This is a genomic window from Micromonospora sp. NPDC005291, assembly GCF_040607415.1.
GTDB lineage: Bacteria > Actinomycetota > Actinomycetes > Mycobacteriales > Micromonosporaceae > Micromonospora.
On the sequence record NZ_JBEXGR010000029.1, the window covers coordinates 1 to 55,940 of the forward strand.

The window sequence follows — 55,940 nt, forward strand, 5'->3', positions numbered from 1 at the left end:
GACCAGTCCCACATCACCCTGAACGACGAGCAGAGCGCCAACGTCAAGGCCATCATCGCCGCCACGAAGAAGGCCGGACTGCCCGAGCGGGCCGCAATCATCTCCATCGCCACAAGCCTGCAGGAGTCGAAGTTGGAGAACCTGGGCCACCTCGGCGACAAGAATGACCACGACTCGCTGGGCCTGTTCCAGCAGCGCCCGACCAGTGGTTGGGGTACGCCGGAGCAGATCACCGACCCGGCCTACTCGACGGCCGCGTTCCTGAAGGGCCTGAAGCAGGTCGACGGGTGGCAGGACATGCCCCTGACCGACGCCGCGCAGACGGTGCAGGTCTCGGCTTACCCGGACGCGTACGCGCAGTGGGAGCAGCAGGCCACCGACCTGGTTGCCCAGCACTGGAACAGCTGACCCACCGAATTAGACCCGCTGGCCGGCACCCCCACCCGGGGATGCCGGCCAGTCGTGTTTCCACACCCTGCACCCCGGCGTTGGCCCTGCGCCCGGGCGCCCGGGCGTCGGTTGGTGGTTGCGCATGACACCCCATGGCTCCACGGCCCCCACCGCACGAGATCTTGGAAAGTTTCCGTCAGCCCGCCCAGCTAATGGAAACTGTCCAAGATTGGCGTCGGCGACGTAGCGGAGTGGCGTGATCGGCGCGGAGTGATCCGATCGGCTGGCGGGTACGTACCTCCCGGCGGGGACCGGCGGAGGGATGAAGGATGGCCGCAGTGGGGTACGGCACGGAGGACGAACCGGAGGCAGAGTCGTCACCTAGTGGTGACGCGGTATCAGCCCGGCGGTGGTCCAGCGGTGCTCGCCTGCTGGTGGCAGCGGCGGCCGTTGTGTTGATTCTCGGCGCGGCCGCGGTGGCCGTGATCGTTGCCCAACCGCACCGCCTCGGCATGACCTACTCCGGCGCACCCGACGGCGTCCGGCCTGACGGCGCTCCCGACGGCGCCAGGCCTGACGGCGCCCGGCCCGGTGACGTCGGCCGTTCGGAGGGCGGCGTCGACCCGGACGCGGGTCGTGGCCCAGGCGGTGCGGGTGCCGCTGCCGAGCAGGTGATGACCGCGCCGCTGGCTGGTCGAGACAAGGGCACCTTTGTGCTTGCGGACGGGCTGTCCTCGTTCGAACTGCGGGTGGCCGATCTGGGCGATGATCTCTACCGGATCAGCAGTCCGGTCGGTTCGGGTGTGGCGGCCCGGCCGGCGGTGCTGGGGGAGACCGTGCGGCTCGGCCTCGTGGAGACCGGTTCGTCCGGGGTGAGGGCCGTGCGGGTCTTGCTCAGCGAGCAGGTCGCATGGCGCCTGCGGTTGGCCGGTGGGGTGAGCAGCCAGGTGCTGGATCTGACCCGGGCCCGGCTCCTGGGCGTGGAACTCGCCGGCGGATCGTCCCGCACCGAAATCCTCCTGCCCCCGACCAGCGGTGCCGGGCCGACCAGCGGTGCCGGGCCGACCAGCTCCGCTGGCACAGGCAGCCCAGGCAACTTGACCGTGCGGCTCACCGGCGGGACCAGCCAGCTCGACATCCAGGTGCCGGGGGAGACGCCGGTTCGGGTTCGGGTGGGGGCCGGCGCTGGCTCGGTCGTGGTACGCGACGAACGCTGGGACGGGGTGGCCGCAGGTGCGGTGCTCGGTACGCCCGGATGGGACCGTGCGGCCGAGCGGCTCTATCTCGACCTGGTGGCGGGCGCGAACAGCGTGACGGTGTCATCGAGCACCCGGTGAACCCCGGCCGCCCTGCGAGAAGCGCGGCGGCCGTGGGCGGGCGTGAGCGTACAGTCGGGCGGTGGAGCGTACTGAATCAATGCTGGCGGAGACCCGGCCACCTGGTGTGGCCGACGTTGATCCCGGCAGCGTGCTGCTGCCCGGCCACGACGTGCCGTTGGGTCGGTACACCACGGTGCGACGTCTGCTGCCGCAGCGTCCCCGCCGGATGGTCGGCGCATGGTGTTTCGTGGACCATTTCGGCCCGGACGATGTGGCGCAGCGGCCCGGCATGGAGGTGCCGCCGCACCCGCACACCGGCCTGCAGACGGTGACCTGGCTGCTGGACGGCGAGATCCTGCACCGGGACAGCCTCGGCAACGTCCAGCCGATCCGGCCTGGTCAGCTGAACGTGATGACCTCTGGGCGCGGCATCGCCCATTCCGAGCGGTCGCCGGCCACTCATCCGCCGGTGATGCACGGCGTGCAGCTCTGGGTGGCGCTGCCGGACCCGGCGCGGGCCGGAGCGGCGGACTTCGCGCACCACGCCGACCTGCCGCGCTGGCGTGACGGTGATGTGGACTTCACCCTGCTGGTCGGCGAGTTCGCCGGGGAGCGGTCGCCGGCGGTGGTGCACACCCCGCTGCTGGGCGTGCAGCTGGAGCTGAGTGGCGAGGCGCCGACGACGCTACCGCTGCGGCCCGATTTCGAGTACGCGCTGCTGGCGATGTCCGGGTCCGCCGAGGCGGCCGGTGTCGGGTTCGAACCGGGCGCGCTGCTCTACCTGGGCTTGGGCCGCAGTGAGCTGACCGTGCGCGGTGGGGCTGGGGCCCGGTTGCTGTTGCTGGGCGGTACGCCGTTCGAGGAGCCGCTGGTGATGTGGTGGAACTTCGTGGGCCGCTCGCACGAGGAGGTCGCCGCCGCCCGGGAGGACTGGATGGCGGGGGATGGGCGCTTCGGTGTGGTCGCCGATGATCCGGCGCCGCCACTGCCGGCGCCCGCCCTGCCCACCACCCGCCTCAAGGCCCGCGACCGCACCGGCGGCCTGCACGGCTGACGTCCTCGCCCGGCACGGACGCACGCCCGGCACGGACGCACGCCCGGCACGGACGCACGCCCGGCACGGACGCACGCCCGGCACGGACGCACGCCCGCCGCGGGTCTGGTGTCGCGCGTCCCGCGTGTGACCGACGGCAGCGCGGGTAGTCGCCGGCATGCCGACCACTTTGATCAATCCGGTGGAGGATCGGAAGCGCCTGGCTCGCCGGCTCGCCGGTAGCGGGCGGGGCTTCGCCGAGCAGTACGGCTTTCGGGTCACCAACAACCCGGCGAGCCTGTTCCAGGTGCTCTACCTCTCGGTGCTGCTGGCCCGTCGTGGCGACTTCCGCCGGGCCTTGGATGGGGCGCGGGCGTTGCGCGACGAGGGCTGGGACAGTGCGGCCCGGCTGGCCCGTTCGCTGCATGAGGACCGGGTGCGGGTGCTGCGCGCCAGCGGTCAACGTGGCGACGTGGGCGCGCTGGCCGACGTGCTGGGTGACCTGGCCCGAACGGTTGTCGAGCGGTACCGGGGTGATCTGCGCCGGTTGCGGTCGGTGGCGCATCACGACCCGGTCCGGGAGCGGGCGCTCCTCCGGGAGCTTCCCGGCGTGGACGACCAGGTCGTCGACCTGTTCCTCCGGGAGGCGCAGGCGCTGTGGCGAGAGGTTGCACCGGTCGCCGATCGGCGGGCGTTGGCCGCCGCCCGTCGGCTCGGGCTGGGTCGGTCGGCGGACGATCTGGCGGGCCTGGCCAGCGGCGAGTCGGAGCGGCTGGCCTGGTTGGTGGGGGCGCTGGCGCGGGTCGACCTGGAACACCGGTACGCGGAGGTGACCGCTGGGCCGTGACGTGCCCTGGCCCACACTTCACCAAAATCTGACCAAACGGAGGATGTTCTGTCGTATGGTTGGACCCGGCAGTGCTGGCCGCTCGGTTCGAGCGGGCATCCACCGCCTGGTGACCGCGACCGGTTCGGACGTGGTTCACCGCCTGGGCAGGTTTGCGTGGCGCCCTAGGTCGCGGTTCGTGACCAGGGGCGCCCGCCTGTCCCGGCGCTTCACTCGTCAGCCCCGCCCCGTGTCGTCCCCGGGGGTCAGCGCGGCTGCTCAGCGAGCCAGACCCGCCAGCAGGTTCACGGTCACGGCGATGATGAATGCGCCGAACAGGTACGACACCATCGAGTGGCGCAGCACGGTGCGACGCATCTCGTTGCTGGTCAGGTTGGTGTCGGAAACCTGGAACGTCGTCCCGATGGTGAACGCGACGTACGCGAAGTCGGAGTAGCGCGGCGGTTCGGGCTGGTTGAAGTTCACCCCGCCGTCCGGGCCGGTGTAATAGATCCGGGCGTACCGGGCGGCGAACACGGTGTGCACCACGCACCAGGAGAGCACCACGCTGAGCACGCCCAGGCCGCTGTGCAGCTCCCGGCTGGTGCCGGGGGGCGCGCTCTGCGCGCTGGCCACGACCAACCCCACGGCCAGCAGGCTGGCCAGGCAGGCGACGAGCAGCAGAACGTCACGGATAGCCCGGTTCGGGTCCTCGTGTACGGCCAGCCGGGCGGTCCGTTCGGCGTCCATCGGCCAGAGCTTGTGCCAGACCAGCACGAGCCAGCTGAACGCCCCCACGTCCCAGCCGGCCAGCGCGGCGAGCGGCAGTGGCAGCAGCACCGCGAAGACGCAGCCGGCGATGACGCCCACCACTGCCACCACGGCGAGCTGCGCCACGGCCGGGAAGTGCACGTCCGACGGCCGGGACGGTGGGCCCTTGCGCGTCATCCGCGACGCCCGCACGTCAGGGCTCTGGCCGCCACCGCCGGGTCAGATGCCGCGCAGGTGCTGCGAGACGCGGTTGTGCTTCTTGTCCCGGGCCTGCTCGGCCCGCTGTGCGGGGCTCACCTCGGGCGCCGCCTCGATCCCAGCCGACCGCGCCACTTCGGTGCCGTTGGCGTAGTCCACCGGCGGCAGGGCGCGCAGCGCCTTCAGCACGTCCGGCGGGGCACCCTCCCGTTCGGCCTCGCGGACCACGTCGTTCTTCTCGGCCGGGTAGTCCAGGCTCGACAGGTACTGCAGGACGTCCGCGTAGCTCGCCATGGCGTGGGCTCCCTCGGGGGCATCGATGTGGTCACGACCGGCGGCGGTTACCCACCCGCCGGCCGGTCACGCCCCGCCCGGAGGAGGAATCCCGGTGCCGTTTCCACTCCGCCGCCGCGGGTACCCGCAGGCGCCGACGCGAGCCAAAGGGGGTACGCGATGAATTACGACACCTTCATCGACCAGGTTTCCCAGCGCACCGCGACGTCGTCCGAGCGGGCGGTCGAGCTGACCCGGGCCGTGTTGGAGACGTTCGCCGAGCGGCTGACCGGCGGTGAGGTCCTGGACCTGGCCGCCCAGTTGCCCCAGCCGCTACAACTGATACTCAAACCGAGCCCGAGCACCGAGCAGGCGGACCGGTTCGGAGCGGCCGAGTTCGTCGCCCGGGTCGCGTTGCGGGCCGGTGTGGAGGAGCCTGCCGCTCGTGACGCCGTCCGGGCGGTCTTCACCACCCTGCGCGAGGCGATCACCGGCGGTGAGTTCGATGACGTGGCCACCCAGCTGCCACGGGACTTTCGGGGCCTCGTGGAGCAGGCGATGGCCCCGGGCGCGACGCTGCGCCGTGGCTGACGGCACGGCCGTCGCCCGGGCTGACAGCGCTCTCCCCGGGCGCGCACAGCGGTTGGTCAGGGCAACCATCGATGTCCCGCTTGGCGTGGCGATTCAGCCTGGCCTAACCTTGCGGTACGAGGGGAGTACTTCCCACGAACCATGCCGGTCAGTACGGCGCGCCCGGCGCGCCTCGGGTGGTTGCCCATCATGTGGTGGGTGAAGGAGACCTCGAACATGACGGTGTTCGAGGAGACTCAATGACCGAATTGTCCTACCTGTCCGCCGCCAGTGACCTGTCGTCGATCGGGACGCCAACCCTCTGGGCGGTGACCATCGCCGGCGTGCTCCTGCTGCTGGTGCTGGACTTCCTGGTGACCCGCCGCCCGCACGAGGTGTCGATGCGGGAGGCGATCGGCTGGTCGGCGTTCTACATAGCCCTGCCGCTGGCGTTCGGCGCCTGGATCTGGTCCCGTTACGGCTCGCAGCAGGGCGTGGAGTACCTCACCGGCTACCTGGTGGAGAAGTCGCTCTCCGTCGACAACCTCTTCGTCTTCATGCTGCTGCTGGCCGCGTTCGCGGTGCCGGCCGTGCTCGCCCAGCGGGTGCTGCTCTACGGCATCGCCGGCGCGCTGGTGCTGCGGGCGGTCTTCATCGCCCTCGGCGCCGCCGCGCTGCAGACCCTCGACTTCGCCTTCCTGCTCTTCGCGATCATCCTCATCGCCACCGCGGTGAAGCTGCTCCGCGACGCCCTCTCCGGGCATCAGCAGGAGGTCGACATCAACAACATGCGGGCGGTGAAGCTGCTCCGCAAGTTCATGCCGGTGGTGGACGAATACCACGGCACCAAGATGACCGTCCGGCAGGGCGCGAAGCGGGCACTGACCCCGTTCGCCCTGGTGGTGGTGGCGGTGCTGGCCACCGATGTCGTCTTCGCCGTCGACTCGGTGCCCGCGGTCTACGGCATCACCGAGGACCCGTACCTCGTCTTCGCCACCAACGCGTTCGCCCTGCTCGGTCTGCGTGCCCTCTACTTCGTCCTGCACGCGGCGCTGAGCCGGCTGGTGCACCTCAGCTACGGCCTGGCCATCATCCTGGCGTTCATCGGTCTCAAGCTGGGCCTGCACTGGGCGCACGGCATCTGGGACAGCGTTCCGCAGATCCCCACCCTGGCCTCCCTCTTCGTGATCATCGGCGTGCTGGTGGTGGTCACCCTGACCAGCCTGCGCGCCACTCGGGGTGGTCAACCCGAGGATCGCGAGGTCGTCGCGGAGCGGCACTGACCGCGCCGCGCCGAGGCGACAAGGGGGTACGCGGGAAAGCTCCCGCCCTGCCCGACACGGGTGGTACGACTGTGCAATGGGAATCGTGTCACCGGGCTTTCAGGGTCGGCCCCGAACGCAGGAGCCGGCCCTGCCACCCGGTCAGTACCTGACCGAGGACTTTCCGGTGCTCTCGGCCGGCCCGACGCCCCGGGTGTCACTGGACACCTGGGAGTTCGTCATCGCCGCCGAGAACGGCAGCGAACACCGGTGGTCGTGGCAGGAGCTGATGGCCCTGCCGCAGGAGACGCCAATGGTGGACATCCACTGCGTCACCCGCTGGTCCAAGCTCGGCACCACCTGGCAGGGCGTCTCACTGGACACCCTGCTCGCGGGCGTGGACACGGGCGCGCACTTCGCGCTCGCGCACTCCTACGGCGGGTACACCACCAACCTGCCGCTGGACGACCTGCGCGGCGGTCGGGCCTGGGTGGCGCACACCTTCGACGGTGCGCCGCTGCCCGCCGAGCACGGCGGGCCGGCGCGGCTGCTGGTGCCGCACCTCTACTTCTGGAAGTCCGCCAAGTGGGTGCGCGGCATCCGGCTCAAGACGATGGACGAGCCGGGGTTCTGGGAAACCGCCGGGTACCACGACTACGGCGACCCGTGGCGCGAACAGCGGTACCAGGGTGACTGAGCGCGCCGTGGCGACGAGCACGCCGCCCCGCGCACCCAACCGGTGGCACGTCAGCCGGCTGGTGGAGCGCCGGGTGGAGACACCGACCGCGCAGACCCTGGTGCTGGAGGTGCCGGACTGGCCGGGGCACCTGCCCGGGCAACACGTCGACGTGCGACTGACCGCCCCGGACGGCTACCAGGCGGCACGGTCGTACTCCATTGCCGGTCCTGCCGTGGACGGCCCCGGTGGCCCGCGCATCGAGGTGACCGTTCAGCGGGTGCCCGACGGCGAGGTGTCCCCGTACCTCATCGATGTCTTTGGTGAGGGCGACCCGGTGGAGGTACGCGGACCGCTCGGTGGCTGGTTCATCTGGCGGCCCGAGGAGACCGCGCCGGTGCAGCTGGTCGCCGGTGGCTCCGGCATCGTGCCGTTGATGGCGATGATCCGGGCTCGGCGGGCCACCGGCAGCAAGGTGCCGTTCCGGCTGATCTACTCGGTGCGCAGCCCGGGTGACGTGATCTACGCCGACGAGCTGCGCCGCCGGGTCCGCGACGACTTCGGCCTGGACGTGGCGTACGTGTACACCCGCCAGGCGCCCGAGGATTGGCGCGGCGAGCCGCACCGGATCGGGCTGGCCGACGTCAACACGCACGGCTGGCCGCCGGACCTGCAACCGCTCACCTACGTCTGCGGTCCGACCGCGTTCGTGGAGACCGTGGCCGACCTGCTCGTGGGTCTGGGTCACCCGTCGAGGCAGGTCAAGACCGAACGCTTCGGCCCTACCGGCTGACCGCCCGCTCGCTCACTCAAGGTCGAGGAGATTTCGATGACCGAGATGTCGTACCTGGACGGCAACATGCTCGACGGCCCGATGCGTGAGCTGTTCACCGTCGACCTGAGCACCGCGATGGGCCGCTGCGAGAACTGCGGGACGACCGGCTCGATGGCCAGCCTGCACGTCTACTCGCACGCGCCGGGCCTCGTCGCACGCTGCCCGTCCTGCGAAGAGGTGATGCTGCGACTGGTCCGCGGGCCCGACCGGGCCTGGCTGGACATGCGCGGCACCACCTTCCTCCAGGTCCCCATGCCGATGGAGCAGACGTTCCCCGGCCCGCTGTGACGATTCCTGCCGGAGTGGATGGCTCGGCGGTACTCCCGGCCGGGGACCGCCTTCCGCCCCGTGCCGGAGCTCGAGCCGGTGACGCTGAAGGTGGCCTGGCCGGCCGAGTCGCGCTCCCCCGCGGTGGCGGCCTTCGTGCGCGTGGCCCGGCAGATCGCCGAGGCGCCCGAGGAGCAGTTGCTCCGCAGCTAGGGCCGGTTAGGGACGTCTTAGTGGTGGAGGAGATCGTAGGCCTGGGCGAGGCCGTCGGCCCACGGCGAATCGCAGTCACGTTCCCACGCGCGGTACAGGCGGTCGCGGGTCGCCTCTCGGCGTAACCAGTCGCCGAGGGCGCTCGGCTTCTGATTGGCGAAGCTGAGTCCGGCGACCATCTCGGCCAGGTGACGGTCTGCCGACGGGGTGAGCGTGGCGTCCCACACATCGAGGAATCGCGCGACGTGCTCGCCGGCCGCGCGAGCCGCGTCGAGGAAGGTCGCCGGATCGGTGAATGACCCGAGCCGCGGCGGGTGGTCCGCCAGCAACGACCGCCACACCACGTCGAGGTACGCGTCGATGGCCTGCTGCTCGACGCGCGGCCAGGTGCGCCACTGCTGATGGGGGAGTTTGCCCAGGACGATGTCCGGGTCGAGGTCGTCGGACCCGAGCAGGCGCTCAAGGAGTACGGGGAGCAGGGCCTTCACGTCATCACGGTCGCCGACCGTGTTGCCGAGGCTGATGCTCAGTCCGAACAGGTCGTGCTCGTCGACCAGCACGGAGCCCTCGCAGTGCGGGCATCCGTCGAGCACCGCCCGGCGCGGGTACCGGGCGAACGCGTCCCGTACGCCCGCCAGGGCCGCCCTCAGCTCGTTCTCCACCGGTCGATTCTCGCATCGACGACTCACCGCGCCGTGCCCGCGAGCAGCCACAACCGACCCAGAACGTCGCGGAGAGGTAGACGAACCAGACCGGTGTCAGGTGCGGGGCCGCGTGTGATGCGTCGAGTCAGGCAGCAGAGGGTGCGTCGATGGCGGTACCGGTACGTGCGGCCCGCGCGGTGCCCCAGTCGTACAGGGCCTGTAACACCGGGGCCAGGCTGAGTCCTTCCTCGGTGAGCCGGTACTCGACATGAGGTGGTGTGGTCTCGTGGTCGTGCCGTAGGACGAGCCCGTCGGCCTCCAACTCGCGCAGACGCTGGGTCAGCATCTTCTCGCTGATTCCTGGCATCCGGCGGCGCAGTTCGCCATAGCGGTGTGCGCCCTCCTTGAGATGGGCCAGGATCACCGGTCGCCATTTTCCGCCGACAACGTCGACGGCGAGCTCCACCGGGCAGTGGTATCGCTCAGGCATCGTGGCCTCCCTCGGCACGCACCAGATGGTGCGTACTTGATCTTCGTCACTACGGGTGTTGAGCTGTAGCCATGGTGATCGAGTACATCAGGTACCGCGTGCCGCAGGAGCGGCTGGACGGCTTCGAGGCGGCGTACGAACGGGCCGCTGGCGCGTTACGCGCTGCGCCGCAGTGTGTGGACTACGAGTTGAGCCGCTGCCTGGACGACGACCCCGCCTGCTACCTGCTGCGCATCACCTGGACGTCAGTGGACGAGCACCTGAAAGGGTTTCGGGGCGGCCCGGTGTTCGGGCAGTTCTTCGCCGCGATCAAGCCGTATGTCGAGGACATCCAGGAGATGCGGCACTACGCCCAAACGACGGTTGCCGGCCCTGGTGGGGCCGCGCTGCCGAGCCTGTACGAGTGGGCCGGCGGCACCGACGCGTTCATGATGCTCTGCGATGCCTTCTACCGCCTGGTCCGCTCCGACGACCTGCTCGCGCCGATGTTCGCGCACATGGACCCCGACCACGCCCGGTATGTAGCGGTATGGCTTGCCGAGGTCTTCGGCGGACCGGCTACCTACACAATGGAGCACGGCGGCTACCCCCACATGCTCGGCCAGCACCTGGGCAGGGCGATCAGCGAGGCGCAGCGTCGGCGGTGGGTCAACTTGATGATGGACGCTGCCGACGAGGTCGGCCTGCCCGATGATCCGGAGTTCCGCGCCGCCTTCACGAGCTACATCGAGTGGGGCACCCGGTTGGCGGTAGCCAATTCTCAACCGAACGCGGACCCGATTCGGCAGGCACCGGTGCCACGCTGGGGCTGGGGTGTGGCCCCGCCCTACCGGGGATGACCCGAAACTCGGGTGCGGGCGACCTGGCACACCCGTAGGCTCCCGCTCCGACGGCTGGCACGGCGTCCGGTCCGATGGGAGACGAGCGCAGCGATGACCGCACACCTGTTCGGGATCAGCTTCGACGCGAGCGAGCCGCTACGGCTCGCGCGGTTCTGGTCCGGGATCCTGGGGCGGGAGATCGTCGACGATGCACAGGACGGCGTTCTGCTCCTGCCCACTGATGACACCGGGTTCCGCATCCGCTTCGCCCCGTACCCGCAGCCGAAGGTCGTCCAGAATCGGATGCACTTCGATCTGACGAGCAGCTCGCTGGAGGACCAGCGGCAGACGGTGGCCAGGGCACTGGAGCTCGGCGCACGGCACATCGACATCGGTCAGGGCCCGGACGACGATCATGTGGTGCTCGCCGACCCCGAGGGCAACGAGTTCGACGTCATCGGGCCGGGTAACAAGTTCCTTGCCGGCTGCGGGTTCATCGGTGCGCTGGCCTGCGACGGATCGCAGAAGGTCGGGTACTTCTGGAGCCAGGCGCTGGGGTGGCCGCTGGTCTGGGACCAGGACGAGGAGACCGCGATCCAGTCGCCGAACGGCGGTACGAAGATCAGCTGGGGTGGTCCACCACTGATGCCCAACGGAGGCAGGGACCGGGTGCGTTTCGACCTCGCTCCGGCTGTCGACGTCGATCGGCAGGCGGAGGTCGACCGTCTGCTCTCCCTCGGGGCGACCCTTCTCGACACCGACCAGGGCGAGGCAGGCCGACTGGTGCTGGCCGACCCCGATGGTCAGGAGTTCAGCCTGTTGACGCCCCGCTAGTCGCCCGGCTGTCCCGCAAGATCGTGCTCGATCAACGATGTAGTGGTCACGCGCGCTGCCGGATGCCACTACATCCTTGTTCGAGCACGATCAAGCCGCGCGGCGCGGCCCGCGCGGCGACCGGTTGGACAGGGGTGGCGTCGGTCGGTCAGAGTGGTCCGCCGTGAGATACCTGCGTACCGGCGGTCCCGCCGCGATCCGGCGGCCCCGGCCCACCGACTCCGACGAGTTCGTCGCCGCCGTAGGGCGTAGTCGGGAGCTGCATCAGCCGTGGTTGGTCGCGCCGGGCAGCCCGGAGGAGTACGACCGCTACCTGAGCCGGATCCGCCGCCGGGACAGCGCCGGCTACCTGATCTGTGACCGGGCCAGTGGCGACATCGCCGGCTACGTGAACATCAGCGGGATCGTGCTGGGTGCACTGCGTGGTGGCTACCTGGGGTATGCGGCGTTCCTGCCGTACAGCGGGACCGGGCACGCCTCGGCGGGCGTCGCCCTGGTGATCGACCACGCGTTCACCACGGTGGGGTTGCACCGGCTGGAGGCGAACATCCAGCCGGGCAACGAGCCGTCCCGGCGGGTGGCCCGCAAGCTCGGTTTCCGGTTGGAGGGCTTCTCCCCGGACTACCTGTTCATCGATGGTGCCTGGCGCGACCACGAGCGGTGGGCGATCACCGCACAGTCGTGACGTGGAGTCCCCGCACAAGCTCCCGCTGCCAACGGCCACCCCACCGACGTTTGTCCCGGGCTTCGACGGGAAACGGGCCGCAATGACGAAACCTCGTGTGGTGATCGTGGGGGCCGGGTTCGCCGGTTACCACGCGGCGAAGACGTTGAGCCGGATCGCCCGGGACCGGGCCGAGATCGTGGTGCTGAACTCCACCGACTACTTCCTCTATCTCCCGCTGCTGCCCGAGGTGGCCGCCGGGGTGGTCGAGCCCAGACGGATCGCCGTGCCCCTGACCGGAACGCTCAAGGGCGTACGGGTGGTGGTCGGCGAGGCGGACCACGTCGACCTGCAGAACCGCTGGGTCGGCTTCACCCAGGCGGAGGGGGAGAAGAACCGGCTGGCGTACGACCGGCTGATCCTCGCCGTGGGGAGCGTCAACAAGCTGCTGCCCATCCCAGGGGTGACCGAATATGCCCACGGCTTCCGGGGCCTGCCCGAGGCCGTCTACCTGCATGATCACATCGTCCGTCAGGTCGAGCTGGCCGAGCAGGCCGAGGATCCGGCCGAGCAGCAGGCCCGGGCCACGTTCGTGGTGGTCGGGGCGGGTTACACCGGCACCGAGGTCGCCGCGCACGGGCAGTTGTTCACCGACGCGCTGCACGCCCAGCGGCCCCGGCTCACCGTCCGCCCCCGCTGGATGCTGCTCGACGTGGCGCCCCGCGTGCTGCCGGAGCTGGACAAGCGGATGTCGGACACCTCGCACAAGGTGCTCAACCGGCGTGGTGTGGACGTTCGGATGGGCACGTCCGTGGCCGAGGCGACCGCCGACGGGGTGAAGCTCACCGACGGGGAGTACGTGCCGACCTGCACGCTGGTGTGGTGTGTGGGGGTGCGCCCCGACCCGTTCGTCAACGAGTTGGGCCTGCGCACCGACCGGGGTCGGCTGGTGGTCGACGAGTTCCTCAATGTCCCCGGCTACCCGGAGGTGTACGCCTGCGGCGATGCCGCCGCGGTGCCCGACCTGACCCACCCGGGGGCGGTCTGCGGGATGACGGCCCAGCACGCTCAGCGGCAGGGCAAGCTCGCGGCGCACAACATCGCCGCGTCGTACGGCTTCGGCCGGCGCAAGCCGTACAAGCACCACGACCTGGGCTGGGTTGTCGACCTGGGTGGCAAGGACGCGGCGGCGAACCCGTTGCAGGTCAACCTGGCCGGGCTGCCCGCCAAGGCGGTCACCCGGGCGTACCACCTGATGGCGATGCCGGGAAACCGCACGCGGGTCAGTGCCGACTGGGCGCTGGACGCCGCGCTGCCCCGGTCGGCGGTCCAGCTGGGGCTGGTCCCGGCGAACGCGGTCCCGCTGGAGAGCACCTCACCCGAGGTCGCGAGCCAATCCCGCTGAGCACGCATGACGCCTTCCGGCCGGTGTCAGCCCTGCCGGGCGGGACCGGCCGGTCGGCGTGGCCGGGCGGCCGGATCGGCCGGCGGGGCGGGCCGGAGCCTGCGAGGGCCGTACTCGCGCAGCAGGGTCTGGACGATGCCGGCGGCGGGGATGGCCAGCAGCGCGCCGATCAGGCCGGCCAGCTCCGCCGCGAGCAGCACGCTGACCAGCACGGTCAGCGGGTTGAGCCGCACCGCGCGGGACAGGATGAGCGGCTGGAGCAAATGGTTCTCCACCTGCTGGTAGACCACGAAGAAGACCAGCACCACCACCCCGGCGGTGGGGGAGTGCAGGAAGCCGGCCCCGGTCGCGATCACCGCGCCGAGCGTCGCACCGACCAGCGGTATCAGGTCGGTCACCGCCACCAACAGGGCGAGCACGGCCGCGAACGGCACCCCGGTGAGGGTCAGCACCAGGAAGGTCAACGCCCCGCAGATCACGCTGATCAGCAGGTTTCCGCTGAGATAGCCGGTGACGGTGCGCGACACCTGCCGGCCAACCCGCCGCAGCCGCTCGCCCTGGCCGTCCCCGGCCGCCGCGAGCATGCTGCGGGTGATCCGCGGTGCTTCCAACACCATGAGGTACGCCAGCACGATGACCGTGACCAGCCCGGCGACCGTCTCGACGATGCCGCGCAGCACACCGACCGCGGGTTGGCGCAGCCGCTCGCCGAAGCCGCGCAGCTGGTCGGAGTGCTCACTGATGTAGCGGTGGGCGCCGGTGCGCTCCAGCAACTGCCCCAGCCGGCCATGGCCGGCGCGCGCGTCGCGCAGCAGCCCGGGTGCCCGGTCGGCGAACCGGCCCAGCTCGTCGAACAACGGCACCAGGATGAGGGCGGCCACGATCGCCAGCAACACGAAGACGGCGAGGAACACCAGCAGCGTCGCCAACGCCCGGCGCCGGACGAGACGGCGTTGCAGCCGGTCGACGAGGGGCTTGAGCGCGACGGCGAAGAACGCGGCGACCACGGCCCAGACCAGCACCCGCCGGGTCGCGTACACGAAGGCCAGCGCGAACGCGGTCGCCAACACCAGACCGATCACGATCAGGGTCCGGCGGGCGGTCACCCGATCGTCGGCATTGCTCATCCGCCGCGCCTTCCCCACGCTCGCCGTCGGAAACCCGGCATCGTGGACGGGTGGGGAGGTCTGGAGCAGCGTCCGGGGTCAGCCGCGCCCGGTGTCGTCCGCGTCGGTGACGGGGTGGGCGCCCGCGACGAACGTGTCGAGCGCGGCGGCGTGCAGCAGGCCGCCGGGCACCGGGTCGCGTAGGGCGGCCACCGCCAGCCGCCCGACCGGGAGCCCGCCGGGGCGCGACGTCGCGGCGAGCACCAGGTTGCCGTAGCGCCGGCCGCGCAGCATCCGCCGGTCGCCGAACACGCACACGTCGGCGAAGACCGCCCGCAGCGTGGCCACCTGCACCCGGGTGCCGACCAGTGGGGGCAGATCGGTGACGTTGACCAGGTACAACCCGTCGGGGCGCAGGGTGCGGGCCACCTCGGCGGCGAACTCGACGGTGCGTACGTGCCGGGGCATCTGGGCCGCCCGGTAGATGTCGGCGATCACCACGTCGTACCGCCCGGCCGGGGTGGCGGTGAGCGCGTCCCGGGCGTCGGCGACCTCCACCCGCACCTCGGGCGGCAGCGGCGGCAACTCCCGGGCGACCAGCTCGACCACCGCCCGGTCGCGCTCGACGACCCGCTGCGCCGAGCCGGGCCGGGTGGCGGCCAGCCAGCGGGGCAGCGTCAACGCGCCGCCACCCAGGTGCAGGACGCTCAGCGGGGCGCCCGCCGGGGCGGCCACATCCACCGCCGAGGCGATCCGCCGCACGTACTCGAAGTGCAGGTGCCGGGGATCCTCGACATCCACGTACGACTGCTCCACACCGGCGGACAGCAGCGTCCGCCCGGTCCGGCGGGCCGGGTCGGCGACCAGCTCCAGCCGGTCGGCGGCGCGGTTCATGACGGGCACGCTAGCCGAGCCCACGATCCACCGCGCCCGTGGCCCGGCACGGCCGACGGGCCGGCGGAACGGGGTCGCCCCCGTCCGCCGGCCCGCCCGAGCCGCTGTTGCCGGTCAGCTGCCGGCCATTCCGGCCCCCACCTCGTCGATCGCGTCGTCGATCCGGTGGGCGAGGTCCACGTCGAGCGCGGTCACCCCGTCAGCCTGGTTGGTCCGTACGGTCAACACGGCGGCGGTGTCGCCCGGACGTCCGATGCTCGGGCCACGGCCGGTGTCCTGGCGCAGCCGGTCGAGCCGGTCGAGCACCCGGTCCAGGTTGTCTGGCGGCAGCGCGACCACCCGGTAGAAGGCCTGGCTGTCGCCGGCCCAGTACGGCAGGTCGTCCAGCGCCGCACTGATCTCGTCCGCCTCCAGGGTGGGTGTGGTGGTGGAGGCGCCCACGAGGCCGCCGCCGGCCTCCGACGGGTTCAGCAGGTCACGCAACCCGTCGGGTACGTGCAACGACTCGACCAGGTCGCCATCCTGCTCGGCGAGCGCCGCGAACGTCGCTTCCGCCTGATATCGGGCCTGCTCCGGGGTGTTGCCGCTGATCCGGCCCACCTCGGCCAGGAAGCCGGGCAGGTCACGGTGCCGCTCGACGCCGTCGACGGGCAGCACGTCGTGCAGAGACGCCGGCACCGCCGCGAGGAGCCGCTGCCGCTCGGCCGCCTCCAGGGCGAAGGCGAGGACCAGCACGGTCGCCTCGGTGCCCACCTTGGCCGTCTTGAAGTCGACCCCGGCCCGACGCCGGACCTCGTCGACCAGGTCGTGGTAGCCCATGCTGCTCACTCCGGCCGCGCCGCCCGGCGGGGACGGCTGCGGACGTGGATTGTCGGCGCTGCCGACCGGCGGCGGTGCCGGCCCGCCACGCGTACTGTCCGGCTTGCGTGCTCCGGCCGCCGGCGGTCCGGCCCGCTTGCCCTGGTCGAGGCTCGTGATCTGCTTGGAGGCGCTCAGGCTGGCGCCGAACTCGCTGGGCTGGCGACCCTGTTCGCGGGCCTGCCGGGCCAGAGCCCGGCGCCTCTGGTTGTCGCCCTCCATCTGCTTGCGCATGGTGACACCCCTTCCGCTGGGGATCGTGGCTGCGCTCGTCGCCTTCCCGCCGTCCCGGGAGCCGAAACGGACGCTGCCGGCCGCGTTGGCCCCGCGTCCGCAGCGCTTCATCCGGCGGGGGTGAGGGGTGCTCACCCGCACGGCCCGCATGATCGGGTCAGGACCGGAGTTCTTCCGACGTACGCGGAAGGAAGGTCGTCATGAAACAGATCGTCGAGATCGTCCCCGCCCGACCCGGCTGGTACGTCCGCTGGCAACTCAACCCCGAGGTCACCAGGTGCTACCCGGTGAGCCTGTGGGCGCTGCTGGAGGAGGCCGACGGGACCGGCCGCGAAGTGGTCGGCATGGACTGCATCGGCCAGTGGCCGGGCGCGGACGACAACGAGGCGGGTGGGCAGTTCGTCCGCTACCTGTACCAGACGCCCGATTCGGGAGAGCCCGAGGACGTCGACCCGACCCCGACCGGCGAGCTGCGCGAGAACGGGCCCCGGCTCCAGCCGATGACGGCACCCTAGACATTCCTCCGGCCCCCGACCCCAGGTCCCAGGGTCGGGGGCCATCCCCCGTGGCCCAGGGGCGGCCCTCAGAGCGCCGATCAGCCGATGGCGCGCAGGTCGTTGTCGGTGGCGTGCTCGACGGCCAACAGCTCGGTCAGCCCGGTGCGGTCCAGCATCTGCTGGAGTCGCGGGCTGACCGCGGTCAGCCGGATCGCCTTGGCGGTGCGGTGCACCACCAGCAGCGCGCTGAGCCCGGAGGAGTCGCAGAAACTCACCCCGGTCAGGTCGACCAGGACCTGCTCGTGGCCGTCGTCGCGGAGGTCGGCTGCCGCGGCGATCAGGTCGGGCGCGGTGTCGTAGTCGAGCTCGCCGGTCAGCCGTAGCCGGACGTGCCCCGCGTCGAGCCGAGTCGCCTCGATGGTCAACAGCTGATCGGACATCCCGCCATGTTGCCAGTCGAGCGGGAGAAGGCAAGGCGGGGGGTGGCGACACCTGCGGCGGCTGCTGTGACGTGCCGCTATCCGCGTTCCGACGTAGGGTGGGTCGGAGAGTTTTGGCCATGGACGCCGGTTCCGGTGCGGGTTCGGGTGGATGACAAGGAGTGAGGCTCAGCTGGTGACTGCTTCCGACGTCAGGGACTGTGACCCGGGCGACGGACGGATCTCCACGCCGCGCACGACACGGTCCACGGCGTGGTCCGCGGACGCCCTGCCTCGCCCCGCGGCGGCCCTGCCGCCGCTGGCCCCCGACCGCGCTCCGGCCGCCGCACCCGACTGGTTCGAGGTCGTCGAGCACTTCCGTGAGGGCCTGGTGGTCTGTGACGCCGACGGTGTCGTGCGGCACGTCAGCCCGGTGGCCGAGCGGCTGCTGCCCGAGGTGACGCCGGGTGAGCTGCTCAGCGCGGCCGGCGTGCCCACGTCGAGCGAGGGGAGTGCCGGCGGCTTCACCCATCATGGGCGCCGGCTCACCGCCCGCCAGGTGCCCCTCTCCGGCGCCCGCTGCTGCTGGTATGTCGAGGACGTCACCGACAGCGTCAGCCGCGCCGACGCTCTGCTCGCCGAGCGCGCACGCTCCGCCTTCCTGGCCGTGGCCGGTGACAAGCTGGGCAACCCTCTGCACCCCGACCGGGCCGCCGCCGCGGTCGCCCGACTCGCTGTGCCGACCCTGGCCGAGGTGGCCGTGCTGGTGCTCGCCCCGCGGGGCGGGCGGGCGCGCTGGTGGCGGGCCTGGCGCACCGACGACGAGGCGCCGACAGTGGACAGCGGCGTGCTGGCCGGTGACGAGCTGCCGGCCGCCATCGCCGAGGCGCTGACGGGGGTCGAGCCGCACGCGGTGGACTGGTTGGTCGAGCAGGCGGTCGACGCCGGTTGGCTGCCCGGCCTCGCGGGCGCCGAGAGCGCCGCCCGGGTCGTCCCGCTGCCGGGCCGCGACGCACCGGTCGGTGTGCTGCTGGTGGCCCGCCGTGCCACCCGCTGGTACGCCGAGGCAGACGTGGAGCTGATCCGCGCGTTCGCGGCCCGTGCGGGCGCGGCCTTGACCACCGCTCTGCTCTACCGCGACCAGGCAGAGGTCGCCGACACCCTCCAGGCCAGCCTGCTGCCGGTGGAGCCGGCTGAGGCCGTCGGCGTGCAGTGGGGCACCGCGTACCGGCCCGCGCAGGCGGGACTGCGCATCGGTGGCGACTTCTACGGCTCACACCGCCTAGCCGACGGCGGCACGGTGTTCTTCCTCGGCGACGTGTCGGGCAAGGGCGTCGAGGCGGCCGTCTTCACCGGTCAGTTGCGGCAGTGTCTGCGAGCGTTGCACCGGTTGGAGTCGCACCCCGGGCGGTTGCTGCGGCTGCTCAACGACGCGCTGCTGGAGACGACCCAGGGCCAGGGTCGCTTCGCCACGATCGTGCTCGGCGTGGCCCGCCCACAGCGCGACGGTGGCCTCACCCTCACCATGGCCGGCGGCGGGCACCTGCCGCCGCTGGTGCTGCGCGCCTCCGGCGAGGTGGAGTCGGTGCCGCTGCGCGGCATGCTGATCGGGGTGGTGCCCGACCCACGCGTCGGCGAAGTGACCGTGCAGCTGGCAGCGGGCGAAACCTGCCTGCTCTACAGCGACGGGGTGACCGAGGCCCGAGGTGGCCGCCGAGGCGACGAGCAGTTCGGCACGGAACGGCTGGTCACTGCGCTGACCGGCTGCCAACGGGTGCCGGCGCCGGCCCTGGCCGAACGGGTCGAGCAGATCACCTGTGACTGGTTGGCGCATGGCGACCACGACGACATCGCGGTGCTGGCGCTGCGCGCGGCCGGTCCGAGCGGGCGCGGGTCGCGGCATCTGCACTCGGTGCCCGCGCAGGCCACCACCACCGACCAGCAGACGGAGACTGACGCTTGACTGCCGCCACGGCCGCCGCCGACCCGACCAGCGCCTACTCCGGCTATCTGGACTGCCTCGCCGACGCCGACGAGTACGCCGCGATCGACATGGCGATCGGTCTGCTCGACGTGGGCGTACCGGCGGAGCGGGTGCTGCTCGACCTGGTCGCGCCCGCTCAGGTCGAGGTGGGCGAGCGGTGGGCGCGCAACGAGTGGAGCGTTGCCCAGGAGCACGCGGCCACGCACATCAGTGAGCAGGTGGTGGCGGCGGTGGCCGTGCACGTCAACCCGCGCCCGACCGGCGGACGGGTCGTGGTCGCCTGCATGGACGGCGAATGGCACGCGCTGCCGCCCCGGCTGGTGGCCGAGGTGCTGCGGCTGCGCGGCTGGCAGGTGACCTTTCTGGGCGCCAGCGTGCCCGCAGCGCACCTCGTGTCGTACCTGCACCGCCACGACGCGCACGCGGTCGCGTTGGCGTGCGCGCTGCCGATGCGGCTGCCGTACGCCCACCGGATGATCGAGGCCTGCCGCCGTTCGGACGTACCGGTGGTCGTCGGTGGGCGCGGGTTCGGCGTGGACGGTCGGTGGGCACGACGGCTCGGCGTGGCCTGGGCGCCGAACGCGCCCGCGGCGGCGGAGCTGATCGTCGACGAGCGGGCGTTGCTGGGGGTGCCGCCGGCGCGGCTGGCGCACCTGGCCGACGACGAGTACGCGAGCCTGGTGCGGCGTCGTGGTGAGCTGGTCGACAGCGCGTTGGCCGACCTGCGGGAGCGAATGCCGGCGGCCCGGGCCTACACGGCCGCTCAGCTCGACTCGACCGTGAGCGATCTGGGCCACATCGTGGATTTCCTGGCCGCGGCGGTCTACGTCGATGACGCCTCGTTGTTCACCGAGTTCGTCGGGTGGCTGTCGGGGATCCTGCTGAGCCGTGGGGTGCCCGCCGCCGCGATCGCCCGGCCTTTCGAGCACTTCGCCGTCGCTTTGCGTGACTTCCCCCGGGCGGGGCGTGTGCTGGCCCTGGGGTCGGCCGCCCTGCCCGCCGCCGGTCACCGAGCTGCCCGGTGACCGCCCGCCCGACCGCACCGGTGTCGATCACCGCGCCCTGCGGGTTCGGGGTGCCCCTGCGTATACTTGCCGCACCGCAAATGTCCCATCCAGCGGTGGAGCGAGGGGGAGTCCGGTGACGTTCAGCGTCAGCCACGTCGAGCGCGACGGCGGTGGCGCTTGCCTGCGGCTCGCGGGCGAGCTAGACCTGAGCACCGCCCCGGATTTGACCGCCGCGATCGACGGGCTCATCGCCGTCGGCGAGACCCGGGTGCTGCTCGACCTCACCGACCTGACGTTCTGCGACTCCACCGGGATGGCCGTGTTCGTCCGGGGGGACAATCGGGCCGCGGCCGACGGAGGTTGGCTGCGGCTCACCGGGGCCAACGGCCGCGTCGAGCGGGTGTTGCAGGTGACCGGTCTGGCCGAGGTGTTGCACGACAAACCCGAATCGGTCGACCCCGCGTTTCGCAACGCCGTCTGATGGGCTAGATTTCCCCGCCAATGCGGTGACCGTCAGGTCCCGTCCCACCTCACCCGAGGCAGGTAGTGATGGGCGCAGACAGCCCGCAGCCAGTACGCATCCTGGTGGTCGACGACGACCCGGGTGACGTGCTCATGATCGAGGAGGCGTTGGCGGATTCCGACGTCCACAAGATCATCGACGTGGTCAGTGACGGCGAGGAGGCGATGGAGTTTCTCCGCGCCGAGGGCCGGCACGAGCAGGCCCGACGGCCGGACGTCATCCTGCTGGACCTGAACATGCCGCGGATGGACGGTCGGCAGGTGCTCGGCGCGGTGAAGCAGGACGAGGATCTGCGGACCATCCCGATCGTGGTGCTGACGACCTCCAACGCCGACACCGACATCGTCGGCAGCTACACGCTGCAGGCCAACGCGTACGTCACCAAGCCGATCGACCTGGACGACTTCAACGACGTGGTCCGCCGCATCGACGAGTTCTTCGGCCGGGTGGTCGTGCTGCCCAAGCGCGCCTGACGCACGCCCCACGCGCGCGGATGCTGAACATTTTTCCCGAACACCCTCGGCGGCCGCGGTCGCGGCCGAGGATCCAGGTGGGGAAGTAACAGCAGCTGCCTGGGGGGCGACAGTATGAGGTTCACCGTCGTTGAGACCGGTTACGACCAGCGGCAGGTGGATTCCTGTCTGGACGAGCTGGCGATCCGGTTGTCCCGGCTCGCGGCGCGGGCTGAGACCGCCGCCGGGGAGACCCGCGAGGGGGATGAGATCCGCCAGGAGGCGGCCTGGCTCAGCGGGCTCCTGCGGCGGCTCGACCTGGGCGACGCCACGATCAACCGGCACACCGGTGGCGGGGTGCCGCGCGAGGCCGCCGAGATCCTGGCTCAGGCCCGTTTCGAGCTGGACGAGGCCCGCGAGGAGGCACGGCAGGTGCGAGAGCGGGCGTACGCGGAAGCCGTGCGGGCCCGGCGCGACTTCGAGGCGGCGTTGTACGCCCGTCGACGACGCGAGGCGCGGGTGGACGAGATCCTCAGCGAGGTGACGGTGGATCAGGTGCCCGCCGACACTCCTACGGCGGCTGCCGGCGTACCGGGGAGTCGGGTGGGAGTCGGCGGGCTGGACGCGGGCGCGGAGCCCCCGTCCGGCCGTCGCTGACGCCTTCGGCTCAGGTGGTGAGCGCCGCGGCGACGGTGGTCGCCCGATCCTCGTGCTGGGCGTACGCGTCGGGGTACGCGGAGATCTGCACCGACTGGGCGGCGGCGGTGACGCTCATGTCCTGCCAGCCCGGGATCTCGTTGAGCGCGGTGTAGAAGGCCCGTGCGGCGTACGACGGGCGCATCAGCTCGGCCACCGTGCCCCAGCCGCTGCTGGGCCGCTGCTGGAACAGCCCGACCGAGTCGTGGTCGGAGCCGCTGCCCTGGTTCGGGTACTCCGCCGACTCCGGGAGGACCTCGCTGGCCAGGTTGTAGAGGTTGCTCTCCTGCATGGCGGTGGACAGTGCCACCACCAGGGCGCGGCGCGGCATCTTCATCTCCAGGCCGACGTCCACGATGATCTTCGCGTTGTCCATCTGTGCCTGGTCGAGCCCGGCGACCGGTCGGGGTCGGCGCGGCTTGACCGGCTTCTTGGGCGCCTTGCGGGTGACGCTGGGGGTGGGTGTGGGCTTCGCCGTCGGGCTGGGGAGGACCCGCTCGGGGGCGACGTCGCGGTCCAGCGACCGGGAGGCGCGCTGGTCGGCGATGGCGGCACGGTCGGCCACCGCCTCGGCCAGCGGTTCCACCGTGCGGGGCGTGTCGTCGCTGCCTCGGGCAGCGGCGACCCCGACGAGGCCGAGGCAGCAGGTGACACCGGTGGCCAGGGCCACCCGGACCGGGGTCGAGCGCAGCAGGGCACGCCGGGGCGCTTCGAGGACTCGGTGACGGCCGATCGTCCGTTCGGTTGATGCGGCGTCGTCCGAACGGGTGGTCGGGCGCGCGTCGGTCAGGTTCTGGTCGGCAGCGTCGTCGGCAGGCACCCGCCGAGGCTAAAGACCTCAGTGCTCGATGACATCGGCCCGTACGGTGGCATGCGCCACACTTTGCCCCAATCTTGCAGACTTCAAGGGACAAAGATGGACGCCGCTCAACCAACCTCGCTGATCGGACCAGACGGCTATTCCCGATTCGCCGGGTGAACGCGGTCGCCGCACCAGGCCGCACCCTCGTGCTGGCCCACCCACCAGCGCTCACCCATACAGCTGACGCCAGCTCCCCAAACGGCCCACCGCACCTCACCCGCCCGCTCCGCGCACCCGGACGTGATCGACTCGGTATCGCCGACATGGGGGCATCCTCACCTCCGGACACCGCAACATCGCCGAACCGGAGAGAGGGCGTGGGCTAGTGGCGGCCGTTTTCTGCTGGGGTGACTGTTAGGCGGTGGCGGCTGGCGTCGCCGCTGGAGAACGGCCAGAGCCGGTCGGCGTACTCGACCAGGTCAACCAGTTGATCTCGGCTGAGGCCGGCCGAGGAGATCTCCGCGTGCACGTCGGCCCGGTACCGGCCGTCGTCGTCGCGCCCCAGCTTCGCCTCCGCCCGCACCTGGACCGTGTGCGCCTCGTCGGTGATCTCCCCGGCCGCCTCCACCGCCGCGTGATGCAGGCAGGAGGCGAAGGCCGCGGCCAGCAACTGCTCAGGTCTCAGCCCCGTGCAGTGTGCCGCCAGCGGCGAGGCCAGCGCAGTGGAGAGCCCGCCGTCGTCCGTGCGTACGTGACCGCCCTCGGCGGTCGCTGTGGCCTCACGCAGCCAGGAACTCTGATCCGGCATCGCGTTTCTCCCGTCGCTCACCGGGTCGGCTACCCGGCCGCCGCCCGGCGAAACGCCGTGGACCGTACGGTCAGCGGCCGTACGCTCGGTCCGGCTCGTCGAGCACCGGCACCGCCACCGCCTCGGTGGCCTCCGCCGCCGCTCGTTCGGTCCACGGAGATATTGGAGCTGGCCGGCGGGCCGTCGGGACCGTCATCGGCACGTACACCCGGGCGTCCACGGCCTCGGCCAGCAGCAGCGCCGCGACCAGGCTGGTCGGGCGCCCCGCGGGATCGTCCGCGAGGCAGGAGTGGCACAGGTCGGCCACCTCCGGCGGGAGCCCCTCGATCTCGGGCAGCGGTTCCGGTGCCTGATGGCGGCGTACGCCGAGCAGTTCGGCGGAGGTGGCCGCGCGGTACGGCAACCGACCGGTGAGGCAGTAGTAGAGCAGCACGCCGAGGGCGTACATGTCGGCGGCCGGAGTGGCCAGCGCCCCGTCCAGCTGTTCGGGCGCCAGGTACGCCGGCGTGCCCAGCACCATCCCGGCCGGCATCAGGTCCGGTGAGCCGGTGGGGGTGGCGATGCCGAAGTCGAGCACCTTGACTCCCGTGGGAGTGAGCATGATGTTGGCGGGCTTGACGTCGCGGTGCACGATGCCGTCCGCGTGCGCGGCGGCCAACGCCGCGGCGACCTCCGCGCAGACCCGCACCGAGATCCGCCAGTCCAACGGCCCGGCCCGCAGGTGCGCGGCGAGCGTCTCACCCTCGGCCAACTCCATCACGATGTAGGGCACCGTGCGACCGGGCGACGTCGAGGAGGTGCCGAAGTCGTGCACACTCGCCACGTTCGGGTGCACCAGGCGGGCCGCTGATCGGGCCTCCGCGCGGATGCGCTCCACCGGGCCGCCCTGACCGTCCGGGCCGGGCAGGATGAGCTTCACCGCGACTGGCCGGTCCAGCACACGGTCGTGCGCCCGCCACACCTCGGACATCCCGCCAACGCCGATGCGCTGCTCGAGCTGATACCGCCCGTCCAGCGTACGCATCGTTCACTCCTCGTCCTCGTCCCGCCGGCAGCGGGTGCTCCGGTCGCGGTACCCGAGCTCCGAGCTGGGCAAACCGCAGCGCGACTCGGGAGCGCCCGGCCCCGCGCACCTCGCTGCGGCACGGCGGCGGGTGCGGTAGCTTGCGAGCCAGGGCCGGTGTCACGGATTGTGCCGGCATGGTCACTCAGGGGGGCGCCGCGATGAGCGAGGTCACCGTACGCTTCGTCGGCGGGCCCGCGGACGGCCTGGTCCGACTGCTGCCGGCCGGGTCGGACGGTGCCCCACCACAGCGTTGGATCATGCGGCACCCGAACGGCACCGGGCCGGTGCAGCCCGGCCCCGACCACCTCTACGAACGCGATCAGCCCGACGGCGTCGGTGGCTGGAGCATGCGGTTCGTGCGCACCGACGCGTACGGGGTGTCCGAGTGACCACGAGGCGGGGCTGACCCGTGGGGACGCCGACCCCGCGTCGGCCCGGCCGCACAGCTGGCACACAGCTCGCGCAGGGGCGTGGCACAGACGTCGCGACCACGATGGGGGCATGGTCATGAACGGGCAGGCCGCGCCGGGCCGGATCGAGCTGCGCCGCCCCGACGGCGAACCGGTCCGGGTGCTGGTGGTCGACGACGAACCGACCCTCACCGACCTGCTGTCCATGGCGCTGCGCTACGAGGGCTGGCAGGTACGCAGTGCCGGCAACGGTATGGCGGCTCTGAGTGCCGCCCGGCAGTTCCAGCCGGACGCGGTGGTGCTCGACGTGATGCTGCCCGACCTGGACGGCTTCCAGGTACTGCGCCGGATGCGCGAGCACGCCCCCACCGTGCCGGTGCTCTTCCTGACCGCCCGCGACGCGGTCGAGGAACGCATTGCCGGGTTGACCGTCGGCGGCGACGACTACGTCACCAAGCCGTTCAGCCTGGAGGAGGTGATCGCCCGGCTGCGCGCGCTGCTACGCCGCTCCGGCTTCGCGGTCGCCGCCCGGGAAGACGCCGTACTCACCGTCGGTGACCTGAGCCTCGACGAGGACAGCCACGAGGTACGCCGAGACGGCCAGCTGATCACCCTCACCGCGACCGAGTTCGAGCTGCTGCGCTACCTGATGCGCAACCCGCGCCGGGTGCTCAGCAAGGCGCAGATCCTCGATCGGGTGTGGAACTACGACTTCGGCGGCCAGGCCAACGTGGTGGAGCTGTACATCTCGTACCTGCGCAAGAAGATCGACGCCGGCCGGGCACCGATGATCCACACCTTGCGCGGCGCGGGCTATGTCCTCAAGCCCGCCGAATAGCCGGCGCCCGTTGCGGGCCGCCCGCCGATGGCTGGCCGGCCGTTCTCTGCGTACCCGACTGGTGTTTGCCCTGGTCGCGCTGCTGGCGTTGGTCAGCGTCGCCATCGGTGGTCTCACCACCGTGGCGCTGCGGCACTTCCTGATCGACCGGCTCGACGCCCAACTGGCTCCCGCGACGGCCATGCGGGGTGACCGTCCGGGGCGGCCGGACTTCCCGGGCAACGGACCGGGCGTGCCCCTCGGGCTGCCGTCCGGCGCGGTGGTCGCCGAGATCACCGACGGCCGGGTGACGAGCGCGCGGACCCTGACCAACAGCCCGTCCAGCGACGATCCGTTCCCCGACGAGCAGTCCGTCCCGGTCGGGGAGGTCGCCACACTGGCGGGCCTGCCGGTCGGCGCCGAACCGCGCACCGTCGACCTCGGCGCCCGCGGTGACTACCGGGCGGTGGCCCGGCAGTTCCGCGACGGCGCGGTACGCGTCGTCGCGATCCCCCTCTCCGGCGTCCAGGAGACCGTCTGGTGGATGGTCGCCGCGCAGGTCGGGGTGGCCGCCGTCGGGCTGGTCATCGCCGGAGCCGCCGGCGCGCTGATCGTGAGGGCCACCCTGCGACCGCTCAACCGGGTGGCCGCCACCGCCACCCGGGTTACCGAGCTGCCCCTGGACCGCGGCGAGGTGGCGCTCGCCGTCCGGGTCCCGGCCGCGGACACCGACCCGCGTACCGAGGTCGGCCAGGTCGGCGCGGCCCTGAACCGGATGCTGGGCCACGTCGCCGACGCGCTGGCCGCCCGGCAGGCCAGCGAAACGCGGGTACGCCAGTTCGTCGCCGACGCCAGCCACGAGTTGCGGACGCCTCTCGCGGCGATCCGCGGCTACGCCGAGGTGGCCCGGCGTGGCCGCGACGAGGTCCCCACCGACGTGGCGCACGCGCTGCGCCGGGTGGAGTCGGAGAGCACCCGGATGACCAGCCTCGTCGACGACCTGCTGCTGCTGGCCCGGCTGGACACCGGCCGGCCGCTCGCGGCGGACCCGGTCGACCTGACCGCTCTGGTGGTGGACGCGGTCAGCGACGCGCACGTCGCCGGCCCCGAACACCGCTGGCAGCTCGACCTGCCCGAGGTGGCGATCCGGGTGCCCGGCGACGCCGCCCGGCTGCACCAGGTGGTGGCGAACCTGCTCGCCAACGCCCGGGTGCACACCCCGCCCGGAACCGTGGTGACCACCACGCTGGCCGTCGACGGGGACAGCGCCGTGCTCACCGTCGCCGACGACGGGCCCGGTGTGCCGGCGGAGCTGCAGCCGGAGATGTTCGAGCGGTTCGCCCGCGGCGACAGCTCCCGGTCGAGGGCGCACGGCAGCACCGGCCTCGGCCTGGCGATCGTCGCGGCGGTGGTGGAGGCCCACCACGGCACGGTCGGAGTGGACAGTCGTCCGGGTCGGACCGTGTTCACCGTCCGGTTGCCCAATCCCACAGCTGACGCATAGGCCGCACACGGGGTCGCGCCAGCCCAGCCGTCGAGGCTGGCCGCATGGACAGAACCGACACCCTGCCGGCCACGCCCGCCGAACCTGGCCCGGCTGAGCAGCCGCCGACGGCCACGCACCCCGACGAGCCCCCGCCGCAGACGGGCCGCTCGGCGGCCTGGACCCGGCTCGCGCTGGTGGTCCTGCTGCTCGCCACCGGTGTGCTCTACCTGTGGGGCCTGGGCGCCTCCGGCTGGGCGAACTCGTTCTACGCGGCGGCCGTGCAGGCCGGTTCGGTGAGCTGGAAGGCATTCCTCTACGGCTCGTCGGACGCCGCCAACTCCATCACCGTCGACAAGACCCCCGCGTCGCTGTGGCTGATGGCCCTGTCCGTACGCGTCTTCGGGCTGAACAGCTGGGCGATGCTCGTCCCACAGGCGCTCTGCGGCGTCGCCTCGGTCGGCGTGCTCTACGCGACCGTGAAGCGTTGGTACGGGCCGGTGGCTGGGCTGATCGCCGGCGCGGTCCTCGCGGTCACCCCGGTGGCGACGCTGATGTTCCGGTTCAACAACCCCGACGCGTTGCTCGTCCTGCTGCTGGTCGCCGGGGCGTACGCCACCGTCCGCGCCCTGGAGTCGGCCAGCACCCGGTGGATCGTGCTGGTCGGTGTGCTGGTCGGCTTCGGCTTCCTCACCAAGATGCTCCAGGCGTTCCTGGTGGTGCCGGTCTTCGCCGGCGTCTACCTGCTGGCCGCGCCGACCGGGCTGTGGCGGCGGGTCCGGCAGTTGCTGCTGGCAGGCCTGGCGGTGGTGGTCTCCGCCGGCTGGTGGGTGGCGCTCGTCGAACTGGTCCCAGCCAGCGCCCGCCCGTACATCGGCGGGTCGCAGAACAACAGCATCCTGGAGCTCACCCTCGGCTACAACGGCCTCGGCCGGATCACCGGCGACGAGGTGGGCAGCGTCGGCGGTGGCGGTGGCGGCCCGAGGGGCGGTGGCGGTGGCCCGTTCTCGGGGCAGACCGGCCTGCTGCGGATGTTCGGCGGCGAGATCGGCGGTCAGGTCTCCTGGCTGCTGCCGGCCGCGTTGATCCTGCTGGTCGCCGGGCTGCTGCTGGCCGGGCGCGCGGCGCGGACCGACCGCACCCGGGCCGGGCTGCTGCTCTGGGGCGGTTGGCTGCTGGTCACCGGGCTGATCTTCAGCTTCATGTCCGGGATCTTCCACGCCTACTACACGGTGGCGCTCGCCCCGGCGCTCGGCGCGCTGGTCGGCATCGGCGTGACGCTGCTCTGGCGGCAGCGCCACCCCCTGCCCGCGTCGGATGACGACGCGACCGCTGGCACTCGCTGGCAGCGGTGGCGTCCGCTGGTCGCCCTGGCGACGCTCGCCGGCACCCTCGCGGTCACCGTCTGGTGGGCCTGGGTGCTACTCGGGCGCAGCCCCGACTGGTACCCGTGGCTGCGGACCACCGTGCTGATCGCCGGTCTGGTCGGCGCGGTGCTGATCCTGCTGGTCACCCGGCTGCCCCGCCGGTTGGTGCCCGTGGTGCTGGGCCTGGGCGCGGCGGCGGCACTGGCCGGCCCGGTGGCGTACGCGGTGCAGACCGCCGCGACCCCGCACACCGGGTCGATCCCGAGCGCCGGCCCGTCCGTGGCGGGCGGGTTCGGGCGAGGCGGCTTCCCCGGTGGGCGACCGCCCGGCGGCATGGAGCTGCCGGGAGGCGGCCAGTTCCCCGGCGGTGGCCAGAACCGCGGTCAGGGTCCAGGCTTCCCCGGCGGCGGCCGCAACGGCGGCCAGGTGCCCGGCGGTGGCCAGGTGCCGGGAGGTGGCCAGGTGCCGGGAGGCGGCCAGGTGCCCGGCGGCGCTCAGGCGCCCGGCGGCGGCCAGGTGCCCGGATCGCCCGGCGGACAGGGGCGCTCGGCTGGTGGGGGAATGGGCGGGTTGCTCGATACCCGTGAGCCCAGCGCCGCGCTGCGCGAGCTGCTCCAGCGCGACAGCGCCGACTACACCTGGGTGGCTGCCACGGTCGGCTCCAACAACGCCTCCGGCTACCAGCTCGCCACCGGCGACCCGGTGATGCCGATCGGCGGGTTCAACGGCAGTGACCCGTCACCGACCCTCGCGCAGTTCCAGGGCTACGTCGCCGACGGAAAGATCCACTATTTCGTGGGTGGTGGCGGCTTCGGGGCCAACGGCGGCAGCTCCGCCTCTCAGGAGATCGCCGCCTGGGTCGAGGAGAGCTTCACGGCGCAGACCGTCGACGGTGTGACCCTCTACGACCTGAGCACCGGTACGGAGGCGTCGTGACCGCGCTCAACGGACCCCGGGCCGCCGTCCAGGCCCGACCCACCGCCGCCGGTGCGGTGCTGGACGTGGTGATCCCGGTCTACAACGAGGAGACCGACCTCGGGCCGTGCGTACGGCGGCTGCACGCTCACCTGAGCGAGCACTTCCCGTACCCGTTCCAGATCACCATCGCCGACAACGCCAGCGTCGACGACACCCTGAAGGTGGCCGACGGCCTCGCCGCCGAGCTGCCCGGCGTCGACGTGCTGCACCTGGACGCCAAGGGGCGGGGGAGGGCGCTGTCCGCCGCCTGGTCCGCGTCGTCCGCGCCGGTGCTGGCGTACATGGACGTGGATCTCTCCACCGATCTGGCGGCGCTGTTGCCGCTTGTCGCGCCGCTCATCTCCGGTCACTCCGACCTGGCGATCGGCACGCGTCTGGCGCGTACCTCCCGGGTGGTGCGCGGTGCCAAGCGGGAGGTGATCTCGCGGGCGTACAACCTGCTGCTGCGCGGCGCGCTGGCGGCGCGGTTCTCCGACGCGCAGTGCGGGTTCAAGGCGATCCGCGCGGATGTGGCCGGTGAGCTGCTCCCGTTGGTGCGGGACACCGGCTGGTTCTTCGACACCGAGCTGCTGGTGCTCGCTCAGCGGGCCGGGCTGCGCATCCACGAGGTGCCGGTGGACTGGGTCGACGACCCGGACAGCCGCGTCGACATCGTCGCCACCGCCCTGGCCGACCTGCGCGGCGTGGGGAGGTTGGGCCGTGCGCTGCTGACCGGCGCGCTGCCGTTGACCGACCTGCGCGCGCAGCTGGGCCGGGCACCGCTGGCCGTGTCGCCGGCGCAGGTGCCGGTCGGGTTGCCCCGGCAGCTGGTCCGGTTCGCGGCGGTCGGGGTGGCGAGCACGCTCGCGTACCTGCTGCTGTTCGTGGCCACCCGGGGCACGCTCGGCGCGCAGCCGGCGAACCTGCTGGCGCTGCTGGTGACCGCGGTGGCGAACACGGCCGCGAACCGGCGGCTGACGTTCGGCATCAGCGGGCGTCGGCACGCCGGTCGGCATCACCTGCAGGGGCTGCTGGCCTTCGCGCTCGGCCTGGCGCTGACCAGTGGCTCGCTGGCCGTGCTGCACGCGGTCCATGCCGTACCCGCCCGGCCGGTGGAGCTGGCCGTGCTGGTGGCCGCGAACCTCGCCGCCACCGTGCTGCGCTTCGTGCTGCTGCGCCTCGGCATGCACCACCGGCGGAGCTGAGACACCCGCCGGTCAGCCGTCGACTCTGCCCAGCACCTCTGCGAGGACCTCGACGACGCGTCCCGTGTGACGCCCGTCGGGGTCCTCGTCGGTGTTCAGGTCAGCCACGCTCATCCCGAGCAGCCGGTCGGCGCGGGCCAGTGGGGTGATCAGCGCGATCAGGTCCGGCCAGCGCAACCCGTCCGGCTCCGGGTAGGTCACCGCCGGCAGGTCGAGCGGGTCCACCGTGTCCAGGTCGAGGTGCAGCCAGGCCGGCCCGCTCCCGCCGGCGACCAGGCCCGCCCCGACCGCCCCGGCGCCTCGGCGCAGCAGCTCGGCGGCGGGCACCTGGTGGATCGCCGGGTCGATCCGGGCCGCCTCGACGCTGCTGCTCTCGTCGGTGGCCGGGCGGTGCCCGAGCAGGTGTACGCGGCCAGGATCGAGCAGTGCGCCGTCGGGTCCGGGGCCGTGCCCGGTGACCACCGACAGGTCCATGTCGGCGGCCTCACCGGTCGGCGAGGTCGTGCCATCGAGGAAATCCGGGTGAGCGTCGACGAACCACAACTCCGTCGACCGCGGCAGGGCCCGACAGATGCCGGGCAGGATCGCGCAGTCCCCGCCGAGCACCAACGGTCGGTGGCCGTCCGCGATCAGCCCGCTGACCCGTGCGGTGATGGCCGCTCCCGCCCGGCGCAGGCCGGCGGCGCCGATCACCCCGCTCGCCGGATCCCGTATCGAGTCGCGCAACCGCGCCTCGTCGACCCACCCGCCGTCGTCGGCATCCAGGGCATCGAGCAGGCCGGCCCGGCGCAGGGCCGCTGGGGCCCGCTCCTCGCCGCGGCCGGCTCCGGAGGAGTCCAACGGGGCGTCCACCACGACCCAACGCACGTCCGCAGCGTACCGGCGGGGGCGGTGCCGCGGCCGCATTCTGTGGCGAGGCTGGGAGTCCGCCAATGTGCCCGGTACACGGATGACGAGCAGCGTACGGTGAGGGACAAGTCCGGCTTAATGGGTCAAAAGCCTCATCGCTGCGCACCTGCGAGCCGGTGTCGAGACGGGCGAGGGCAAGGAGCGATCGGTGAGACATCTGGCCTACCTGGACGCGGGATCCGGCAGCCTGATCGTGCAGGCGGTCGTCGGCGGGGTGGCCGGCGCAGCGGTCGCCGCCAAGCTCTACTGGCGACGCCTGGTCGACCGGTTCCGCCGGCAACCGACCGACCAGCGGTGAGCGGGCCAGTCCCGGCGATGGCGATCTCACCCACGGGGGTACGGCCCGAGCCCGCCTCCTTCCGCGACCCGGCCAATCGGGTCTTCCACGTCGGCGACGAGGTGCTGCGGGGGCTGGACACCCAGGCCGCCGAGCACTGGCGGGCACTGGCCGGCAGCACGTTCTTCCCGGCGCTCGTCGCCGCGCGCAAGGTCTGCGCCACCGAGGACGCCCCGCCGACACTGGTGCCCGCCGCGACCGGGGCACCGTGGGCCGCCGTGCTACGCCACGAGCGCATCCCGTTCGTCTCCCACCCGTACGAGTGGTCGTTCAGCATGCTGCGCGACGCCGCGCTGCTGCACCTGGAAGTCCTGCGCGCCGCCCTCACCGACGGCTTCACCACCAAGGACGGCTCGGCGTACAACCTCCAGTGGCGGGGCGCGGAGCCGGTCTTCATCGACATCGGCTCCTTCGAGCCGGTACGCGACGGGGAACCGTGGGCCGGCTACCGGCAGTTCTGCCAGACCGTGCTCTACCCGCTGATGCTCACCGCCCACCTCGGCGTCGACTTCCAGCCCTGGCTGCGCGCCCGGGTCGACGGCATCGAGGCCGACGAACTCCGGCCACTCTTCGGCGGGGCCCGCCGACTGCGCCCCGGCGTGCTGACCCACCTGCACCTGCACGGGGCCATGCAGCAACGCAACGCCGCCGCCAGCACCAGCGACGTACGCGATCAACTGCGGGCCGCCGGCTTCTCCCGGGAGTTGCTGCTGGCCACCGTACGCGGCATCGAGAAGCTGGTCCGCCGGCTGGACCGTCGTCCGGCCGAGAGCCACTGGTCGGACTACCAGCGCACCTGCGGTTACTCCGCCCGGGATCGGGTGGCGAAGGAGCAGTTCGTGGCGACCTCGGTGGCCGCCGGCGCCCGTCCTCGCCTGGTGCTCGACCTCGGCGCCAACGACGGCCGGTACTCCCGGTTGGCGGCCGGGCACGCCGACTACGTGGTCGCCGTCGAGCAGGACCCGGCCGTGGTCGATGAGCTGTACCGAAAGTTGCGGTCCGAGGGGCAGCGACGCATCCTGCCGCTGGTGCTGGACCTGGCCGACCCGTCACCCGGTGGAGGCTGGCGGGGCGTCGAGCGGGCCGGCTTCGCCGAGCGGGCGTCCGCCGACGTGGTGCTCGCCCTGGCCCTGGTGCACCACCTGGCGATCGGGCGCAACGTGCCGCTGCCGGAGGTCATCGACTGGCTGGCGGGGCTGACCGTGCCGGGCGGCGTGGTGGTGGTGGAGTTCGTCCACCCGGAGGATCCGATGGCGACCCGGCTGCTGGCCAACAAGCCCGCCGGTCTCTTCCCGGACTACCGGCGTGACACCTTCGAGGCGCTGCTGACCGCCCGGGGCCGGATCACCGACCGGCTGGAACTGCCCTCCGGCACCCGCACGCTCTACCGGACGGTGATGGGTGGCTGAACCGGCCTCCGTCGACCCGCCGACTCCGGACGAGCCGCCACGCCCGGCCGCCGGGCGGTGGGACCGGGGCTGGCGGGGCGAGCTGGGCCGGCTGCTGGAGGTGGTCGCGCTGGTCGGGCTGGTGGTCACCCAGCCACTGCTGGACGTGCTCGGCCGCAGCCCCGACTTCTTCCTCTTCCACCGCGCCGACCCGGCCCAGATCCTGCTGCTGACCGCCCTGGTGGCGGTGGTGCCCACGGTGCCGGTGGCACTGCTCGGCGCGCTCAGCCGACTGGCCGGCCGGACCGCCCGCGCCCTCACCCACACCGGGCTGGTCGGGCTGCTGCTCGCCGCCCTCGCCGTGCAGGTGGGCCGGCACGTGACGCCGCTTCGGGGCGTACCCCTGCTGCTCGTGGCCGTGCTAGCCGGTGCCGGCGGCGCGGTCGCACACCGGCGGTGGCGGGCGCCGGGCCGGGTGCTGCGACTGGCCGCCGCCGGGCCGGTGGCCTTCGTGGCGCTCTTCCTGCTCGCCTCGCCCACCTCGGCGGTGGTGCTGCCGCGCACCGACGGCGGCGCGGCCGGCACCGCCCAGGGCTCGGCCGTGCACCCGCCGGTGGTCATGCTGATCCTCGACGAGCTGCCGCTGGTCAGCCTGCTCGGCGCCGACGGGCGGATCGACGCGGCCCGGTTCCCGCACTTCGCCGAGCTGGCCGGCACCTCGACCTGGTACCGCAACGCCACCGGGGTCAGCGGGTGGACGCCCAACGCGCTGCCCGCGATGCTCACCGGCCGCTACCCGGCGCGGCCCGTCGCCCCCCACTACTCGCAGTACCCGGACAACATCTTCACCGCCTTCGGCGGCCTCTACGACATCCAGGCCGAGGAGAGCATCACCCGGCTCTGCCCGCCCAGCCGCTGCGAGCAACCGGTCACCCCGGAACAGGGGCTCGGCGTGCTGGTCCGGGAAACCGGCAAACTGTTCGGCCAGGTCGCCGGGCCGACACCCACCCGGGTCGACCCGGAGGACTCCTACCGGGAGCAGACCCGGGCCGAGGCCGGCCTGGACGCCGCCGAGCCGGTGCCGGCCGACCCGAAGTTCCGCTGGGACAGCCTGGACGACAACCAGCCGGCCCGCTTCACCAGCTTCCTGGCCGGGCTGAAGCCGACGCCCCGACCCACCCTGCACTTCCTGCACCTGCTGATGCCGCACTCGCCGTGGGCGTACCTGCCGTCCGGGGCGCGCTACGACGCCCCCGAGGACCTGCCCAATGACGGCGCCGGCTGGGTCGAGCTGGCCCGGCAGCGGCACCTCGCCCAGCTCGGCTACACCGACCGGCTGATCGGCGAGACACTGCGTACGCTGCGCGCCAGCGGCCTCTACGACCAGGCCCTCGTCGTGGTCACCGCCGACCACGGGGTCAGCTTCCACCCCGGTGCGCAGGGCCGGGGCATGGACGCGATCAAGGCCGCCGCCGGCGAGGTCGCGTGGGTACCGATGTTCGTCAAGGAGCCCGGGCAGCAGGCCGGCCGGGTGGACGACCGCAACTGGGAGCACGTCGACCTGCTGCCGACCGTCGCCGACGAGGCCGGCATCCGGCTGCCCTGGCGGGTCGACGGCCGCTCCGCCCGGCAGGCCCCCCGCACCGACGGCACCAAACACTTCTACGACCGCCCCGGCGAACCGATCACCTTCCCTGGTGGGGTGCCCGCCCCGCCGCCGCTGCCGACGCCGCACCCCCTGGTAGGCACCGAGGTGCGCGCCGGCCCGGCCGGAGGCAGTGCCCGGGTGGCCGACCTGGCCGCCTTCACGGCCATGGACCCGGACACCGGCACCCTCCCGGCGCTCGTGTGGGGAGACGTCCCGGACGGGATCCCGGACGGCACGCTGCTGGCGGTTGCCGTCAACGGTCGGATCGGGGCCGTCGTCCCGGTGGTGCCGCCCGACCCCGGCGGACGCCGGTTCGCCGCGCTGCTCAGCGACGACAAGCTGTTCCACGCCGGCACCAACCAGCTCGACGTCTACCAGGTCGCGAAGGACGGCACGCTGCGACGCCTCGTCCTGTCGTGACCCGATCCAGGGTTTGTCCCGCGTGCCGGGATGCCGGGTTTCCCTTCGGTCCGGTCGGGAATCGGGTGACGCATACCTCACCGCCGAACCACGGCGGGCGTTGTCCACCAAGCCGCAATTACGGTAGAAGCGAAGGCAATTCAACGTAGATCTGCCGGCGAAGCGAGGAACCACATGACGGAAGTCAAGCTCGATCACCCCGGTGGGCAGCTGTCGATGCCGGTACATCCTGCGGTCGAGGGCCCCGCCGGTGTCGGGGTGAGCAAGCTGCTGAAAGAAACCGGGATGACAACGTACGACCCCGGTTTCGTGAACACCGCCGCTGCCTCATCCGCGATCACCTACATCGACGGCGACGCGGGGATCCTGCGTTACCGGGGATACCCGATCGAGCAGCTGGCCGAGAAGTCCTCCTTCCTGGAGGTCTCCTACCTGCTCATCTACGGTGAGCTGCCGAGCGAGCAGCAGCTGACCGAGTTCACCGAGTGGATTCGGCGGCACTCGCTGCTGCACGAGGAGATGCGTCGCTTCTTCGACGGCTTCCCCCGGGACGCCCACCCGATGGCGGTGCTCTCGTCCGCGGTGAGCGCCCTGTCCACCTTCTACCAGGACAGCCTGGACCCGTTCGACTCCGAGCACGTGGAGATCTCCACGGTCCGGCTCATGGCGAAGGTCCCCACCATCGCCTCGTACGCGTACAAGAAGTCCATCGGACAGCCGCTGCTCTACCCGGACAACTCGCTGGGGTACGTGGACAACCTGCTGCGGATGACGTTCGGCGTGCCGGCCGAGCCGTACGAGGTCGACCCGGTGATGTCGAAGGTGCTGGACATGCTCTTCGTCCTGCACGCCGACCACGAGCAGAACTGCTCCACGTCGACCGTCCGGCTGGTCGGCTCCAGCAACGCCAACCTGTTCGCCTCGGTCTCCGCTGGCGTGAACGCCCTGTTCGGCCCGCTGCACGGCGGCGCCAACCAGGCCGTGCTGGAGATGCTCCAGCAGATCCACGCCGGCGATGACGACGTCCGGTCCTTCGTCCGCAAGGTCAAGGACAAGCAGGACGGCGTCAAGCTGATGGGCTTCGGCCACCGGGTCTACAAGAACTACGACCCGCGGGCCGCGATCGTCAAGAAGGCCGCGCAGGACGTGCTGGGCCGGATGGCCAAGCCCGACCCGCTGCTGGACATCGCCATGGAGCTGGAGGAGATCGCGCTCGCCGACGACTTCTTCGTCTCCCGTCGGCTCTACCCGAACGTGGACTTCTACACCGGCCTGATCTACAAGGCCATGGGCTTCCCGACGAAGATGTTCACGGTCCTCTTCGCGCTCGGCCGGCTCCCCGGCTGGATCGCCCAGTGGCGCGAGATGATCAACGACCCGGAGACCAAGATCGGCCGTCCGCGGCAGATCTACGTCGGCTCCGCCGAGCGGGACTACGTCCCCTTCGCCGAGCGCTGACCTCCGCTCTTCGCACCACCGGCAGGCCGTCGACCCACCCGGGTCGGCGGCCTGCCGCGTTCCCGCCGCCGACGCCCTGGTACCTGCATCAGGCCCTGTAGAGCTGCCCCATATCTGGGGCGTGCCCTCGGCGCGTCATCGCCAACCCGGCCGCGCATCCGAACCCGGTCGTGCGGCCGCGTCGGGTCGTGTGGGACTGGCGGTCGGGGGTGGGGTGGTGGGCGGCGGCGTTGCTGGGGTGGGTTGGTGTCCCGTCGGGTCGGGTCGGGTCGGGTCGGGTCGGGTCGGGTCGGGTCGGGTTGGTCGGGTCGTGGCTACCGGTTGGTCGGGTCGTGGCTGTCGCGTTGGTCGGGTCGGGTCGTGGCTGTCGGGTTGGGTCGGTCGGGTCGTGCCGTCGGGTCATGCCGTCGGGTCGTGCCGTCGGCTCAGGTCGGCGGGTCGTGCCGTCGGGTCGGGTCGGCGGGTCGTGCCGTCGGGTCGGGTCGGCGGGTCGTGCCGTGTGGTCGGGCCTGTGTTGTACGTCCCAAGCCCTCGGCGCACGGTGATCGGGGGTCCTTTGCCTGCCAATGAGCTTGCCCCGTGGGCTCGGTCCCCTCGTGTAACGGCCGGACCGGGCGAAGGGCGCCCGTTCTGCCCGATCAGTCCCTGTCGCGCGGGTCATCCTGCGGCGGTGGAGGCGGGTTCCACGGTGATCGACTCCATATCGCCGATGTGGGTGTATCCCTGTGCCGGGACACCCCCATATCGGCGACATGGAGTCGATCAAGCGGCGAGGGTCCGTCCTTGGCGGGTTTGCGGCGGCCCTGCACCTCAATGCGGGTCTTGGGGTGGCGGTTCACCTCGTTCCCGGGCCTCGGGGGTGGCCGCCACCCCATCTCCGGGCCTCGGGGGTGGCCGCACGCCCCATTTCTGGGCCTCGGGGTGGCCGCACGCCCCATCTCCGGGCCTCGGGGTGGCCGCCACCCCATTTCTGGGCCTCGGGGTGGCCGCACGCCCCATTTCTGGGGCAGCTCGACAGGGCTCGCGAGCTGTAGGCGGCCGACGAGCTGCGGGGTCCGCGCGGGTGAGCCTCTAGAAGGCGGAGATGTCTTGTGCTCGCTCGCTGCGGCTCAGTGCGCTGATCAGCGCGGACTGGCCGTGGCGGCGTACGGCCAGCCGCACCAGCAGGTCGCGCACCGGGTCGAAGACGTCCGCCGGGAACGCCGGCGTCGGCACGCCGACGCTCACCGCGAGGTCGTCGGAGTGGACCACGATTTCCAGCTGGCGGGTGAGCAGGAACTCGCTGCGCCGCAGGGACCAGCCCTGCCATGGGATGGGCACGACGTCGCGGGCCGCCCCTCGGGAGAGCAGGTCGCCCACCTCCTCCAGCGCGGAGGCGGAGCGGGCGTGTAGGTCGGCCGGGCCCCGTGCCGCGTCTGCCTCATCCGGACCGGAGGCGACCGAGGCCTCGTCCGGAACGCCTTCGGTGACCCAGGAGGCCCGCTCGTAGTGGCCGTCGGCCGACTCCAGGAGAGGCAGGTCGGTCGGCATCGGCAGCAGCTCTGCCACCCGTACCGCCTGACGCCCCAGGTGGCACGCCAGCCCGCCCACGGACAGGTGCGGCAGCACGCTCGGACGCGACCACTGCTCGGACACCTCGGAGCGCCGGATCAGGTCCAGCGCGATCGAGGCGGCGACGGGGAAGGTGGAATCCAGGGCGTCGACAGGGCGAGACATCCGCACATTCTGACAGTCGCGGCAGCCCGGCGCAGACCTCGCCGAGCCCCGCGCCTGCTCGGATCAGGGCAGCGGAACGAGGTAGGAATCGACGCGCGCGATCAGACCGTCGCGAAACGTGAACAAGTCGTTGAAGGCGAACCGGAACCGCCCGTGCTCGACGCTGACGCCACCGCCCTCGCCCGTGGTGACGACGACCAGGCCGTCCTCATAGACGCGCTGGACGTCGAGCTCAGGGCTGCCGGTGAACGCGGGGTTCTCGATCTCGCCGTCGAACTCCGCCTTGCCGCGCGTGGTCCGGTGACCGTGGATGACCCACTCGACGTCATCGGTGAGGGTCGCGAGGATGCGCGGGTGGTCGCTCGTCCGGAAACCGGCGAAGTAGTCCGCGACGACGTCGCGTTGGATCGTCTGCGTCATGTCGTTCTCCGTTGTGGTCGGGCTTCGTCGTCTCGCAGGTGTGTGGCGAGTGCGTCGAGGATCGAGGCGAGCCCGTCGACTGCCTGGGCGCTGCGCAGCTCCGGGGGCAGCCGACGCTGGTGGACGGTGAGGTCCGTGCCGTCGCCGGCGGGCTGGACGGTGACGGTCGTGCGGAGGCCGGTGACGGGCTCGTCGAACACCAGCTCATGCGGGGCGTCGACGCTCACGTAGACGAACCGCAGCCGGTGCGACGCGCCGTCCGGCGCGCGGGTGTCGAGTGCGAAATCGCCGCCGGGCCGCAGGTCCACGGTCACGGACTCCGGGGGTACGGAAGCGTGCGAGCCACCCCAGAACTTCGCGATGCTTGCCGGTGAGGTGAAGGCGGCCCAGACGCGTTCAGGGGCCGCCCGGAAGTGACGCCGGGCGATCAGTTCGTCGCCACGGAGCTCTGCGTTGGCGGTCAACGGACCGCTCCGTCGTCGCCGAGATGCTGTGCGAGGGCGTCGAGTCGGTCGTCCCAGGCGCGGCGCTGGTCGTCGATCCACCCACCGAGCAGCGAGAGTTGATCGGCCCTCAGCCGGCAGGGACGTCTGGTGCCCTCGCGGCGCTGCTCGACCAGGCCACACCGTCGCAGGACGCCGACGTGGTGGGAGATCGCCTGCGGGGTCAGGTCGAACGGTGCGGCGAGCTCACCCACCGTGGCGTCACCCCGCGCGAGACGCGTCAGCAGGGCGCGACGGACGGGGTCGCCGAGAGCGGCGAAGGCCGAGTCGAGATCGGGGCCAGGCGCCGCGAGTGAGGTGGACATGACGCCACCCTAATGCAAACGATCGTTTGCGCAATCCCATGTTTGCGAAGGCGGGCGCGCCGGGTCGCCGATATTGCGGTATCCCGGGGCAGGGACACCGCAATATCGGCGACACGGAGTCGATCAGCGAGCGGCGCGACCGGCCGAGCGGCGGGCAGCGGGTACTGGCCGATCAGCGAGCGGCGCGACCGGCCGAGCGGCGGGCGAGCGCGGCGGAGTCGATCAGCGAGCGGCACCGGGCCGCGGGACCGCGGTCAGCGCAGGCCGGCGGCGGCGAGCAGGTTGCCCTCGGGGAGCGCCGGAAGCGCGCGGCCCTGGGACATGCGCTGCTCGGCGCGCTGGGCGGTGCACGCGGCGTCGGTGGCGATGGCGGCGGCGTAGCTGGCGGCGGTGCGCTGGGCGATCGCCGCCCAGCCGTACTGGTCCTGAACCATCCGCCGGGCGCGACGGGCCATGACGCGGGCGCGATCGGGGTCCGACAGCAGCGCGTCCACGGCGTCGGTCAGGCCGTCGGGGTCGTGCGGGCGGAAGGTCATCCCGGTCTTCCCCGGCTCGATGATCTCCGCGAGGCCGCCGGTGGCCGCGACGGCGAGGGGCGCGCCGGCTGCGGCGCCCTCCAGGGCCACCATGCCGAACGGCTCGTAGATGCTCGGCACGGCGAAGCAGTCGGACGCCGCCATCAGCGCCGGCAGGTCGGTGCCGCCGAGGAAGCCCGGCATGGTGACCACGTCGCCGAGGCCGCGGCGGTGCACCTCAGCTTCCAACTCGGCACGGTACGGGCCGTCCCCGGCGATCACGGCGCGCAGCCTGGGGTGCCGTTCCCGCAGCCGGGGCAGTGCGGCGATCAGGTGCTGCACGCCCTTTTCGTAGACGAGGCGGCCGGCGAAGGTGACCAGCGGGCCGTCCCCGGCGAACCGGGCCCGGGCGGCGGCCACGGCACGCGCCGGCACCCGCCAGCGGTGCGGCTCCACGCCGTTGGCGACCACGTCGACCCGTCCGGACGGTACGCCGAACAGTGCGTTCACCTCGTCGCGCATGTAACCGGAGCAGACGATCACCCGGCCGGACTCACTGCTGAGCCACTGCTCGACGCCGTGGATGGTGCGGTTCATCTCCTCCGGCAGCCAGCCCTGGTGCCGTCCCGCCTCGGTGGCGTGGATGGTCGTGACCAGCGGGATGTCCAGGTGGTCGCGCAACGTCATCGCGGTGTGGGCGACGAGCCAGTCGTGGGCGTGGATGACGTCGTAGGTGCCGGCTTCGGTGGCGCGCAGCGCGGTGCGGGTGAGGGTGTGGTTGAAGGCCATCGTCCAGGCCAGCAGGCTGCCGGTGGCGAGGGGGAAGGTCACCGGGTCCTCGGGAGCGCGCAGGATGCGGACGCCGTCGGCGTACTCCTCCAGAGGTGCGCCCTCGGTGTGGCGGGTGACGACGGTGACCTCGTGGCCGGCGGCGGCCAGCGCCACCGACAGCGCGTGGACGTGTCGGCCGAGGCCGCCGACGAGCACCGGCGGGTACTCCCAGGAGAGCATCAGGATGCGGCGGGTCTGCGGGGGCACTCCGAGGCTGGGCTGCGTCGGCACGGTTGCGCCAGGCTGCGCGGAAAGACCGGGCTGCGTCGAAAGCTGGGGCCGGGAGGTCAGGGTGGGCCGGTGGGTCCGGTCCTTGGTGGCAGCGAGCTGCTCGTCGACCCGCAGGGTCGTCACATCAATCTCCGTCCATGCATGGTGGTGCGCGCCGACGTCAGTGGCGGCGGAGCGAGAGGTGTAAGGGGTGGCCGAGGGCCGAGGAGGCACGCGCGTGCGCGTGTCCCCAACCAGCAAAGGGCATCGAGCGCGATAACGCACCCTGAGAGGGGCCAAGGTGACGGAGGACACCTGAGGGGTGTAGCGCGCATCAGACAGGTGGATTCCGGGCATCGCCTGGAAGGATGGATTGGCGTGCCGGGGCGGGGGGCAATACCCGCGTGCGCGTGGGCGGCCTCCGTCGGCGCGCTCGTGGCGCAGTGCGCACATGACCATGGTTTGAGGGAGCGAGATGCAGGTCTGGCCGGGCGAGCGGTATCCCCTGGGCGCCACCTACGACGGGATGGGCACCAACTTCGCCATCTTCTCCGAGGTGGCCGAGCGGATCGAGCTGTGCCTCTTCGACGAGTGGGACACCGGTGCCGAGCGCCGGGTCGAGCTGCGCGAGGTGGACGCGTACGTGTGGCACGCGTACCTGCCGGGCATCGAGCCGGGTCAGCGTTACGGCTACCGGGTGTACGGCCCGTACGACCCGGCGAACGGGCTGCGCTGCAACCCGCACAAGCTGCTGCTCGACCCGTACGCGAAGGCCATCGACGGTGACGTGACGTGGGACCCGGCGGTCTACGACTACGAGATGGCCGAGCCGGAGCGGATGTCGGAGACCGACTCGGCGCCGTTCATGCCGAAGTCGGTGGTGGTCAACCCGTACTTCGACTGGGGCAACGACAGGCCGCCGCGCACCCCTTACCACCACTCGGTGATCTACGAGGCACACGTGCGTGGGCTGACCATGCGTCACCCGGACATCCCGGAGGAGCTGCGCGGCACGTACGCGGGCATCGCCTCCCCGCCGATGATCGAGTATCTGACCCGGCTCGGGGTGACCGCGATCGAGCTGATGCCGGTGCACCAGTTCATCCACGACCACCGGCTGAACGACCTGGGGCTGCGCAACTACTGGGGTTACAACACCATTGGTTTCTTCGCCCCGCACCACGGCTACTCGGCACTGGGCCGGACCGGCCAGCAGGTGCAGGAGTTCCGGGGCATGGTCAAGGCGCTGCACGCGGCCGGCATCGAGGTCATCCTCGACGTGGTCTACAACCACACCGCCGAGGGCAACCATCTCGGGCCGACGTTGAGCTTCAAGGGCGTGGACGCCCCGAGCTACTACCGGCTCAGCGAAGAGGACCGGCGCTACTTCGTCGACTACACGGGCACCGGCAACAGCCTCAACGTTCGCAGCCCGCACTCCCTGCAACTGATCATGGATTCGCTGCGCTACTGGGTGCAGGAGATGCACGTCGACGGGTTCCGCTTCGACCTGGCCGCGACCCTGGCCCGGGAGTTCTACGAGGTCGACCGGCTCTCCACCTTCTTCGAGGTGGTGCAGCAGGACCCGGTGGTCAGCCAGGTCAAGCTGATCGCCGAGCCGTGGGACGTCGGCCCCGGCGGCTACCAGGTGGGCAACTTCCCGCCGCTGTGGACCGAGTGGAACGGCAAATACCGCGACACCGTACGAGACTTCTGGCGCGGTGAGCCGGCGACCCTCGCGGAGTTCGCGTCCCGGATCTCCGGCTCCGCCGACCTCTACCAGGACGACGGGCGTCGCCCGTTCCACAGCATCAACTTCGTCACCGTCCACGACGGGTTCACGCTCAACGACCTCGTGTCGTACAACGACAAGCACAACGAGGCCAACGGCGAGGACAACCGGGACGGCGAGAGCCACAACCGCTCCTGGAACTGTGGCGTCGAGGGCGACACCGACGACGAGGCGGTGCTCGCCCTGCGGGCCAAGCAGCGGCGTAACTTCCTGGCCACCCTGATGCTCTCCCAGGGCGTGCCGATGATCGGCCACGGCGACGAGTTGGGCCGCACCCAGCACGGCAACAACAACGTCTACTGCCAGGACAGCGAGCTGGCCTGGGTCGACTGGGACAACGCCGACGAACAGCTGCTGGAGTTCGTCCGTACGCTCACCGACTTCCGCAAACGGCACCAGGTGTTCCGCCGCCGCCGGTTCTTCACCGGCCTGCCGGTCGGCGGGCGTGGCATTGACGAGCCGCTGCCCGACCTGGCCTGGTACACGCCCGACGGACGGGAGATGACCGGCGAGGACTGGGGCAACGACTTCGGCCGCTCGGTGGCGCTGTTCGTCAACGGCGAGGGCATCCGGGAGCGCGGCCAGTACGGCCAGCGCCACCACGACGCCTCGTTCCTGCTCTGCTTCAACGCCCACGACGCGCCCCTGGACTTCACCCTGCCCGGCAGCGAGTACGGCCAGAAGTGGGAACGGGTGATCAGCACCGCCGAACCCGACCCGGACGACGTCACGGTGATCAGCGCGGGCGGCACCATCCGGGTGCCGGACCGTTCCCTGGTGGTGTTGGAGAGGACGATCTGACATGGCGGTGCCCCCTCACACCGACAAGACCCACAACATCCAAACTACCTACCGCGTGCAGGTCCGCCCCGGCTTCGACCTGGACGCCACCGCCGGGATCATCGACTACCTCGCCGACCTGGGCGTCAGTCACCTCTACAGCGCCCCGCTGCTGGCCGCCACCCCCGGCTCGGCGCACGGCTACGACGTGGTCGACCACCGGGCGGTCAACCCGGAGGTGGGCGGTGAAGCCGCTCGGCAGCGGCTGCTGCGCGCGCTGCGCGACGCCAAGCTCGGCCTGGTCGTCGACATCGTGCCCAACCACGCCGGGGTGGCCGTGCCGCCGGCCAACCCCGCCTGGTGGGACGTGCTGCGCCGGGGGCGCGACTCGGCGTACGCCGACTGGTTCGACATCGACTGGGACCGGGGCCGGCTGCTGCTGCCGGTGCTGGCCGACGACCCGGCCGCCCTCGACGACCTCAAGCTGGTCGACGGGGAGCTGCGCTACCACGAGCACCGCTTCCCGGTCGCCGACGGCACCGGCGACGGCAGCCCGCGCGAGGTGCACGACCGGCAGCACTACGAGCTGATCTCCTGGCGTCGCGGTGACGCCGAGCTGACGTACCGCCGGTTCTTCGCCGTTTCCGGCCTGGCCGGGCTGCGGGTGGAGGATCCGGCGGTGTTCGCCGCCACCCACGAGTTGATCCTGCGCTGGGCAGCGGACGGCGAGGTCGACGGCATCCGCGTCGACCACCCCGACGGCCTGCGCGACCCCGCCGGCTACCTGGCCCGATTGCGGGAGGCCGCGCCGGACGCCTGGCTCGTGGTGGAGAAGATCCTGGAGTACGGGGAGGAGCTGCCGGACTGGCCGGTGGACGGCACGACCGGCTACGACGCTCTCGCTGCGGTCAACGGTCTCTTCGTCGACACGGACACCGAGGGGGACTTCACCGCGCTGGACACCCGCCTCGCCGGGCAGCACACCTCGTGGGAGGACCTGACCCACGACACGAAGCTGGCCGCCGCCACCCGGCTGCTCGCCGCCGAGCTGACCCGGCTGGCGGCGCTCGCCCCCGACGTGCCGGCCGAGCAGGCCCGCGCGGCGCTCGCCGAGCTGGCCGCGGCGTTCCCCGTCTACCGGGGCTACCCCCCGAACGGCGTCCGGTATCTCGCCGCCGCCCGCTCCGAGGCCGGCCGGCGTCGCCCCGACCTGGCCACCGCCCTGGACGCGGTCACCCGCCGACTGCGGGACCCGGAGGACGAGCTGGCTTGCCGTTTCCCGCAGTTCACCGGCGCGGTGATGGCCAAGGGCGTGGAGGACACCGCGTTCTACCGCGGGACCCGGTTCGTGGCGCTCAACGAGGTCGGCGGCAGCCCCGCCCACTTCGGGGTGCCGCCGGCGGAGTTCCACCGCTTCGCCGCCGCCCGGCAGGTCCGCTGGCCGGCGAGCATGACGACCGTCTCGACCCACGACACCAAGCGCGGCGAGGACGTGCGGGCCCGGCTCGCCGTGCTCAGTGAGCTGCCGCAACGCTGGGCCGAGCAGGTCGGCGCCTGGATGGAGTACGCCCCGCTGCCCGACCCGTCGTTCGCCCACCTGCTGTGGCAGACCGCCGTCGGCGCGTGGCCGATCGAGCGGGAGCGGCTGCACGCGTACGTCGAGAAGGCCGCCCGGGAGGCGGCGGCCTCGACCAGTTGGGCGGACCCCGACCCGGTCTTCGAGCAGGCCCTGCACGCCGTGGTCGACCGGATGTACGACGACCCGAGCCTGCACGACGAGCTGACCGAACTCGCCGCCGCCATCACCCCGGCCGGCTGGTGCAACTCGCTCGGGCAGAAGCTCATCCAGCTCGCCATGCCCGGAATCCCGGACACCTACCAGGGCACCGAGCTGTGGGACAACTCCCTCGTCGACCCCGACAACCGCCGCCCGGTCGACTTCGACGTACGCCGAGAGATGCTGGCACGCCTCGACGACGGCTGGCGTCCCCCGATCGACACCGACGGCGCGGCGAAGCTCCTCGTCGTGTCGCGGACCCTGCGGCTGCGACGGGCGCACCCGGAGCTGTTCACCGGCTACCGGCCGGTGCCGGCGCACGGGCCGGGCGGCCGGCACGTGGTGGCCTTCGACCGGGGCGGCGCGATCGCCGTGGCGACCCGCCTGCCGCTGGGCCTGGCCCGCATCGGCGGGTGGTGCGACACAGTCCTGTCGCTTCCCGTTAACGAGATGAAGGACCTGTTCACCGGCCGGGTCTACAGTGGCGGGGAGACGCCTCTGGACGACCTGTTGGCCGACTACCCCGTCGCACTGCTGGCTCCTCCCACCGCTTCCGTGGAGGCTGCGCGATGACCGAATTCACCGTCTGGGCACCGGACGCCACCCGCGTCCGGCTGCGCCTGCCCGGCGACACCGACCACGAGATGCGCGCCGCCACCGACGGCTGGTGGAAGGTCGAGGTGCCCGACGCCGGCCTCGACTACTCCTTTCTGCTGAACGACGACGAAACGCCACTGCCCGACCCCCGGTCGCCGTGGCAGCCTGCTGGTGTGCACGGGCCCAGCCGACGCTACGACCATCTTGCGTTCCAGTGGAGTGATTCCTCGTGGACGGGCCGGCAGCTGCCCGGCAGCATCCTCTACGAGCTGCACATCGGCACCTTCACCCCGGAGGGCACCTTCGACGCGGCCATCGACCGCCTCGACCACCTCGTCTCCCTGGGTGTCGACCTGATCGAGCTGCTCCCGGTCAACGCCTTCAACGGCGAACACAACTGGGGGTACGACGGCGTCTGCTGGTATGCCCCGCACCAGCCCTACGGCGGCCCCGACGGCCTGAAACGGTTCGTCGACGCCGCCCACGCCAAGGGGCTGGGGGTGATCCTCGACGTCGTCTACAACCATTTCGGGCCCTCCGGGGCCTACGCGCCGCGGTTCGGCCCCTACCTCGCCGAGCAGAGCAACAGTTGGGGCCGCTCGGTCAACCTGGACGGCCCGCACTCCGACGAGGTACGCCGCTACATCATCGACAGCGTGCTCATGTGGCTGCGCGACTACCACGTCGATGGGCTGCGGCTCGACGCCGTACACGCGCTGCCCGACACCCGCGCGGTGTCGCTGCTCGAAGAGCTGGCGATCGAGGTGGAGTCTCTATCGACGCACCTGGGTCGCCCGCTGTCCCTGATCGCCGAATCGGACCTCAACGATCCCCGGCTGATCACGCCTCGGGAGGCGGGTGGGTTCGGGCTGCACGCCCAGTGGAACGACGACGCGCACCACGCTCTGCACACGCTGTTGACGGGGGAGCGGCAGGGGTACTACGGGGACTTCGGCTCTCTGGAGACGCTGTCGGACGTGCTGACCGGCGGGTTCTTCCACGCCGGCACCTGGTCCAGTTTCCGGAACCGGCACCACGGGCGGCCTCTGGACTCCCGTGTTCCTGGGCATCGGCTGGTGGCTTACCTGCAGAACCATGACCAGATCGGTAACCGGGCTACCGGGGATCGGATCTCGGCTTCGTTGTCGCCCTCTCTCTTGCGGGTGGGGGCTGTGCTGCTGCTGACCGCGCCGTTCACTCCGATGCTGTTCATGGGGGAGGAGTGGGCGGCTTCTACGCCGTGGCAGTTCTTCACCTCGCACCCGGAGCCTGAGCTGGCTACTGCGGTGGCGCTGGGGAGGCGGCGAGAGTTTGCTTCGCACGGGTGGGCTGAGGGGGACGTGCCTGATCCGCAGGACCCGGAGACGTTCGTGCGGTCGCGGTTGGACTGGGCTGAGCTGGACAAGCCTGAGCATCGGGAGATGTTGGCGTTCTACCAGCGGTTGATCGCCTTGCGTCGTTCTTCTCCGGATCTGTCTGATCCTCGGTTGCACGCGGTATCTGTGCAGCATGGGGACCAGTTTTTGCTGATGCGGCGGGGGGACACGCTGGTTGTGGCCAACTTCGCCGGGCGGGGGCAGGGGGTGTCGTTGCCTGGGGTGGCTCGGCGGGTGCTGCTGGCCACGGGGGAGGGGGTCACGGTGATGCGCGACCGGATCCAGTTGCCTGCGGAGACGGCGGCGATCGTGGCGCTCTGACCAAAGGGCACCCCGTTTCGCACTCAAGACCGGGGCGGACTCGCATCAAGCACGCTCGAGGTTGAAAACGTGTGTGCGCACCGAGCCGGACGGAGAAGCGCCAGGGGTTCGGAGGCAGCGGTCTTTCCCCGCTACGTGTCGGGCTTACGCCGAAGCGGCACATCCGTGCCATAGGAAAGCCGCATAACGGCCCCGACGTCGCAAGCACAAAAGACGGGACAGAATGAGTACGGATCAACCCAAGTCGGATTCTTGACTCTCGCCCTCTCGCTGCAACTGGTTTAGGGTGTACCCCACGTGGCCGAGCAGCTACACCGGGGGGGGGAGTGCGGCGTGCCCAATTCAGCTCCGCCGAGTCAGGAACTCTCGGATCTGCCGCCGCCAGTTGGGAGCAGCATAGCGACCGTTGGACGACTCACGCTGCCGAAACCACCAAAGCCGCACCAGCTGATTTACTTCTACGATCCCGGCGAGTGGGAAGAGTTTGTACTCGAATACGCCACGGGATTGTCAGAGGACTACCACCAAATCAAGCGTATTGGTGGCTCGGGCGATCGAGGCGCCGACATTGCCGCATTCTTGACTCCGAACGGCTTCGGCGGCACTTGGGACTGTTTCCAGTGCAAGCACTACGAGGCGGCGCTTTTACCCAGCGACGCCTACCCGGAGATGTTCAAGATGCTGCGTGCCGTCGTTGAGGGGCACTACACACTGCCGCGGCGATACCATTTTATGGCACCAAAAAAATGCGGCCCGACACTTTCGCGGCTCCTTAGCTCACCCTCCCAGCTCCGCGTCAAGTTTCTCGAGAAGTTTGGTGGCGAGAAGCCGCTGGGAGCTGGATTAGAACCGGCCCTCATCGCCCAGATCAAAGCGCAGGCCGAAACGCTCGACTACAGCATCTTCCAGTCGGTCGAGCTGCACGAAATGTTCGACGTCCACAAGAGAACCCGGTACCACGTTCAGCGGTTTGACGCTCCCCTGCCCGACAGGCCGGAAGTAGAGCCACCGCCGAACACCCTTGAGGTCGAAGAGCGCAGGTATGTCGAGCAGTTGCTGGCTGCCTATTCGGAACGCTATGGATTAGAGATAACTACGCCAGCAGACGTGGAAGTTAACCCAAGGATTTCGAAGCACTTCAGTCGGCAAAGAGAGGCGTTCTATAGTGCCGAAGCCCTCCGACTGTTCGCCCGGGACAGCGTTCTGCCGGGAACATTTGAAAATCTTCAAGACGATGTCTACGACGGGGTAGTAGAAACACACTTTCGTGATTTCGATCACGGCTTGGATCGACTACAGGCAGTCCTGGAAGCTGTAGTGGCACTAAACCTTTCACCCAAGAACCCTCTTGTAAATGTCTCTAAGAACCGGGACAAACGCGGCATCTGTCACCAGCTTGCTAATGGCGATCGACTTGACTGGTGCGACCAATGACCGCCCCGACGCTCAATGGTCCGCTCGAAGTCGGCCTGCGAGCCCTGACACTCCTGTCGGCCGCTTTTCCTAGAGCCTTCGACATCGCGAGCCTTTCTTTTCTTGACTACACGTTACTCCACTCCCGAGAGTTTGGTGGACCAGAAAGCCTGCATCCGGACGTACCGAATCATCAGAGTGAGATAACTGTCAAACGAAACATGCTCGAACATGGGCTCGAGGTCATGATTCGGGCTAGGTTGGTTTCGCTTCGTGTGGAGCCAGGGGGCATCGCATACGCAGCAACCGACAACGCTCCTGGTTTCGTGGGCCTTCTCGAGTCGGAGTACATGCAGGAGTTGCGACGTCGCGCGGAGTGGGTGCTCGAATCCTTCGGCGACGCCGATCCAGCAGTGCTTCGTAGTCTGATCGCAAGCCTAGGGGGAGTAGATAACTTCACGCCAGACCCCCTCACGGCACCTGAGCACCAGGGGGATTCATGAGTCGCCTAAGATTAGTTCGTCTGACTGTCGTAGGTGAGGGAGTGCCTGATGCTTCAGTAGAGTTCGGCCCCGGCCTGACCGTCATTTACGGTGGTTCGAATACAGGCAAGAGCTACGTCTTTGAGGCAATCGACTTTATGCTTGGCGCAAAGTCCCTTAAGTCGATCCCGGAATCCGAAGCCTACAAGGACGTCATGTTAACCATGACCCTTGCGGACGATACCCCGCTCACGCTCGTTCGCCGACTTGCGGGTGGCCACTTCTCCGCCTTTTTGGAAGACCTGAGAACGCTTCCCAGCAGGCCGGCAGATTTTACTCTCACCGCCACCCATGGGAATACCTCTGGTGGCCGGCTGAGCCTCTCACGCTACCTTTTACAAGCTATCGGTCTTGATGGTAAAGAACTGCGGAAGAACCGGCAAAACGTGACCGCCCCTCTTAGCTTTCGAAACCTTTGTCTCTTATCCGTCATCGATGAGACGAAGGTTCAGAGTAAAATTGCCCCGCAATTCTCTGGCCAGTTTCTTAACCGAACGCCCGAACTCTCGCTTCTTAAGCTCCTCTTGCAGGGTGAGGACGACTCCAAATTCGCGCGGTCCGCTGACGCCGCCGAGAAGCGGAAAGTCAGTAAAGGTAAAACCGAAATCCTTGAAAGAGCCATCGGGGAACTCCAGAACTCCATTGACGGCACCGGCTCGGTGTTGGAATTGAAGCAACGCCACGGCTTAATTCTGAACTCGATTCAGCAACAGACATCATCTATCGAGAGTTCATTGAATACTCGAGTGGAGCTGCTAACTGAGCAGATGACGATCCTTGGAGAGAAAAACACGTACCAGGCACGCCTCGACGAGGTGGCCGAACTTCTCGGGCGTTTCGGACTACTCAAGGCGAAGTACGAGTCGGATCTTGCGCGGTTGGAGATGGTGCAGGAGGCGGGCACCCTACTGGGATACTTCCAGCCCGGAGTGTGCGTATTCTGTGGTGCGGAAGTGGAGCACCAGTCGGCCGAGCTGCACGCTGTTGGGGAGGTAACGGCTTTCGGTGAATCGGTGCTATCTGAGATGCAGAAGACGGCCGGCCTCAGAGATGATTTGAACGTCACCATCGGAGACCTGGAATCCCAAGAGATCCGCCTCCGCCAGGCCATCAGCGAGTTCATGGACGAGGCCGATCGACTTAGAGCGCAGATAGGATCGGTTGATGTATCGCTGCAACCCGAGAGGGAGGAATTGCAGGAGCTCCTCGCGGTCAAGTCAGCTATCGAGTTAGCTCTGAACACTCACGACCAAATCGCGAGGCTCCTGACCCTCAAAGCGACCGTGGAGCCGGAGGACGAGGGCGAGCCGGTGCGACCGCCAGAGCTCAACGAACTCATAGCCGCTGAGTTTTCCGCATCCATCAACCGAGTTGTGGAAGCATGGTCCCTCCCTAACGCTGGTGCGGTCAGGTACTCGAAGAGCGCCAGCGACGTGATGGTTGACGAGCAACCCCGCAGTTCCCACGGCAAGGGCATGCGGGCAGTCCTTCACGCCGCCTTCACGGCTGGACTGGCGCAGTATTGCTTTGACCGCGAACTGGAACACCCGGGCTTTATTGTGATGGACACTCCCGTTAGGCCTTATCGGGAGCCGGACCCTGGTTTAGCAGAAGCCCCTTCTGAAGAGGAGGTCACGAGCCTAACCGAGCGGTTCTACTCCTACTTTGACACGCAATTCGACGGTCAGTCCATTATTCTCGAGAACGAAGATCCTCCTGAGACGCTGTCGAGTGAATCCGTGCTGGTTTATTTCAGCGGTAACCGGAACTCGGGTCGGTACGGCTTCTTTCCGCCGCGGCCAGGGTTGGTGTCTTCTTAATGGGGGCTTCGGTTTCGACCCCTCACTGGATTAATAGCCTGGCCACGTTGCTCATTGTGGCGACGGCCTTGTTCTAGCTGATAGGGCGCTCGCATACCGCTGGATTGGCCCGATGGACGGGACTCGCTTTGGGTGGGATCCAGGGTGCCATGGTAATGGGTGACCGATCAGCCATGACTGACGGTGGATCTCCAGTGAGAGCAGACTGTTACCTGCGCCGGGCTCATCTCGCTTCTCGGTCGCTGCCGCCCTCGCTGGCAGGCTTCACTGAGTCAGCGTTCAGCGCACTGGCACCTTCATCGTTATCCGGTAGGGCTTCCAGCGGCGCGGGCAACGTGACGTTGGCGATTCAGGCTCCAAAAGCGTCAAGTGCCAGTCGGCAGGGTATTTAGACACTTCATTACGCGGCATGGGGTTCCATGTGCGCCCGAGGCGTATTACCCAGCCAGATTGTGTTCATGTAGGCTGAGGTGAAGGTCCTCCATCTTGAGTTGCTGTATCACTTCAGGACGGTGGGGCGACCGAGCCGCCAGCAAGGTAGACCGGCGCATGTCGCCTACGCGCTCGCATTGCCGCATCAACTCGTGTGGCGATGTTGTCGGGAAGACGTTGCTCGGCCTCCTGGCGCGGGAAGAAGGCGATGTCCTCTAACTCCTGTCCCGGCAGTTTGAAGCCGTCGAGGCTGGCGATGAACCCGCAGTCGAACGTGAAGCTGATGATTGCCCTAGGCCGCTGCCCGGCGGACGGCGCCCAGTCGACTACGAGAAGGTCACCCACCACCACCGCGATCCCCAACTCCTCGCGGATCTCGCGGGCGCAGGCATCATGCGGGTATTCGCCCTCGTCCACATATCCGCCAGGGAAGACCCAGTGGTCGCGGTACGTGGGCTTTACGAGAAGCACGTTGCCGGCCGGGTCGGTGATGAAGGCCGCGGAGGCGGCGTAGAAGGAAGCCAGGTTGGCGTACCAGATGGCGGGCTCCGTCCAGGTCACCTCGGTGACGCTAGCGGACATGCCTAGGTGTGCTTCGCTCTAGATGGCTGCTGGTATGACCGCGAGGGCATGCAGGACTTCGGTGACCTGAGGCGATGCCTGCTGCGGGCTGAGCGTGGTAGTGAGTTCGCGGACGCGGTGCTGAACGCGTGCCGAGTCGACAACCGCAGCGTGCTCCGCCAGCTTCCAGCCCCAGTTGCACGCGGCGTCGGTGTCTCCAGCCCGGGCATGAGTCATGGCGATGAGGGCGGTGTGCAGTGCACGCGTCCGGGTGTTCTGACTGCCGAGGGTGAGCGCGTCGGGAACGTGTCGGAGGGCTTGTGTGTACAGATGCAGGTCGCCCAGGCACCTTAGTGCGGCCCCGGCAAGGTGGGCAGGGCTGAAGTAGTTGACCCAGCGTGGGCTGGAGGCTGCGCCCGCCTGGTCGAGAGCACGCTCAGCCTTGCTGAGTGCGAGCTGGCAGGCTCGTCGGTTGCCTGACTGTCCGTACGCGGTAGCGGCGGTGGCGTGCAGCCGAGCGAGCACAGCGGCTGGTGCGCGCCCCGCCCCGTCAATGGCCGCTTCGGCGAGTCGGGCCGCATCCCGGGCGTGGCCTAGGTGCACAGCCTGGGTGGCAAGGTTGGCCAGCAGGTGAGCGCCGTACAGGCGATCGTCGGCGGCCTTGGCGTACCGCAGGGCGACGGTCACGTGATGTTGAGCGGTGGCATGGTCGCCTGCGTCGTAAGACATGAAGGCGAGTTGGCCGGAGAGCATCGCGGCTGCGCGCATGAGGTCGCGCCCCACCGCGTCCGTGTAGGTGCCGCGCAGCATGAGAGTGACCTGACGCACGAGGAAGTCGGCCATTAGCGCCCGGGTGGTTTGAGAGCCGCTGCCGTGACGTCGGTCGAGATCGGTGAAGTGGTCCGCCAGCGCGTACAGCGATTGAACGTCGGTGGAGGTGACTTGTTGCCGGCCGTTCCGGCTGACCGTCTCGTCGGGCAGGTCATACCGCCAGCCGAGCGCTGCCTCTAGCGCCTTGCCGTTGTCGAATGCCTCGCTGGCATGTTGGTGGAGGTGCTTAGCCAGCCTCGTCCAGAGCCGCTCGGCGGAATCGATTGCACCATCGACGGACGCGGGGTAGACGCAAGGCCCGATGTCGTCGGCCGCGCCGAAGCCCAACTCCGTGACCGGGACTGAGCGACCGAGCTTTCGGGCTAGGGTCTCGGCCATGGCGGCCTGGGCGTGCTCGCCAGGCCGACGACCGCGCAGCCACCAGTAGACGCTGGCAGCGTCGTATCGCCAGGTGCCTTGGTCGCGGCCGGCGTGATTGAGCTGGCGAGCGAAGGCGGCATGAGCGTTGCCGTAACCGGCGGCAAGCAGCAGCCCTTCGAACGCCGCGTTCGTCACCGGTCGCGCCATGGTCCGCCTCCAGGCTTCAGTCAACTACCACCAGTGACGAGCCTATTGGTTTCCAAGTTCCGATGGAGACCCGCGCAACCCTGCGCAACCCACGCCTTGAGCAGCGCAATCGGGCGCATCGCTTGCCATCTGGTCTATGCATCAGCAGCCGGCTTCGCTGGCGCTAGGAGTTCTGAGCGACGGCGAAGATCTAGCGCCGCGCCACACTTGACGGAGGTGGGCGTGCAGGGCGATGAACCGGCGAGCAGGGGCGAGAAGTCAGAGGCGGCCGAGCGGGAGGCTGCCAAGCAGCGCCTCCTGGCTCAGGCCGAGGCGGAGCGCGTACCGGTGGAGGACACGACCCGCGCGGTCCCGGACCGGCGGTGGCGGCGTGACCAGCGATGACCTTCCGATCGGCCGCCGTGTAGCCCGCTGGCGGGTGCGGCGGCAGATGACGCAGCAGATGCTCGCCGACCGGCTGCGCAGGTCGAAGAGCTGGGTGGACAAGATCGAGCGGGGCGCCCGCACCCTGGACCGGTACTCGGTGATCCAGGAGCTGGCCCACGTCCTGCGCATCGACCCGGAGGTGCTGCTCGGCGAAAGCCGGGGCACCCCCGCCGGCACGCCGGACGGGGTGGACGACATCCGGGCGGCTCTCGCCCGCTACGACACTCCACAAGCCCCAGCCCCGACGTCGGAAGAGCTGCGAAGGCAGGTCGGGTACGCCTGGTTGACCTACCAGCACGCGCACTACGGGCAGTTGGTGCGGGTGCTGCCGGGTCTGCTCGACGCCACCCAGGGCGCGCGGTCGGCGGAGTTGCTGGTGCAGGCGTACCGGATCACCTCGTCGCTGCTGGTGAAGCTCGGCGAGGCCGACCTCGGGTGGCTGGCCGCCGACCGCGCGATGGCCGCCGCCAGCGGCGCCCCGGTCCTCGCGGCGACGGCGGCCGTGTCAGTCGGGCAGGCGCTACGCGCGTCGGGCCGCGACCGCCTGGCCCTGGCCGCGCTGCTCCCCGCCGCCAACCGCGTCCTTCCACCCTCATCCCGTGCCGGTGATCAAGAGGTTTGCGGCGCTTTTGGAGATCAAACTTCCCGCAAACCTCTTGATCGCGAGAGCGAGGGTGATCGCTGGGGGAGGACGGTGGGTGGGACGTTGCTGGTGCAGGCCGCACTGGCCGCCGCCGGCTGCGGCGAGCACCGCCGCGCCGATGAGCTGACCGACCGGGCCGCGGGGGTCGCCGCCAACCTTCGGGGGTACGACGACGCGCACCGCACCAGCTTCGGGCCGGTCGCCGTCGAGCTGGCGCGGGTGGTGCTGGCGGCCTCGCGGGGTGATGCCGCCGAGGCGGTGCAGCGGCACGTGATCGTGATCCGGCGGGAGGCGTGGCGGCGGTTGCCAGCCGAGCATCGGGGCGC

56 protein-coding genes (1 of these 56 running past the window's edge) are annotated in these 55,940 nt (G+C 70.6%); 37 read left to right on the forward strand and 19 right to left on the reverse strand.

Annotated features, from left to right (window positions below; translation table 11 throughout):
• The 4 genes from ABZT18_RS28365 to ABZT18_RS28380 form a co-directional block, all read left to right on the forward strand.
• Window positions 1-408 (forward strand): hypothetical protein (locus ABZT18_RS28365; protein WP_355252893.1); only part of this gene is annotated, 408 nt, incomplete at its 5' end.
• Between the two features lie 311 nt (window positions 409-719).
• A complete protein-coding gene (locus ABZT18_RS28370) occupies window positions 720-1,727 on the forward strand; it encodes a hypothetical protein (RefSeq protein WP_354995847.1) in 1,008 nt (335 codons plus the stop codon).
• Between the two features lie 61 nt (window positions 1,728-1,788).
• Window positions 1,789-2,763: a pirin family protein gene (locus ABZT18_RS28375; protein WP_354995846.1), complete on the forward strand. Its 975-nt coding sequence runs from the start codon at window positions 1,789-1,791 to the stop codon at window positions 2,761-2,763.
• Between the two features lie 157 nt (window positions 2,764-2,920).
• Window positions 2,921-3,589 carry a hypothetical protein gene (locus tag ABZT18_RS28380; protein ID WP_354995845.1) on the forward strand — a complete coding sequence of 223 codons (669 nt, stop codon included), beginning with the start codon at window positions 2,921-2,923 and terminating at the stop codon, window positions 3,587-3,589.
• 258 nt (window positions 3,590-3,847) lie between these two features.
• Here ABZT18_RS28380 and ABZT18_RS28385 read toward each other — a convergent pair whose 3' ends face one another.
• Both ABZT18_RS28385 and ABZT18_RS28390 read right to left on the reverse strand, forming a co-directional pair.
• The gene (locus ABZT18_RS28385; RefSeq protein WP_354995844.1) at window positions 3,848-4,516 is read right to left on the reverse strand and encodes a DUF1345 domain-containing protein; all 669 of its coding nucleotides are present in this window, start codon (window positions 4,514-4,516) and stop codon (window positions 3,848-3,850) included.
• Between the two features lie 42 nt (window positions 4,517-4,558).
• Window positions 4,559-4,831 (reverse strand): DUF2795 domain-containing protein, encoded by a 273-nt coding sequence (locus ABZT18_RS28390; RefSeq protein WP_088947940.1) that lies wholly within the window; start codon window positions 4,829-4,831, stop codon window positions 4,559-4,561.
• 159 nt (window positions 4,832-4,990) lie between these two features.
• On the opposite strand from ABZT18_RS28390, the gene ABZT18_RS28395 reads away from it, so the two are divergent.
• The 6 genes from ABZT18_RS28395 to ABZT18_RS28420 all read left to right on the forward strand — a co-directional run bounded on the left by ABZT18_RS28395 (window position 4,991) and on the right by ABZT18_RS28420 (window position 8,633).
• On the forward strand, window positions 4,991-5,401 hold the full coding sequence (locus tag ABZT18_RS28395; protein WP_354995843.1) for a DUF2267 domain-containing protein: 411 nt from the start codon (window positions 4,991-4,993) through the stop codon (window positions 5,399-5,401).
• A gap of 239 nt (window positions 5,402-5,640) precedes the next feature.
• Window positions 5,641-6,663 (forward strand): TerC/Alx family metal homeostasis membrane protein, encoded by a 1,023-nt coding sequence (locus ABZT18_RS28400; protein WP_354995842.1) that lies wholly within the window; start codon window positions 5,641-5,643, stop codon window positions 6,661-6,663.
• Between the two features lie 76 nt (window positions 6,664-6,739).
• Window positions 6,740-7,339 (forward strand): sulfite oxidase-like oxidoreductase, encoded by a 600-nt coding sequence (locus tag ABZT18_RS28405; RefSeq protein ID WP_354995841.1) that lies wholly within the window; start codon window positions 6,740-6,742, stop codon window positions 7,337-7,339.
• Window positions 7,340-7,346: 7 nt separating this feature from the next.
• Window positions 7,347-8,111, forward strand: a complete 765-nt coding sequence (locus ABZT18_RS28410; RefSeq protein ID WP_354995945.1) for a ferredoxin reductase — start codon at window positions 7,347-7,349, stop codon at window positions 8,109-8,111.
• A gap of 36 nt (window positions 8,112-8,147) precedes the next feature.
• Window positions 8,148-8,441 (forward strand): DUF6510 family protein, encoded by a 294-nt coding sequence (locus tag ABZT18_RS28415; protein ID WP_354995840.1) that lies wholly within the window; start codon window positions 8,148-8,150, stop codon window positions 8,439-8,441.
• Between the two features lie 60 nt (window positions 8,442-8,501).
• A complete protein-coding gene (locus ABZT18_RS28420) occupies window positions 8,502-8,633 on the forward strand; it encodes a hypothetical protein (protein ID WP_354995839.1) in 132 nt (43 codons plus the stop codon).
• Between the two features lie 17 nt (window positions 8,634-8,650).
• Here ABZT18_RS28420 and ABZT18_RS28425 read toward each other — a convergent pair whose 3' ends face one another.
• Complete coding sequence (locus ABZT18_RS28425; RefSeq protein WP_354995838.1) at window positions 8,651-9,295, reverse strand: hypothetical protein; 645 nt, start codon at window positions 9,293-9,295, stop codon at window positions 8,651-8,653.
• A gap of 127 nt (window positions 9,296-9,422) precedes the next feature.
• On the reverse strand, window positions 9,423-9,767 hold the full coding sequence (locus ABZT18_RS28430; protein WP_354995837.1) for a helix-turn-helix domain-containing protein: 345 nt from the start codon (window positions 9,765-9,767) through the stop codon (window positions 9,423-9,425).
• A 71-nt stretch (window positions 9,768-9,838) separates the two neighbouring features.
• Here ABZT18_RS28430 and ABZT18_RS28435 point away from each other — a divergent pair, with 71 nt between their 5' ends.
• The 4 genes from ABZT18_RS28435 (at window position 9,839) to ABZT18_RS28450 (ending at window position 13,491) form a co-directional block, all read left to right on the forward strand.
• The gene (locus ABZT18_RS28435) at window positions 9,839-10,606 is read left to right on the forward strand and encodes an antibiotic biosynthesis monooxygenase (RefSeq protein WP_354995836.1); all 768 of its coding nucleotides are present in this window, start codon (window positions 9,839-9,841) and stop codon (window positions 10,604-10,606) included.
• 93 nt (window positions 10,607-10,699) lie between these two features.
• A complete protein-coding gene (locus tag ABZT18_RS28440) occupies window positions 10,700-11,422 on the forward strand; it encodes a VOC family protein (protein WP_354995835.1) in 723 nt (240 codons plus the stop codon).
• Between the two features lie 163 nt (window positions 11,423-11,585).
• The gene (locus tag ABZT18_RS28445) at window positions 11,586-12,107 is read left to right on the forward strand and encodes a GNAT family protein (protein WP_354995834.1); all 522 of its coding nucleotides are present in this window, start codon (window positions 11,586-11,588) and stop codon (window positions 12,105-12,107) included.
• Between the two features lie 82 nt (window positions 12,108-12,189).
• Window positions 12,190-13,491, forward strand: coding sequence for an NAD(P)/FAD-dependent oxidoreductase (locus tag ABZT18_RS28450; RefSeq protein ID WP_354995833.1), 1,302 nt, complete (start codon window positions 12,190-12,192; stop codon window positions 13,489-13,491).
• Between the two features lie 26 nt (window positions 13,492-13,517).
• On the opposite strand, the gene ABZT18_RS28455 is transcribed toward ABZT18_RS28450, so the two are convergent.
• The 3 genes from ABZT18_RS28455 to ABZT18_RS28465 all read right to left on the reverse strand — a co-directional run bounded on the left by ABZT18_RS28455 (window position 13,518) and on the right by ABZT18_RS28465 (window position 16,583).
• Window positions 13,518-14,618 carry an AI-2E family transporter gene (locus ABZT18_RS28455; RefSeq protein ID WP_355252896.1) on the reverse strand — a complete coding sequence of 367 codons (1,101 nt, stop codon included), beginning with the start codon at window positions 14,616-14,618 and terminating at the stop codon, window positions 13,518-13,520.
• A gap of 78 nt (window positions 14,619-14,696) precedes the next feature.
• Window positions 14,697-15,491, reverse strand: coding sequence for a fused MFS/spermidine synthase (locus tag ABZT18_RS28460; protein ID WP_355252899.1), 795 nt, complete (start codon window positions 15,489-15,491; stop codon window positions 14,697-14,699).
• A gap of 114 nt (window positions 15,492-15,605) precedes the next feature.
• Complete coding sequence (locus ABZT18_RS28465) at window positions 15,606-16,583, reverse strand: DUF2267 domain-containing protein (RefSeq protein WP_354995830.1); 978 nt, start codon at window positions 16,581-16,583, stop codon at window positions 15,606-15,608.
• 200 nt (window positions 16,584-16,783) lie between these two features.
• On the opposite strand from ABZT18_RS28465, the gene ABZT18_RS28470 reads away from it, so the two are divergent.
• Window positions 16,784-17,098, forward strand: a complete 315-nt coding sequence (locus ABZT18_RS28470) for a hypothetical protein (RefSeq protein WP_354995829.1) — start codon at window positions 16,784-16,786, stop codon at window positions 17,096-17,098.
• Between the two features lie 80 nt (window positions 17,099-17,178).
• Here the strand turns inward: ABZT18_RS28470 and ABZT18_RS28475 are convergent, their stop codons facing one another.
• Complete coding sequence (locus tag ABZT18_RS28475) at window positions 17,179-17,520, reverse strand: STAS domain-containing protein (protein ID WP_354995828.1); 342 nt, start codon at window positions 17,518-17,520, stop codon at window positions 17,179-17,181.
• Window positions 17,521-17,695: 175 nt separating this feature from the next.
• Here ABZT18_RS28475 and ABZT18_RS28480 point away from each other — a divergent pair, with 175 nt between their 5' ends.
• The 5 genes from ABZT18_RS28480 (at window position 17,696) to ABZT18_RS28500 (ending at window position 22,122) form a co-directional block, all read left to right on the forward strand.
• On the forward strand, window positions 17,696-19,462 hold the full coding sequence (locus ABZT18_RS28480) for a PP2C family protein-serine/threonine phosphatase (protein WP_355252902.1): 1,767 nt from the start codon (window positions 17,696-17,698) through the stop codon (window positions 19,460-19,462).
• Window positions 19,459-20,508 carry a cobalamin-dependent protein gene (locus ABZT18_RS28485; protein WP_355252905.1) on the forward strand — a complete coding sequence of 350 codons (1,050 nt, stop codon included), beginning with the start codon at window positions 19,459-19,461 and terminating at the stop codon, window positions 20,506-20,508. Before ABZT18_RS28480 ends, ABZT18_RS28485 begins: the two co-directional genes overlap by 4 nt.
• Window positions 20,509-20,623: 115 nt before the next feature.
• Complete coding sequence (locus ABZT18_RS28490; protein ID WP_354995825.1) at window positions 20,624-20,971, forward strand: STAS domain-containing protein; 348 nt, start codon at window positions 20,624-20,626, stop codon at window positions 20,969-20,971.
• 68 nt (window positions 20,972-21,039) lie between these two features.
• Entirely contained in the window at window positions 21,040-21,486 is a 447-nt protein-coding gene (locus ABZT18_RS28495; protein WP_354995824.1) for a response regulator, read from the forward strand.
• A 114-nt stretch (window positions 21,487-21,600) separates the two neighbouring features.
• Window positions 21,601-22,122 carry an ATPase gene (locus ABZT18_RS28500; protein ID WP_354995823.1) on the forward strand — a complete coding sequence of 174 codons (522 nt, stop codon included), beginning with the start codon at window positions 21,601-21,603 and terminating at the stop codon, window positions 22,120-22,122.
• Window positions 22,123-22,132: 10 nt separating this feature from the next.
• On the opposite strand, the gene ABZT18_RS28505 is transcribed toward ABZT18_RS28500, so the two are convergent.
• The 3 genes from ABZT18_RS28505 to ABZT18_RS28515 all read right to left on the reverse strand — a co-directional run bounded on the left by ABZT18_RS28505 (window position 22,133) and on the right by ABZT18_RS28515 (window position 24,795).
• On the reverse strand, window positions 22,133-22,981 hold the full coding sequence (locus ABZT18_RS28505; RefSeq protein WP_354995822.1) for a hypothetical protein: 849 nt from the start codon (window positions 22,979-22,981) through the stop codon (window positions 22,133-22,135).
• A gap of 364 nt (window positions 22,982-23,345) precedes the next feature.
• Window positions 23,346-23,771: an OsmC family protein gene (locus ABZT18_RS28510; RefSeq protein WP_354995821.1), complete on the reverse strand. Its 426-nt coding sequence runs from the start codon at window positions 23,769-23,771 to the stop codon at window positions 23,346-23,348.
• 70 nt (window positions 23,772-23,841) lie between these two features.
• Window positions 23,842-24,795: a serine/threonine-protein kinase gene (locus ABZT18_RS28515; protein ID WP_354995820.1), complete on the reverse strand. Its 954-nt coding sequence runs from the start codon at window positions 24,793-24,795 to the stop codon at window positions 23,842-23,844.
• A 176-nt stretch (window positions 24,796-24,971) separates the two neighbouring features.
• Here ABZT18_RS28515 and ABZT18_RS28520 point away from each other — a divergent pair, with 176 nt between their 5' ends.
• From ABZT18_RS28520 to ABZT18_RS28540, 5 genes are all read left to right on the forward strand, one after another.
• The gene (locus tag ABZT18_RS28520) at window positions 24,972-25,226 is read left to right on the forward strand and encodes a hypothetical protein (protein WP_354995819.1); all 255 of its coding nucleotides are present in this window, start codon (window positions 24,972-24,974) and stop codon (window positions 25,224-25,226) included.
• Between the two features lie 112 nt (window positions 25,227-25,338).
• Window positions 25,339-26,085: a response regulator transcription factor gene (locus ABZT18_RS28525; RefSeq protein ID WP_354995818.1), complete on the forward strand. Its 747-nt coding sequence runs from the start codon at window positions 25,339-25,341 to the stop codon at window positions 26,083-26,085.
• A 31-nt stretch (window positions 26,086-26,116) separates the two neighbouring features.
• On the forward strand, window positions 26,117-27,568 hold the full coding sequence (locus ABZT18_RS28530; RefSeq protein ID WP_354995944.1) for a HAMP domain-containing sensor histidine kinase: 1,452 nt from the start codon (window positions 26,117-26,119) through the stop codon (window positions 27,566-27,568).
• Between the two features lie 44 nt (window positions 27,569-27,612).
• Complete coding sequence (locus ABZT18_RS28535; protein ID WP_354995817.1) at window positions 27,613-29,850, forward strand: glycosyltransferase family 39 protein; 2,238 nt, start codon at window positions 27,613-27,615, stop codon at window positions 29,848-29,850.
• Complete coding sequence (locus tag ABZT18_RS28540; RefSeq protein ID WP_354995816.1) at window positions 29,847-31,076, forward strand: glycosyltransferase; 1,230 nt, start codon at window positions 29,847-29,849, stop codon at window positions 31,074-31,076. Before ABZT18_RS28535 ends, ABZT18_RS28540 begins: the two co-directional genes overlap by 4 nt.
• Before the next feature lie 12 nt (window positions 31,077-31,088).
• On the opposite strand, the gene ABZT18_RS28545 is transcribed toward ABZT18_RS28540, so the two are convergent.
• Window positions 31,089-31,943, reverse strand: a complete 855-nt coding sequence (locus ABZT18_RS28545; RefSeq protein WP_354995815.1) for an arginase family protein — start codon at window positions 31,941-31,943, stop codon at window positions 31,089-31,091.
• Between the two features lie 190 nt (window positions 31,944-32,133).
• On the opposite strand from ABZT18_RS28545, the gene ABZT18_RS28550 reads away from it, so the two are divergent.
• The 4 genes from ABZT18_RS28550 to ABZT18_RS28565 all read left to right on the forward strand — a co-directional run bounded on the left by ABZT18_RS28550 (window position 32,134) and on the right by ABZT18_RS28565 (window position 37,236).
• Complete coding sequence (locus tag ABZT18_RS28550) at window positions 32,134-32,283, forward strand: hypothetical protein (RefSeq protein ID WP_179778832.1); 150 nt, start codon at window positions 32,134-32,136, stop codon at window positions 32,281-32,283.
• Between the two features lie 17 nt (window positions 32,284-32,300).
• Entirely contained in the window at window positions 32,301-33,731 is a 1,431-nt protein-coding gene (locus ABZT18_RS28555) for a class I SAM-dependent methyltransferase (protein ID WP_354995943.1), read from the forward strand.
• An 82-nt stretch (window positions 33,732-33,813) separates the two neighbouring features.
• Window positions 33,814-35,778 carry a sulfatase-like hydrolase/transferase gene (locus ABZT18_RS28560; RefSeq protein ID WP_354995942.1) on the forward strand — a complete coding sequence of 655 codons (1,965 nt, stop codon included), beginning with the start codon at window positions 33,814-33,816 and terminating at the stop codon, window positions 35,776-35,778.
• 174 nt (window positions 35,779-35,952) lie between these two features.
• A complete protein-coding gene (locus tag ABZT18_RS28565; RefSeq protein ID WP_354995814.1) occupies window positions 35,953-37,236 on the forward strand; it encodes a citrate synthase in 1,284 nt (427 codons plus the stop codon).
• A gap of 1,071 nt (window positions 37,237-38,307) precedes the next feature.
• Here ABZT18_RS28565 and ABZT18_RS28570 read toward each other — a convergent pair.
• From ABZT18_RS28570 to ABZT18_RS28590, 5 genes are all read right to left on the reverse strand, one after another.
• A complete protein-coding gene (locus ABZT18_RS28570) occupies window positions 38,308-38,952 on the reverse strand; it encodes a maleylpyruvate isomerase N-terminal domain-containing protein (RefSeq protein WP_354995813.1) in 645 nt (214 codons plus the stop codon).
• A gap of 63 nt (window positions 38,953-39,015) precedes the next feature.
• Window positions 39,016-39,372 carry a nuclear transport factor 2 family protein gene (locus tag ABZT18_RS28575; protein ID WP_354995812.1) on the reverse strand — a complete coding sequence of 119 codons (357 nt, stop codon included), beginning with the start codon at window positions 39,370-39,372 and terminating at the stop codon, window positions 39,016-39,018.
• Window positions 39,369-39,836, reverse strand: a complete 468-nt coding sequence (locus tag ABZT18_RS28580) for an SRPBCC domain-containing protein (RefSeq protein WP_354995811.1) — start codon at window positions 39,834-39,836, stop codon at window positions 39,369-39,371. Before ABZT18_RS28580 ends, ABZT18_RS28575 begins: the two co-directional genes overlap by 4 nt.
• A complete protein-coding gene (locus ABZT18_RS28585; RefSeq protein WP_354995810.1) occupies window positions 39,833-40,180 on the reverse strand; it encodes a metalloregulator ArsR/SmtB family transcription factor in 348 nt (115 codons plus the stop codon). Before ABZT18_RS28585 ends, ABZT18_RS28580 begins: the two co-directional genes overlap by 4 nt.
• Before the next feature lie 254 nt (window positions 40,181-40,434).
• The gene (locus ABZT18_RS28590; RefSeq protein WP_354995809.1) at window positions 40,435-41,880 is read right to left on the reverse strand and encodes a glycosyltransferase family 4 protein; all 1,446 of its coding nucleotides are present in this window, start codon (window positions 41,878-41,880) and stop codon (window positions 40,435-40,437) included.
• Window positions 41,881-42,211: 331 nt separating this feature from the next.
• Between ABZT18_RS28590 and glgX the strand changes: the two genes are divergently transcribed.
• From glgX to ABZT18_RS28620, 6 genes are all read left to right on the forward strand, one after another.
• Window positions 42,212-44,329 carry a glycogen debranching protein GlgX gene (gene glgX, locus ABZT18_RS28595; protein WP_354995808.1) on the forward strand — a complete coding sequence of 706 codons (2,118 nt, stop codon included), beginning with the start codon at window positions 42,212-42,214 and terminating at the stop codon, window positions 44,327-44,329.
• Window position 44,330: 1 nt separating this feature from the next.
• The gene (gene treY / locus ABZT18_RS28600) at window positions 44,331-46,658 is read left to right on the forward strand and encodes a malto-oligosyltrehalose synthase (RefSeq protein ID WP_354995807.1); all 2,328 of its coding nucleotides are present in this window, start codon (window positions 44,331-44,333) and stop codon (window positions 46,656-46,658) included.
• Window positions 46,655-48,379 (forward strand): malto-oligosyltrehalose trehalohydrolase, encoded by a 1,725-nt coding sequence (gene treZ / locus ABZT18_RS28605; RefSeq protein ID WP_355252909.1) that lies wholly within the window; start codon window positions 46,655-46,657, stop codon window positions 48,377-48,379. The genes treY and treZ overlap by 4 nt, the downstream gene beginning before the upstream one ends.
• A 297-nt stretch (window positions 48,380-48,676) precedes the next feature.
• Window positions 48,677-49,813, forward strand: coding sequence for an ABC-three component system protein (locus tag ABZT18_RS28610; protein WP_354995805.1), 1,137 nt, complete (start codon window positions 48,677-48,679; stop codon window positions 49,811-49,813).
• Complete coding sequence (locus ABZT18_RS28615; RefSeq protein ID WP_354995804.1) at window positions 49,810-50,295, forward strand: ABC-three component system middle component 2; 486 nt, start codon at window positions 49,810-49,812, stop codon at window positions 50,293-50,295. Before ABZT18_RS28610 ends, ABZT18_RS28615 begins: the two co-directional genes overlap by 4 nt.
• A 41-nt stretch (window positions 50,296-50,336) precedes the next feature.
• Window positions 50,337-52,154: a hypothetical protein gene (locus ABZT18_RS28620; protein WP_354995803.1), complete on the forward strand. Its 1,818-nt coding sequence runs from the start codon at window positions 50,337-50,339 to the stop codon at window positions 52,152-52,154.
• A 504-nt stretch (window positions 52,155-52,658) separates the two neighbouring features.
• Here the strand turns inward: ABZT18_RS28620 and ABZT18_RS28625 are convergent.
• Window positions 52,659-53,147: an NUDIX hydrolase gene (locus ABZT18_RS28625; protein ID WP_354995802.1), complete on the reverse strand. Its 489-nt coding sequence runs from the start codon at window positions 53,145-53,147 to the stop codon at window positions 52,659-52,661.
• Window positions 53,148-53,186: 39 nt separating this feature from the next.
• Window positions 53,187-54,545 (reverse strand): hypothetical protein, encoded by a 1,359-nt coding sequence (locus ABZT18_RS28630; RefSeq protein ID WP_354995801.1) that lies wholly within the window; start codon window positions 54,543-54,545, stop codon window positions 53,187-53,189.
• Window positions 54,546-54,767: 222 nt separating this feature from the next.
• On the opposite strand from ABZT18_RS28630, the gene ABZT18_RS28635 reads away from it, so the two are divergent.
• Together ABZT18_RS28635 and ABZT18_RS28640 are read left to right on the forward strand one after the other, a co-directional pair.
• Entirely contained in the window at window positions 54,768-54,929 is a 162-nt protein-coding gene (locus ABZT18_RS28635; RefSeq protein WP_354995800.1) for a hypothetical protein, read from the forward strand.
• Window positions 54,916-55,940, forward strand: the 5' portion of a protein-coding gene (locus ABZT18_RS28640) for a helix-turn-helix domain-containing protein (RefSeq protein ID WP_354995799.1). The gene runs 205 nt beyond the window's last position; the window shows 1,025 of its 1,230 coding nt (coding positions 1-1,025); it begins with the start codon at window positions 54,916-54,918; the stop codon falls past the right edge of the window. Before ABZT18_RS28635 ends, ABZT18_RS28640 begins: the two co-directional genes overlap by 14 nt.

Excerpts from the sequence above, each read along its gene's own strand:
- ABZT18_RS28415 (WP_354995840.1), top strand. The coding sequence starts at position 8,148 with ATGACCGAGATGTCGTACCTGGACGGCAACATGCTCGACGGCCCGATG.
- ABZT18_RS28430 (WP_354995837.1), bottom strand. The coding sequence starts at position 9,767 with ATGCCTGAGCGATACCACTGCCCGGTGGAGCTCGCCGTCGACGTTGTC.
- ABZT18_RS28395 (WP_354995843.1), top strand. The coding sequence starts at position 4,991 with ATGAATTACGACACCTTCATCGACCAGGTTTCCCAGCGCACCGCGACG.
- ABZT18_RS28585 (WP_354995810.1), bottom strand. The coding sequence starts at position 40,180 with ATGTCCACCTCACTCGCGGCGCCTGGCCCCGATCTCGACTCGGCCTTC.
- ABZT18_RS28440 (WP_354995835.1), top strand. The coding sequence starts at position 10,700 with ATGACCGCACACCTGTTCGGGATCAGCTTCGACGCGAGCGAGCCGCTA.
- ABZT18_RS28400 (WP_354995842.1), top strand. The coding sequence starts at position 5,641 with ATGACCGAATTGTCCTACCTGTCCGCCGCCAGTGACCTGTCGTCGATC.
- ABZT18_RS28565 (WP_354995814.1), top strand. The coding sequence starts at position 35,953 with ATGACGGAAGTCAAGCTCGATCACCCCGGTGGGCAGCTGTCGATGCCG.
- ABZT18_RS28575 (WP_354995812.1), bottom strand. The coding sequence starts at position 39,372 with ATGACGCAGACGATCCAACGCGACGTCGTCGCGGACTACTTCGCCGGT.
- ABZT18_RS28370 (WP_354995847.1), top strand. The coding sequence starts at position 720 with ATGGCCGCAGTGGGGTACGGCACGGAGGACGAACCGGAGGCAGAGTCG.
- ABZT18_RS28455 (WP_355252896.1), bottom strand. The coding sequence starts at position 14,618 with ATGAGCAATGCCGACGATCGGGTGACCGCCCGCCGGACCCTGATCGTG.
- ABZT18_RS28555 (WP_354995943.1), top strand. The coding sequence starts at position 32,301 with ATGGCGATCTCACCCACGGGGGTACGGCCCGAGCCCGCCTCCTTCCGC.
- ABZT18_RS28510 (WP_354995821.1), bottom strand. The coding sequence starts at position 23,771 with ATGCCGGATCAGAGTTCCTGGCTGCGTGAGGCCACAGCGACCGCCGAG.
- ABZT18_RS28495 (WP_354995824.1), top strand. The coding sequence starts at position 21,040 with ATGGGCGCAGACAGCCCGCAGCCAGTACGCATCCTGGTGGTCGACGAC.
- ABZT18_RS28405 (WP_354995841.1), top strand. The coding sequence starts at position 6,740 with ATGGGAATCGTGTCACCGGGCTTTCAGGGTCGGCCCCGAACGCAGGAG.
- treZ (WP_355252909.1), top strand. The coding sequence starts at position 46,655 with ATGACCGAATTCACCGTCTGGGCACCGGACGCCACCCGCGTCCGGCTG.
- ABZT18_RS28535 (WP_354995817.1), top strand. The coding sequence starts at position 27,613 with ATGGACAGAACCGACACCCTGCCGGCCACGCCCGCCGAACCTGGCCCG.
- ABZT18_RS28525 (WP_354995818.1), top strand. The coding sequence starts at position 25,339 with ATGGTCATGAACGGGCAGGCCGCGCCGGGCCGGATCGAGCTGCGCCGC.
- ABZT18_RS28385 (WP_354995844.1), bottom strand. The coding sequence starts at position 4,516 with ATGACGCGCAAGGGCCCACCGTCCCGGCCGTCGGACGTGCACTTCCCG.
- ABZT18_RS28470 (WP_354995829.1), top strand. The coding sequence starts at position 16,784 with ATGAAACAGATCGTCGAGATCGTCCCCGCCCGACCCGGCTGGTACGTC.
- ABZT18_RS28465 (WP_354995830.1), bottom strand. The coding sequence starts at position 16,583 with ATGCGCAAGCAGATGGAGGGCGACAACCAGAGGCGCCGGGCTCTGGCC.
- ABZT18_RS28475 (WP_354995828.1), bottom strand. The coding sequence starts at position 17,520 with ATGTCCGATCAGCTGTTGACCATCGAGGCGACTCGGCTCGACGCGGGG.
- glgX (WP_354995808.1), top strand. The coding sequence starts at position 42,212 with ATGCAGGTCTGGCCGGGCGAGCGGTATCCCCTGGGCGCCACCTACGAC.
- ABZT18_RS28450 (WP_354995833.1), top strand. The coding sequence starts at position 12,190 with ATGACGAAACCTCGTGTGGTGATCGTGGGGGCCGGGTTCGCCGGTTAC.
- ABZT18_RS28380 (WP_354995845.1), top strand. The coding sequence starts at position 2,921 with ATGCCGACCACTTTGATCAATCCGGTGGAGGATCGGAAGCGCCTGGCT.
- ABZT18_RS28460 (WP_355252899.1), bottom strand. The coding sequence starts at position 15,491 with ATGAACCGCGCCGCCGACCGGCTGGAGCTGGTCGCCGACCCGGCCCGC.
- treY (WP_354995807.1), top strand. The coding sequence starts at position 44,331 with ATGGCGGTGCCCCCTCACACCGACAAGACCCACAACATCCAAACTACC.
- ABZT18_RS28615 (WP_354995804.1), top strand. The coding sequence starts at position 49,810 with ATGACCGCCCCGACGCTCAATGGTCCGCTCGAAGTCGGCCTGCGAGCC.
- ABZT18_RS28520 (WP_354995819.1), top strand. The coding sequence starts at position 24,972 with ATGGTCACTCAGGGGGGCGCCGCGATGAGCGAGGTCACCGTACGCTTC.
- ABZT18_RS28500 (WP_354995823.1), top strand. The coding sequence starts at position 21,601 with ATGAGGTTCACCGTCGTTGAGACCGGTTACGACCAGCGGCAGGTGGAT.
- ABZT18_RS28390 (WP_088947940.1), bottom strand. The coding sequence starts at position 4,831 with ATGGCGAGCTACGCGGACGTCCTGCAGTACCTGTCGAGCCTGGACTAC.
- ABZT18_RS28570 (WP_354995813.1), bottom strand. The coding sequence starts at position 38,952 with ATGTCTCGCCCTGTCGACGCCCTGGATTCCACCTTCCCCGTCGCCGCC.
- ABZT18_RS28515 (WP_354995820.1), bottom strand. The coding sequence starts at position 24,795 with ATGCGTACGCTGGACGGGCGGTATCAGCTCGAGCAGCGCATCGGCGTT.
- ABZT18_RS28435 (WP_354995836.1), top strand. The coding sequence starts at position 9,839 with ATGGTGATCGAGTACATCAGGTACCGCGTGCCGCAGGAGCGGCTGGAC.
- ABZT18_RS28630 (WP_354995801.1), bottom strand. The coding sequence starts at position 54,545 with ATGGCGCGACCGGTGACGAACGCGGCGTTCGAAGGGCTGCTGCTTGCC.